The 57,296-nt window shown below is 69.2% G+C and carries 48 protein-coding genes and 2 pseudogenes; 28 read left to right on the top strand and 22 right to left on the bottom strand.

Features of this window, described 5'->3' with window-relative positions; all coding sequences use genetic code 11:
* Positions 1-158: 158 nt before the first annotated feature.
* Entirely contained in the window at positions 159-581 is a 423-nt protein-coding gene (locus GA0115254_RS18225; RefSeq protein ID WP_256102647.1) for a (2Fe-2S)-binding protein, read from the bottom strand.
* A gap of 340 nt (positions 582-921) precedes the next feature.
* On the opposite strand from GA0115254_RS18225, the gene GA0115254_RS18220 reads away from it, so the two are divergent.
* Positions 922-1,851, top strand: a complete 930-nt coding sequence (locus tag GA0115254_RS18220; RefSeq protein ID WP_093896364.1) for an LLM class F420-dependent oxidoreductase — start codon at positions 922-924, stop codon at positions 1,849-1,851.
* A gap of 380 nt (positions 1,852-2,231) precedes the next feature.
* On the opposite strand, the gene GA0115254_RS18215 is transcribed toward GA0115254_RS18220, so the two are convergent.
* The gene (locus GA0115254_RS18215) at positions 2,232-2,837 is read right to left on the bottom strand and encodes a TetR/AcrR family transcriptional regulator (protein ID WP_093896363.1); all 606 of its coding nucleotides are present in this window, start codon (positions 2,835-2,837) and stop codon (positions 2,232-2,234) included.
* A gap of 167 nt (positions 2,838-3,004) precedes the next feature.
* On the opposite strand from GA0115254_RS18215, the gene GA0115254_RS18210 reads away from it, so the two are divergent.
* Complete coding sequence (locus GA0115254_RS18210) at positions 3,005-4,420, top strand: purine-cytosine permease family protein (RefSeq protein WP_093896362.1); 1,416 nt, start codon at positions 3,005-3,007, stop codon at positions 4,418-4,420.
* A gap of 80 nt (positions 4,421-4,500) precedes the next feature.
* Positions 4,501-6,153 (top strand): amidohydrolase, encoded by a 1,653-nt coding sequence (locus tag GA0115254_RS18205; RefSeq protein WP_093896361.1) that lies wholly within the window; start codon positions 4,501-4,503, stop codon positions 6,151-6,153.
* Positions 6,154-6,515: 362 nt separating this feature from the next.
* On the opposite strand, the gene GA0115254_RS18200 is transcribed toward GA0115254_RS18205, so the two are convergent.
* Positions 6,516-7,397, bottom strand: coding sequence for a serine hydrolase (locus tag GA0115254_RS18200; protein WP_093896360.1), 882 nt, complete (start codon positions 7,395-7,397; stop codon positions 6,516-6,518).
* A 697-nt stretch (positions 7,398-8,094) separates the two neighbouring features.
* Between GA0115254_RS18200 and GA0115254_RS18195 the strand changes: the two genes are divergently transcribed.
* On the top strand, positions 8,095-9,549 hold the full coding sequence (locus GA0115254_RS18195; protein WP_093896359.1) for a glyceraldehyde-3-phosphate dehydrogenase: 1,455 nt from the start codon (positions 8,095-8,097) through the stop codon (positions 9,547-9,549).
* A 216-nt stretch (positions 9,550-9,765) separates the two neighbouring features.
* Here the strand turns inward: GA0115254_RS18195 and GA0115254_RS18190 are convergent, their stop codons facing one another.
* Positions 9,766-10,152, bottom strand: coding sequence for a peptidoglycan-binding domain-containing protein (locus tag GA0115254_RS18190; protein WP_176740175.1), 387 nt, complete (start codon positions 10,150-10,152; stop codon positions 9,766-9,768).
* A gap of 427 nt (positions 10,153-10,579) precedes the next feature.
* Between GA0115254_RS18190 and GA0115254_RS46165 the strand changes: the two are divergent.
* A pseudogene (locus GA0115254_RS46165) lies at positions 10,580-10,773 on the top strand (MFS transporter); the annotation flags it as partial.
* Between the two features lie 173 nt (positions 10,774-10,946).
* Here the strand turns inward: GA0115254_RS46165 and GA0115254_RS44530 are convergent.
* On the bottom strand, positions 10,947-11,102 hold the full coding sequence (locus tag GA0115254_RS44530) for a hypothetical protein (RefSeq protein WP_176740174.1): 156 nt from the start codon (positions 11,100-11,102) through the stop codon (positions 10,947-10,949).
* Positions 11,103-11,658: 556 nt separating this feature from the next.
* Between GA0115254_RS44530 and GA0115254_RS18180 the strand changes: the two genes are divergently transcribed.
* Genes GA0115254_RS18180 through GA0115254_RS18165 form a run of 4 tightly spaced genes read left to right on the top strand, consistent with a single transcriptional unit; the run spans position 11,659 to position 15,093 of the window.
* Entirely contained in the window at positions 11,659-11,997 is a 339-nt protein-coding gene (locus GA0115254_RS18180; RefSeq protein ID WP_093896357.1) for an antibiotic biosynthesis monooxygenase family protein, read from the top strand.
* A complete protein-coding gene (locus GA0115254_RS18175) occupies positions 11,994-12,881 on the top strand; it encodes an NAD(P)-dependent oxidoreductase (protein WP_093896356.1) in 888 nt (295 codons plus the stop codon). The genes GA0115254_RS18180 and GA0115254_RS18175 overlap by 4 nt, the downstream gene beginning before the upstream one ends.
* The gene (locus GA0115254_RS18170) at positions 12,878-13,852 is read left to right on the top strand and encodes an amidohydrolase family protein (RefSeq protein ID WP_093896355.1); all 975 of its coding nucleotides are present in this window, start codon (positions 12,878-12,880) and stop codon (positions 13,850-13,852) included. The genes GA0115254_RS18175 and GA0115254_RS18170 overlap by 4 nt, the downstream gene beginning before the upstream one ends.
* On the top strand, positions 13,849-15,093 hold the full coding sequence (locus GA0115254_RS18165) for a cytochrome P450 family protein (RefSeq protein ID WP_093896354.1): 1,245 nt from the start codon (positions 13,849-13,851) through the stop codon (positions 15,091-15,093). The genes GA0115254_RS18170 and GA0115254_RS18165 overlap by 4 nt, the downstream gene beginning before the upstream one ends.
* A 130-nt stretch (positions 15,094-15,223) precedes the next feature.
* Here the strand turns inward: GA0115254_RS18165 and GA0115254_RS18160 are convergent, their stop codons facing one another.
* Both GA0115254_RS18160 and GA0115254_RS46160 read right to left on the bottom strand, forming a co-directional pair.
* On the bottom strand, positions 15,224-16,432 hold the full coding sequence (locus tag GA0115254_RS18160) for an MFS transporter (protein ID WP_256102646.1): 1,209 nt from the start codon (positions 16,430-16,432) through the stop codon (positions 15,224-15,226).
* A gap of 82 nt (positions 16,433-16,514) precedes the next feature.
* A complete protein-coding gene (locus GA0115254_RS46160) occupies positions 16,515-16,703 on the bottom strand; it encodes a hypothetical protein (RefSeq protein ID WP_256102645.1) in 189 nt (62 codons plus the stop codon).
* 631 nt (positions 16,704-17,334) lie between these two features.
* On the opposite strand from GA0115254_RS46160, the gene GA0115254_RS18150 reads away from it, so the two are divergent.
* Positions 17,335-18,843, top strand: a complete 1,509-nt coding sequence (locus GA0115254_RS18150; protein ID WP_093896352.1) for a glutamate synthase subunit beta — start codon at positions 17,335-17,337, stop codon at positions 18,841-18,843.
* A gap of 82 nt (positions 18,844-18,925) precedes the next feature.
* Here the strand turns inward: GA0115254_RS18150 and GA0115254_RS18145 are convergent, their stop codons facing one another.
* On the bottom strand, positions 18,926-19,447 hold the full coding sequence (locus GA0115254_RS18145; RefSeq protein ID WP_093896351.1) for a nucleoside/nucleotide kinase family protein: 522 nt from the start codon (positions 19,445-19,447) through the stop codon (positions 18,926-18,928).
* Positions 19,448-20,808: 1,361 nt separating this feature from the next.
* Here GA0115254_RS18145 and GA0115254_RS18130 point away from each other — a divergent pair.
* Positions 20,809-22,050, top strand: coding sequence for a lanthionine synthetase LanC family protein (locus tag GA0115254_RS18130; protein ID WP_256102644.1), 1,242 nt, complete (start codon positions 20,809-20,811; stop codon positions 22,048-22,050).
* Positions 22,051-22,297: 247 nt separating this feature from the next.
* Positions 22,298-22,699, top strand: a complete 402-nt coding sequence (locus tag GA0115254_RS18125) for a hypothetical protein (protein WP_093896350.1) — start codon at positions 22,298-22,300, stop codon at positions 22,697-22,699.
* Positions 22,700-22,850: 151 nt separating this feature from the next.
* Here the strand turns inward: GA0115254_RS18125 and GA0115254_RS18120 are convergent, their stop codons facing one another.
* Entirely contained in the window at positions 22,851-23,078 is a 228-nt protein-coding gene (locus tag GA0115254_RS18120) for a hypothetical protein (protein WP_093896349.1), read from the bottom strand.
* A gap of 49 nt (positions 23,079-23,127) precedes the next feature.
* On the opposite strand from GA0115254_RS18120, the gene GA0115254_RS18115 reads away from it, so the two are divergent.
* Positions 23,128-24,054 (top strand): carbohydrate kinase family protein, encoded by a 927-nt coding sequence (locus GA0115254_RS18115; protein ID WP_093896348.1) that lies wholly within the window; start codon positions 23,128-23,130, stop codon positions 24,052-24,054.
* Here the strand turns inward: GA0115254_RS18115 and GA0115254_RS18110 are convergent.
* Both GA0115254_RS18110 and GA0115254_RS18105 read right to left on the bottom strand, forming a co-directional pair.
* The gene (locus GA0115254_RS18110; RefSeq protein ID WP_093896347.1) at positions 24,048-24,296 is read right to left on the bottom strand and encodes a methyltransferase domain-containing protein; all 249 of its coding nucleotides are present in this window, start codon (positions 24,294-24,296) and stop codon (positions 24,048-24,050) included. The two genes, GA0115254_RS18115 and GA0115254_RS18110, sit on opposite strands and share 7 nt — an antisense overlap.
* Positions 24,297-24,402: 106 nt before the next feature.
* Positions 24,403-26,634, bottom strand: a complete 2,232-nt coding sequence (locus tag GA0115254_RS18105) for an alpha-N-acetylglucosaminidase (RefSeq protein WP_093896346.1) — start codon at positions 26,632-26,634, stop codon at positions 24,403-24,405.
* A gap of 191 nt (positions 26,635-26,825) precedes the next feature.
* Between GA0115254_RS18105 and GA0115254_RS18100 the strand changes: the two genes are divergently transcribed.
* The 4 genes from GA0115254_RS18100 (at position 26,826) to GA0115254_RS18085 (ending at position 31,497) form a co-directional block, all read left to right on the top strand.
* Entirely contained in the window at positions 26,826-28,079 is a 1,254-nt protein-coding gene (locus GA0115254_RS18100) for an ROK family transcriptional regulator (protein ID WP_218105551.1), read from the top strand.
* Between the two features lie 180 nt (positions 28,080-28,259).
* The gene (locus GA0115254_RS18095) at positions 28,260-29,048 is read left to right on the top strand and encodes an SDR family NAD(P)-dependent oxidoreductase (protein ID WP_093896345.1); all 789 of its coding nucleotides are present in this window, start codon (positions 28,260-28,262) and stop codon (positions 29,046-29,048) included.
* 154 nt (positions 29,049-29,202) lie between these two features.
* Complete coding sequence (gene lysA / locus GA0115254_RS18090) at positions 29,203-30,564, top strand: diaminopimelate decarboxylase (protein ID WP_093896344.1); 1,362 nt, start codon at positions 29,203-29,205, stop codon at positions 30,562-30,564.
* Positions 30,565-30,573: 9 nt separating this feature from the next.
* Positions 30,574-31,497, top strand: coding sequence for a LysR family transcriptional regulator (locus GA0115254_RS18085; RefSeq protein ID WP_093896343.1), 924 nt, complete (start codon positions 30,574-30,576; stop codon positions 31,495-31,497).
* A gap of 19 nt (positions 31,498-31,516) precedes the next feature.
* Here the strand turns inward: GA0115254_RS18085 and GA0115254_RS18080 are convergent, their stop codons facing one another.
* The 8 genes from GA0115254_RS18080 to GA0115254_RS18045 all read right to left on the bottom strand — a co-directional run bounded on the left by GA0115254_RS18080 (position 31,517) and on the right by GA0115254_RS18045 (position 40,714).
* The gene (locus tag GA0115254_RS18080) at positions 31,517-32,362 is read right to left on the bottom strand and encodes a serine hydrolase (protein WP_093896342.1); all 846 of its coding nucleotides are present in this window, start codon (positions 32,360-32,362) and stop codon (positions 31,517-31,519) included.
* Positions 32,359-33,978 carry an N-acyl-D-amino-acid deacylase family protein gene (locus GA0115254_RS18075; protein WP_093896341.1) on the bottom strand — a complete coding sequence of 540 codons (1,620 nt, stop codon included), beginning with the start codon at positions 33,976-33,978 and terminating at the stop codon, positions 32,359-32,361. Before GA0115254_RS18075 ends, GA0115254_RS18080 begins: the two co-directional genes overlap by 4 nt.
* Positions 33,978-34,751 carry an amino acid ABC transporter ATP-binding protein gene (locus tag GA0115254_RS18070; protein ID WP_093896340.1) on the bottom strand — a complete coding sequence of 258 codons (774 nt, stop codon included), beginning with the start codon at positions 34,749-34,751 and terminating at the stop codon, positions 33,978-33,980. The genes GA0115254_RS18075 and GA0115254_RS18070 overlap by 1 nt, the downstream gene beginning before the upstream one ends.
* A complete protein-coding gene (locus GA0115254_RS18065; protein ID WP_218105550.1) occupies positions 34,748-35,719 on the bottom strand; it encodes an amino acid ABC transporter permease in 972 nt (323 codons plus the stop codon). The genes GA0115254_RS18070 and GA0115254_RS18065 overlap by 4 nt, the downstream gene beginning before the upstream one ends.
* A gap of 8 nt (positions 35,720-35,727) precedes the next feature.
* The gene (locus tag GA0115254_RS18060) at positions 35,728-36,612 is read right to left on the bottom strand and encodes an ABC transporter substrate-binding protein (protein ID WP_093896339.1); all 885 of its coding nucleotides are present in this window, start codon (positions 36,610-36,612) and stop codon (positions 35,728-35,730) included.
* A 523-nt stretch (positions 36,613-37,135) separates the two neighbouring features.
* A complete protein-coding gene (locus GA0115254_RS18055; protein WP_093896338.1) occupies positions 37,136-37,669 on the bottom strand; it encodes an Lrp/AsnC family transcriptional regulator in 534 nt (177 codons plus the stop codon).
* 80 nt (positions 37,670-37,749) lie between these two features.
* On the bottom strand, positions 37,750-39,165 hold the full coding sequence (locus GA0115254_RS18050) for an NAD(P)/FAD-dependent oxidoreductase (RefSeq protein ID WP_093896337.1): 1,416 nt from the start codon (positions 39,163-39,165) through the stop codon (positions 37,750-37,752).
* Positions 39,166-39,265: 100 nt separating this feature from the next.
* Positions 39,266-40,714, bottom strand: a complete 1,449-nt coding sequence (locus GA0115254_RS18045) for an aldehyde dehydrogenase family protein (RefSeq protein WP_093896336.1) — start codon at positions 40,712-40,714, stop codon at positions 39,266-39,268.
* 246 nt (positions 40,715-40,960) lie between these two features.
* Between GA0115254_RS18045 and GA0115254_RS18040 the strand changes: the two genes are divergently transcribed.
* The 3 genes from GA0115254_RS18040 (at position 40,961) to GA0115254_RS18030 (ending at position 44,040) form a co-directional block, all read left to right on the top strand.
* Entirely contained in the window at positions 40,961-42,421 is a 1,461-nt protein-coding gene (locus tag GA0115254_RS18040; protein ID WP_093896335.1) for an APC family permease, read from the top strand.
* Positions 42,422-42,503: 82 nt separating this feature from the next.
* Positions 42,504-42,737 carry a hypothetical protein gene (locus GA0115254_RS44525; protein WP_093896334.1) on the top strand — a complete coding sequence of 78 codons (234 nt, stop codon included), beginning with the start codon at positions 42,504-42,506 and terminating at the stop codon, positions 42,735-42,737.
* A gap of 97 nt (positions 42,738-42,834) precedes the next feature.
* A complete protein-coding gene (locus tag GA0115254_RS18030) occupies positions 42,835-44,040 on the top strand; it encodes an FUSC family protein (RefSeq protein WP_093896333.1) in 1,206 nt (401 codons plus the stop codon).
* 20 nt (positions 44,041-44,060) lie between these two features.
* On the opposite strand, the gene GA0115254_RS18025 is transcribed toward GA0115254_RS18030, so the two are convergent.
* Positions 44,061-45,188, bottom strand: coding sequence for a PP2C family protein-serine/threonine phosphatase (locus GA0115254_RS18025; RefSeq protein ID WP_093896332.1), 1,128 nt, complete (start codon positions 45,186-45,188; stop codon positions 44,061-44,063).
* A gap of 191 nt (positions 45,189-45,379) precedes the next feature.
* Here GA0115254_RS18025 and GA0115254_RS46155 point away from each other — a divergent pair, with 191 nt between their 5' ends.
* Positions 45,380-45,508 (top strand): hypothetical protein, encoded by a 129-nt coding sequence (locus GA0115254_RS46155; protein WP_370740891.1) that lies wholly within the window; start codon positions 45,380-45,382, stop codon positions 45,506-45,508.
* A 124-nt stretch (positions 45,509-45,632) separates the two neighbouring features.
* On the opposite strand, the gene GA0115254_RS18020 is transcribed toward GA0115254_RS46155, so the two are convergent.
* A complete protein-coding gene (locus tag GA0115254_RS18020) occupies positions 45,633-47,444 on the bottom strand; it encodes a hypothetical protein (protein ID WP_093896331.1) in 1,812 nt (603 codons plus the stop codon).
* Positions 47,445-47,673: 229 nt separating this feature from the next.
* Here GA0115254_RS18020 and GA0115254_RS18015 point away from each other — a divergent pair, with 229 nt between their 5' ends.
* From GA0115254_RS18015 to GA0115254_RS17985, 7 genes are all read left to right on the top strand, one after another.
* Entirely contained in the window at positions 47,674-49,056 is a 1,383-nt protein-coding gene (locus GA0115254_RS18015; protein WP_176740173.1) for an extracellular solute-binding protein, read from the top strand.
* Between the two features lie 57 nt (positions 49,057-49,113).
* Positions 49,114-50,145: a carbohydrate ABC transporter permease gene (locus tag GA0115254_RS18010; protein ID WP_093896329.1), complete on the top strand. Its 1,032-nt coding sequence runs from the start codon at positions 49,114-49,116 to the stop codon at positions 50,143-50,145.
* Positions 50,145-51,071 (top strand): carbohydrate ABC transporter permease, encoded by a 927-nt coding sequence (locus tag GA0115254_RS18005; protein WP_093896328.1) that lies wholly within the window; start codon positions 50,145-50,147, stop codon positions 51,069-51,071. Before GA0115254_RS18010 ends, GA0115254_RS18005 begins: the two co-directional genes overlap by 1 nt.
* Positions 51,072-51,293: 222 nt before the next feature.
* On the top strand, positions 51,294-54,038 hold the full coding sequence (locus GA0115254_RS18000; protein WP_093896327.1) for a DOMON domain-containing protein: 2,745 nt from the start codon (positions 51,294-51,296) through the stop codon (positions 54,036-54,038).
* A gap of 85 nt (positions 54,039-54,123) precedes the next feature.
* Positions 54,124-55,098 carry an acetylxylan esterase gene (locus GA0115254_RS17995; RefSeq protein ID WP_093896326.1) on the top strand — a complete coding sequence of 325 codons (975 nt, stop codon included), beginning with the start codon at positions 54,124-54,126 and terminating at the stop codon, positions 55,096-55,098.
* Positions 55,099-55,213: 115 nt separating this feature from the next.
* Positions 55,214-55,924 (top strand): hypothetical protein, encoded by a 711-nt coding sequence (locus tag GA0115254_RS17990; RefSeq protein WP_093896325.1) that lies wholly within the window; start codon positions 55,214-55,216, stop codon positions 55,922-55,924.
* Positions 55,921-56,550: a hypothetical protein gene (locus GA0115254_RS17985; RefSeq protein WP_093896324.1), complete on the top strand. Its 630-nt coding sequence runs from the start codon at positions 55,921-55,923 to the stop codon at positions 56,548-56,550. Before GA0115254_RS17990 ends, GA0115254_RS17985 begins: the two co-directional genes overlap by 4 nt.
* Positions 56,551-56,562: 12 nt before the next feature.
* Here GA0115254_RS17985 and GA0115254_RS44520 read toward each other — a convergent pair.
* Positions 56,563-57,296: pseudogene (locus GA0115254_RS44520) on the bottom strand (serine/threonine protein kinase); the annotation flags it as partial.

The raw sequence follows: 57,296 nt of genomic DNA, 5'->3' as shown, positions 1-57,296 counted from the left end.
CACAGTACCGTCGGCGCGCGGCGACCCGACCTGGCGTGTCGCTTGGCGTTGCCGCCTGTGGCGGGATCGCCGTCGTTCCGCCGGCACAGCAGCTCTGCCGCCGGGTCGGGCAGGGGTTGTCTCCTCAGCGGGGGGGTGTACAGCGGCTGACGTCCCGGTCACATGTTCTTCGCGCCCGCCTTGATGGCCTCCCGGATACGCGTGTACGTGCCGCAACGGCAGATGTTGCGGATCTCGTCGAGGTCGCGGTCCTCGATCTCGCGGCCATCGGCAGCGGCCTGCCGGACCTTGGCGACGGCGGCCGTGATCTGGCCCGGCTGGCAGTAGCCGCACTGTGCGACGTCCAGATCCAGCCAGGCCTCCTGCATCGGATGCAGGTCCTTGCCGACGGTGGCGGGCAGTCCCTCGATCGTGGTGATCTCATCGTCCGGCGCGATCTTCGACACGGGAACCGAACACGGGTTGAAGGCCTTGCCGTTGATGTGCGACGTGCAGGCCTGGCACACGCCGAGACCACAGCCGTACTTGGGTCCCGTGACGCCGAGCAGGTCGCGCAGCACCCACAGCAGTCGTACTTCCACTGCCGTGTGTAGAAGTAGTTGTCCCAACTGCCCTCCAGCGGGATGCCGTCCTTGATGTGCAGGCGTGCGTCGATACGGTTCTGGGGTCTGCCCAGAACCGTGAACTCGTCGGGTGACTTGAGCGGTGCGGCAGCCGGCAGGGCTTTCGTGCCAGTTCACAATGCCCGCGCACCACGCAATGGTTCATGCGGGTCGGGCTGGGCTGCTGCCGTGCCCGATCAAAGAGACTTGGCAGCGGGGCGCCCCTCGCTCTTTCGCCTGACGTTTCGACGGACACTGGATAAGGAACAAAGGGTGTCCTGCGTCAGTTGTCCAGCAGTCATCATGAAGGAGTGCGTACATGACGATCTCACTCGGTCTCGGTCTCCCGCAGATGAAGCAGTACGACATCAGCCGCGATGTGGCCGCCGTGGCACGGGCTGCTGAGGAGACCGGATACGCGAGTCTGTGGGTCTTCGAGCGTGTCCTGTTTCCCGAGCCCGCCACTCAGGGGCTGTACGGCGTACCGGGGCTGCCGTGGCCCGACCAGTACCGCAGTGTCGCCGACCCCCTCGTCACGCTCACGCTGGCCGCCGCGGCCACCGGCCGGGCCCGGCTCGGCACCAGCGTTCTGGTCGCGCCCTTGCATGTGCCGTTCCAACTGGCCCGTTCGCTCGCCTCGCTGGACGTCGTGAGCGGTGGGCGAGTGATCGCGGGTCTCGGCACGGGATGGTCTCTGGACGAGTATGCAGCCGCCTCTGTCGCGCCTTTCGAGAGGCGTGGTGCGGTGCTGGACGAGCTGCTGGACGTGTGCGCGGCCGTCTGGGGCCCGGACCCCGTCTCCTACCGGGGCGAGTTGACCACCATCGCCCCGTCCGAGGTCGGCCCCAAGCCGGTGCGCCCCATTCCGGTCTACCTGCCCGCGAACAGCCCGCGCGCCACCCGTCGTCTGGTCGACCGGGCGGACGGCTGGATGCCCGTGGCCATGGGCGCCGCTCGGTTGGCCGAGGAGTGGCAGCGGGTACAGGACGTGGCCGCCGAGCGCGGTCGGGAGCGTCCGGTCGGCGTCTGCGCCCGTGCCAATGCGCGGTACAGCGCCAAGCCGTTCGAGGGTGCGGGCCGACAGCCTTTCCACGGGAGCGTGGCGCAGATCGTCGAAGACCTGGTGGCACACGCCGAAACCGGCGTACCGGATTTCCTGCTGGATCTCCAGGGCGCGACGCGCGACGCCGCGGAGCTGATCGACGTGGCGGCCGAGGTGTACGAGGCGGCGCGAGCCGCGGGCGTCTGACGATCGCGCGATGGATTCCGGGCCCACTGCCCGGCGCGGACGGACCGCGGTGACCGTCTCGCTGCCGGCCTGTTGAGGTGTCCCAGTCATGCGCCGGCCGTTGGTCGCAACCGTCGCTCGGCGGGGTGCTGGGACGGATATGTTCGTCCCAGCACCCCTACGGCCCGCACAGGCCGCCTGCATACCCGCTCAGCCGGGCATCCTTCAACGCTGTTCGGACGGCTGTCCCGCGGCGTGGATCTCGAGGCAGGGGCAGTGCACCCGCGGCCGGGACGAGTGAGCGGGCCGCGCGAGCAGTGACCGACGCATTGCGTCACGGCCCCGCCCGGTGGGCGGTGTTTCCGGCCGGGGTCCTCCGGAACGATTCTTGAGCAGTCGGCTCACCCCCGCTCCACCAGCCGCTCGGTCACCGACAGCGCCATGCGCAGCGCACTGTCCCGGTCCGCCCCATGCTGGCCGAGGACGACGCGCGTACTCAACCCGTCGAGCAGGGCCAGGAGTTCGGAAGCACGCGCCGCCGCATCCAGGTCCGCAGCGAAGCGGCCCTGCCGTACGCCCTTGGCGAGGAGCGATTCGAGGTCCTCCTGCCAGCCGCGATCGATCTCGGCCTGGGCCTGGCGCAGCGGCTCATTGGACGCCGTGCGCGCCCACAGTTCGATCCACAGGGTCCAGCGCGGGTCGCGTGGCCCGTGGGGGAGGTACAGCTCCAGGAAGAGGCGGAGTTTGCGCTCGGTGCCGACCCGGCCGGCCAGCAGTGCCCGGCGCTCATCGGCGAGCGCGCTCTCGCTCCACCGCAACGCCTCCAGGAGCAGCCGGTCCTTGCTGCCGAAGTAGTAGAGGATGTGGCCGCCGCTGGTGCCGAGGCGCTTGGCGAGTGCCGACATGGTGAGCGTGGCCAGGCCATCCTCGGCGATGGCCGCCATCGCCTCCTCCAGCATCCGTTCCTGGGCCAGGTGCCCGTCACGCCGTCGCCCCGTCGCTGCCACGCCGCGCCTCCTCCTCCGTGTGCCCAGTGATGACCTTAGCGGCCGATTTCCGCGGAGGTCTTGACGGGGCACCACGGACACATCTTGAATGCCGTTCTAACTCTTAGAACGGCATTCAAAGTAACGTGCCGGGGCTCCCGGGACACGCACGGACGAGGGTGGGTCGCATGACGCAGCAGGACACGACCGCGAGGGCGCCCGGCGGGACGACGGCCGCCGACCAGGTCTTCCAGGTCGAGACACACGGCATCGACCCGATTCCCGACAAGGATCGCCATGGCAGCGCGAAGGACCTGTTCTGGCTCTGGTTCGGCTCCAACCTCACCTTCACCTATGTCATCAACGGTGCCCTGGCCGTCGCGTTCGGCCTGTCCTTCTGGCAGGCGACCGGTGTCGTGGTCGTCGGCGGCCTGTCGTTCTTCGCCATCAGCGCCGCCGGACTGAGCGGCGTCCGTACCGGCACCGCCACTCTGGTGATCTCCCGCGCCGCCTTCGGCGTACGCGGCAACTGGCCTGCCGGAATGCTCAACTGGGTGGTCAGCATCGGCTACACGATCCTCAATACGGTCGTCGGCACGCTCGCCCTGGAGGCGTTCTTCGCTGATCTGGGATGGGCGCCCGGCCACACAGGACGGGCTCTCGCACTCCTGATCACACTCGCGTTGACCTTCGTCGTCGCCCTGTGGGGCCATGCCACCGTCCAGTTCGCCGAGCGCTGGATCGCGTACGTTCTCGCCATCGGCTTCGCCGCGCTCCTGGTGTTCCTGCTGCCGGGCGCCGACACGGGCAAAGCAGCCGCCCTGCCCGGGGCGTCCGGGTGGAGCCTGGCATGTGTCGTCATGCTGGCCGGTCCGTTCAGTTACGTTCCGATGCCCGCCGACTACACGCGTTACCTTCCGAGGGCGACCTCGATGCGGTCGCTCACCTGGTACGGCGCCCTCGGCGGCTTCGTGTCGTCGGTCGCTCTGGGCGTGGCGGGGGTGGCCGCAGCCACGCAGACGGACATGACCGACGCCGTGGGGGGCACGGAGCAGCTGCTGCCCGGATGGTTCCAGCCGCTCTTTCTCGCCCTCGTTCTCGGTGGCTCGGTCACCAACTCCATCGTCACGCTCTACTCGTCGAGCCTGAACCTTCAGGTGCTCGGTGTCCCCTGGAGCCGTTCCAAGGCCATCATCATCAGCGCGGCCGTCACCGCCGCGGGATCACTCTGCGCGCTCTTCCTCACCGATTTCACCAGCTCGCTGCTGTCCTTCCTCTCCCTGCTGATCATCGTGTTCGCGCCCTGGGGCGGCGTGTTTCTCACCGACATGCTGATGCGCCGCTGCCACTACGACCCACCGGCCCTGCACGCAGGTCCGGACGGCGCCTACTGGTACCGGTCCGGCTACCACCCCGCCGGCGTGGCCGCGCTCCTCGTCGGCATGACCTTCGCCGCGCTCACCTGCGACTCCGAGCTGTGGACCGGCCCGCTGGTGGCGCCGCTGGGCGGCGCCGACCTGACCCTGCTCGGCTCACTCGTGTCGGGGCTCGTCTACTGGACGCTCGCCCGACGCTCCGTCACTCCGCACACCGACCTTTTCTGAACGGCGTCCACGCGGCGCCCACATCAGGTCCGCGCGGCAATGCCCTGCCGAAATACCCGCACCATCAGGAGTTACCTCACATGGCGATCGCCGCTCACCCCGCCCATCTCGTCCTGCGCAACGCCCGTATCCATACCGTCGACCCGGCGCTTCCCGAGGCGCAGGCCATGGCCGTTGTCGACGGCCGTATCGCCTGGATCGGTTCCGACAAGGACGCACAGGGGTGGACGGGGCCGGACACGCGGGTGATCGATGCCGGCGGGAAACTGGTTCTTCCCGGGTTCATCGATGCCCACAACCATGTCCGGCTCGGCTCGGACGACGCCTGCGTCCAGCTGTCCGGCGCCCGAACACTCGACGAAGTCCACGCCCGCATCCGTGCCTGGCGCACGTCCCACCCCGACGCCGAGTGGATCGAGGCCGAGGCCTTCGACTACTCGGCCATCCCGGGGGGCCGGATGCCGACCGCCGGCGACCTCGACCCCGTCACGGGCGACGTGCCCACCTTCGTGTTGAGCTACGACGTGCACACCGCCTGGGTGAACACCGCAGCCATGCGCCGACTCGGCATCGACCGCGACCACACCGGCCTGCCCTTCGGCGAAGCAGCCACCGACTCGACCACGGGCGAACCCACCGGCTTCATCACGGACTTCGCCGTCAAGGGCCTCTCCCGTGACGGCCACCGGGCTCTCCAGACGCTGGGTCTGCCGTGGGCCTCGCCCGACCGGCAGTACGGACGCCTCACCAAGTCCCTGGACGACGCCATCGGCTTCGGCATCACCACAGTGGTCGAACCCCAGAACTCGCTGGACGACCTGGCCCTCTTCGCACGCGCACGCGCCGAAGGCCGGCTCAGGTCCAGGATCGTCGCGGCCCTCTTCCACCCGCGCGGCACCACGGACTCCGACCTCGACGACTTCGCCGCCGCCGCCCGCCGCTACGCCGACGACCGGATACGGGTCGGACCGCTCAAGCTCTACATCGACGACGTCGTCGAGCCGCGTACCGCGGCCCTTCTCGAACCCTACGCGGGCTGCCGCCACCACCGCGGCGACACCTTCTACCCGCCTGAGGAGTTCGCGAGCCTGCTGACGAAGCTGGACGCCCGCGGCTTCCAGTGCTTCGTCCACGCGACCGGCGACAGGGGGATCCGTACCGTCCTCGACGCCGTCGAGCACGCCCGCGCGGTCAACGGGCCGCGGGACGCCCGCCACCAGGTCGTCCACGTCGAGTGCCTCGACCCCGACGACACACCGCGCTTCGCCGCACTGGGTGTGGTTGCGTGCATGCAGCCCCGGCACAGCGCCCCGGAGGTGGCGGGACCCGGCAAGGACTGGGCCGAGAACATCGGCGTCGGCCGCTGGCACAAGGCATGGCCCCTGCGGAGCCTGCACACGGCCGGGGCACTGCTCGCGCTTTCCAGCGACTGGAACGTGGCCGAGATGGATCCGATGATCGGCATCTACACCGCCGTCACCCGGCGCCCCCTGGGCGGCGGTGAGCCCTGGATGCGGCAGGAGACGATCAGCGTGGAGGCCGCGGTCCACGGATACACGATGGGCTCGGCATACGCCAACTTCCTTGAACACGAACGTGGTTCGCTGACAGTCGGCAAGGCCGCCGACTTCGTGGTCCTCTCCCGTGACATCCTGCGTGCGGCACCGGAGGACATTCCCGGCACCGTGGTGGAGACCGTCGTGGTCGCAGGTCTCGTCGAGCACGGCGGCTGAACACCGATGACGCCGGAGCGGCGCTCGGCGTGGTTCCGCGGTCGGTGAGCTGTGCGCCCCCGTCGGGATCGAGACCTTGTTTCAAGCCGGGTCGGAGTCTGCCGCCGGGGGGCGTCCGCACGGAACCGGGCGGGGATCACGTCACCGACTCGGCTGACGGGGCGCCCCTGCCGGCGGGGGTTCCGGAACGTCGTCGGCTCCGAAACATTCGATACCGCGAAGCCCTGCCCGTGCGGGTTCAGCTTTTGGGTGCCCACCTCGCTCGGCTCGCGCGGGATCCGGCCTCGCACCGGCCCACACCATGAGAGCCGATGCCCGGAGGATCAGCCGGTGGCAGGCGCCTTCCGTTCAACGGTTCGCCGTCAAGCCGCACCCGTCAGGTCACGATGGATGACGCGGGCCGCTCCTTCGACTGTGCCGACGCCATAGTCCATCGTGCGATTGCCGGTCGAGAGCACAGCCATGCCGTAGTCGTGACCACCACCGGTGAAGGCGCCCACGCTGTTCACCCGCCATCCGCCGGTGGTGCGCGGCAGCCAGCCGTTCTTGACGTGCACGGATGCCGTAGCGGGTGATCCTGCGGGCACCCCCCACTTCTGGCCGGAAGCGACGTGATTCATCAGGCCGAGAGCGTAGCTGCGCGAGGAGGGGGACAGCACCCCGTTCTCCGTTGTCAGCAGTTGCATGAGCCGGAGCTGGTCGCCGGCGGTGATCTGGGTGAGGCCCCAGCTCTTGCCCGCAGCGGGAACGGTGTCCCGCATCTGTGCCAGAGCCAGGAACTTCTTGAAGCCGGCGGAACCGATCTGGTGCCAGAGTGCGGAGGTCGAGTCGTTGTCCGACTTGGTGATCATGGCGGTGGCCAGCTGCACCTCCTGCGGAGTCAGCTTCCGGTGCGCCTCCTCGACCTGCCGCAGCAGCGCTCCGAGCACCGAAACCTTCACCACGCTGGCGGAGTCGAAATGCGTGTCGGCCTTGAGCTCGCAGGTGGTTTCGGTGATCCGGTCGTAGAGGGCCAGCGACCATGTGCCCTGCCGCCCGTTGAGAGCCCCGGCTATGTCGTGGGACAACTCGGAGGCCAGCCCTGGCTTCTTCGAGACACAGACGACCTTCGAACCACCCGCCGCGGCACTGGCGGTGGCGGCCGACGCCGGGGTTGCCAGGGCGAATACGGTGAGCAATGAGCTTGCGGCCAGGGCAGTGGCCAGACCGCGCCGCGAGCAGGTCAATGTGTGTGATCCATGCATGAAGGCTGTGTCCTGTCTCGCTGTGTGCCGTAGGTCATCTCGCCGGACCTCACGCGGCCGACCGGGAGTCGGGCTCCTGCTGCGTCTGCTTACAACGGCTCAGCGAAGTGGGCCGCAGCAGCTCGCCGCCCTGGCATCTGTTCGGGCCGCGGAGAATCGATGAACGGGAATCGGGGCTCAGCGATACCGGATCGAATCCCCATTCATAGGCCACGGCGACCATACGTGGCGCCGAATCAACGATCTTGAAAATCTGGGGTGAAATGCCCGATATGTGGACTTTGTCGATATGTGATGTTCGCTAAATCAGCAGCTGCCGAAGCGGCGCCCCCGAACGCCGTGGCGGCGGGACGGCCCGCGTTCTGTCCGGGATGCGCGGGTGCGCCGACAGAGCGCATCGTGATGCTCGGCCCGCTCCGGGAGCGTTCGATCCCGCGGCCGGCCGGCTTGTCGCCGGCCCTGCCGGGTGGCTCCTGTCGGAGATCCCCGAATCGCTGTTCCGCGGGCCCGGGGTCCGTTCCGGCCCGACGCGTCCCGCGCCTGGGGGCCGTTCCGGCGGAGTGCGTGGTGGTGGCTGCCCGCGCCGCGCGGTGGGTCGGGGGCTCGCTCGTGACATCCCGCTCAGGTGCCACCGATTGAATGATCAAAGTGGCGGGGGGTTAGCATATGAGCGCCGCCTAGCTCGAAAGATAAACCTGTGACTGTCAATGACGACTCGTTCACCAACTGGAAGAACCGCGAGGAGATCGCGGAGTCGATGATCCCCATCATCGGGAAGCTGCACCGGGAGCGGGACGTCACAGTCCTGCTGCACAGCCGCTCCTTGGTGAACAAGTCGGTGGTCAGCATTCTCAAGACCCACCGATTCGCCCGGCAGATCGCCGGTGAGGAACTCTCGGTCACCGAGACGCTGCCGTTCCTGCAGGCTCTTGCCGCGCTCGATCTCGGCCCTTCCCAGATCGACATCGGCATGCTTGCCGCGACGTACAAGACCGACGGCCGAGGTCTCTCGGTGGCCGAGTTCACCGCCGAAGCCGTCGTCGGCGCCACGGGTGCCGGCAGGATCGAGCGCCGCGAACCGCGCGACGTCGTGCTCTACGGGTTCGGCCGCATCGGCCGCCTCGTTGCCCGCCTGCTCATCGAGAAGGCCGGCTCCGGCAACGGCCTGCGCCTGCGCGCCATCGTCGTCCGCAAGGGTGGCGGCCGGGCCGTCGAGGATCTCGTCAAGCGCGCCTCGCTGCTGCGCCGCGACTCCATCCACGGCCAGTTCCAGGGCACGATCACCGTCGACGAGGCGAACAGCACGATCATCGCCAACGGCAATGAGATCAAGATGATCTACGCCAGCGACCCGTCGGAGGTCGACTACACGGCGTACGGCATCAAGAACGCCATCCTCATCGACAACACCGGCAAGTGGCGCGACCGTGAGGGCCTGTCCAAGCACCTGCGCCCCGGCATCGACAAGGTCGTCCTGACCGCGCCGGGCAAGGGTGATGTCCCCAACATCGTGCACGGGGTCAACCACGACACGATCAAGCCGGATGAGCAGATCCTGTCCTGCGCGTCCTGCACCACCAACGCGATCGTCCCGCCGCTGAAGGCGATGGCGGACGAGTACGGCGTCCTGCGCGGCCACGTGGAGACCGTCCACTCGTTCACCAACGACCAGAACCTGCTGGACAATTACCACAGCTCCGACCGCCGCGGCCGTTCGGCGCCGCTCAATATGGTCATCACCGAGACCGGTGCCGCCTCCGCCGTCGCCAAGGCGCTGCCCAACCTCGACGCGCCGATCACCGGCAGCTCGATCCGCGTCCCGGTGCCGGACGTCTCGATCGCGATCCTCAGCCTGCGGCTCGGGCGCGAGACCACCCGCGAGGAGGTTCTCGACTACCTCCGCAACGTGTCGCTGACCTCGCCGCTCAAGCGCCAGATCGACTTCACCACCGCCCCCGACGCGGTGTCGAGCGACTTCATCGGCTCGCGCCACGCCTCGATCGTCGATGCCGGCGCCACCAAGGTCGACGGCGACAACGCGATCCTCTACCTCTGGTACGACAACGAGTTCGGTTACTCCTGCCAGGTCATCCGCGTCGTCCAGCACGTCTCCGGGGTGGAGTACCCGACCTACCCGGCCCCGGCGGTCTGATCTCGACGGCTGTCCGGTCCGACGTCCCGGCAGGTGGGGCGGCAACCGATGCCGATCGGCATCGGTTGCCGCCCCACCGTCCCCGTCGGCAGCGGAATCGGCCGTACGTCCGGAACCCGTAGACGTCGTTCGACAGCAGCCATGCCGGTCCTGCGCGGCCGACGTCGGCCGGTGGTGCAGTTCCGGCGACAGCCGTCCCGGCCGGACCTGGGTGACTCACCCCGGATACGGGTCGTAGCAGTCCAGTGCGGGGTGGTAAAGCACCTGCCAGGTGTTCTCCTCGACAACCCCGGTTCTGTCCAGACCGTGGCACCCCTGAATCCAGATGATCTTCTTCGACGTGGCCGAGTCGAAGACTCCGTCGACTGCGAGTTTCGGAACGCCGCCCCACACATTGCTCAGACACTGCGCCTGCTTCACGGACGGACCAGTGTTCATGTATGTGAGCGCGGGGCGATCGGTGGAGGACGTGTAGGAGCATGTCTCCTCAGCGGCGGCCGCATCGTGCGTCGTCGTCGCCAAAGCCCCGGCAGTCAGCAGTGCTGTGCCGAGGGTCGCACACTTGCGACGGATCATGTCGGGCACTCCAATCCGTATGGGCATCTGCGCCTCCATCAAGCATGGGGGCATAAACGTCGTCCCGCGCATTCGAACCGCCGCGCCGCGCAAGGTGCACCGGGCCGGCGCCGACGCCGGCCGCCTGGCTGGGCACTGGCCACGTCGCCCCGAAGGCCCCTGGCTCACCAGGCGGTCGTCCGCGCACCGCCTGGCCGCTGCCGCCGCGCTGCTCGCTTACCACGGCATTCAGCGTGTGGCGGTGCCCCGACCTGGGGGGGCGTGCGAGGGGCCGTGTCGTACCCCGGAACGCCGCTCCCCGGCACAGCGCGGTCTACCGGTAGGCGGATCGGGACAGCAGGCTGGATGGGCGTTGAAGATCTTCTTCATTTCGCGGAAGCCCCACGCCTGTCCCTGTCACCCCGCCCGGCAACGTGTCGGCGACGTTCCGGGGCAGCGCCCCGCCGGCGGGGCGCTGCCCCGGAACGTGGTCGGCTTCTTCGTGATCACGCTCGACGCCCTCGTGGTCAGCGTCGCGTTGTCTTCGATCAGGGACGACCTCGGCGGTGGCATCCCGGGCTGTAGTGGGTGGTGGATGGCTACACGCTCATGTTCGCCGTGCTGCTGCTGTCCTCCTCCGGGGCGCTTTCCGACCGGATCGGCGCGCGGCATCGCTGTGAGCTTCAGCCCGTGGCGGCCGCCTGTCCGGGAGATACACGGTGTTCGGTCCCGAACTCGCCCCGGAGTGAGCCGCCCAGCGGGCCTCGCGGCGGAGGCGCACACATGGGGCCCCCTCCGGCGTGAACCGGCAAGGGGCCGCCACCGTACAGCTGCCGCCTCCGTCAGGTCTCCGTGTCCTCCGCGCTGCGCTCGCCCTCGGCCTGGGACGGCTGGGTTCGCGTCGTGGCGGGGTGCCGCTCCTCGGCCGGATTCATGTCCTCTTCCAGCCTCTCGCCCTCTGCTTGCGACGGCGTCGGGTACTCGTAGTTCTCGCTCACGGCCGCCTCCACAGTCGGAACATATGCATACAAAATGAGCGTAACGCTCCGTCCAGTCGGGCAGCACATCCATGACGCGTCAGCGGGAGCTCCGCGCTCAGCCCCCAGCACGTGGAGGCGAGCTCGCCGGGCCGGACCGCACCCGGCCGACTCGCGCGCGACAGCTCGCACGTGCTCGAGACAGCCGCGATCCCGCCGTACCGAATGGTTGCGCGTCCACCGGGACAGGTGGGGCTTCGTCGGTCCGGTCCTGCGCCGGACATCCGACCGACCCCGGACGAGCCCCGGCGCGACGGCCCCGCCCCGACAGATCGTGCAGGTGCGTCCGGGCCCTGGGGCGTTCGACGAGTCGGCCGAGTCCGAGGCGGGCTCCGGCCCGGAGGAGCGGTTCCGGGTGGGCGCCGAGCAGGCCCTTCCGATCTCACCCGACCGCGCCAGCAAACGTGGTGGCTGCCTTCTCTCCATTGGGCTGTGGCCACGCCGGAGTTGCGTGGCCACGGGGGCCATGAGTCTGTGGGAGTCGTGCTCTTACAGATCTCAGCCTTCAGGAGGAGACATGCGCGCTGAGCAGAACGGCCGCTCGGCCGACAGGCTTTCCGTGGTGTACACGGTTCACGTCATCGAGGGCGGTGAGCAGGGGTTTCTGGAGGCGTACGAGCGAATAAGGAAGTCCGTCGCCAGCGTCCCGGGACACATCATCGACCGGCTCGGAGAACCCATCGACGACTCCCGCCAGTGGGTGATCACCAGCGAGTGGGAGACGCCCGACCACTTCTTCGCCTGGCAACAGGGCGAGGACCATCGCGCACTGCTGGCTCCGCTGCGCGTCTGGGTCGATCAGACCCAATCGCTGAGATACCGGGTCATTCAGGAGACCGTGGGGGTGAAGGCATGACGCACCCCACCACTGGCCCCGTCGCCGTCCTGGGGCTCGGCACGATGGGCACCGGCGTGGCCACTCGCCTTCTGGAACAGGGCGTTCAGGTGCGGGTCTGGAACCGCACCGCGGGGCGGACCGAACCGCTCGCCCGGGCCGGCGCCGTCGCCGCAGCCCATCCGGCCGATGCCGTCGAGGGCACGAGCGCTGCCATCTGCACCGTGACCGACGGCGATGCCCTCGCCGCCGTGCTGCACGGACCGGACGGGATTCTGGCCGAGGGCCCGTACCCCGGAGCCCTGGTCTGTGCCAGCACGGTCGCCCCCGAAGAGGTCGTCCGCCTCACCGGCGACATGCACTCCGTTCTGGACGTCGGCATGCTCGGCAACCGGGAGCACGCCCACAGCGGCGAGCTGCGGCTCTTCGTCGGCGGCGAGGAACGGGTCTTCACCGCGAGGCGGCCGCTGCTCGAACTGCTGAGCAAGGAGGTCGTCCACCTCGGCGAACTCGGTTCCGGCATGCGGATGAAGCTGCTCCTCAACCTGCTGATGGGGATCGAGGTGCAGGCTCTGGCCGAGGCCGTCGAGCTGGCGGCCGCCACCGGACTCGACCGAAAGCTCGTCCTCAGCACGATCGCCGGCAGCGGCTTCGCCTCGCCCGTCATGGCGTTCAAGTCCAAGCGGCTGGCAGCCGGGCGTTTCGACAAGCCCGACTTCCGGCTGAGCCTGATGGCCAAGGACCTCCTGCTCGCTGCCGAGCAGGCCGCGGCGGCCGGACTGCGTCTCCCCCTCGTCGACGCAGCCGCGCAGACCCACGTCCGCGCCACCGATCAGGGACACGGCGACGAGGACTGTGTCGCCGTCACCCACGCACTCACACCGAAACCGGGAACCCACACGTGATCATCGACATCCACGGACATCTGTCCCCACCGGAGGCCGCCCGAAGCTTCCCCATGCCTCCCAGCCTGACCGACGTCGACGGAATGCTGGCCGCCCGCGCCCAGGCCGGCATCGACCTCACCATCATCGGCAGCCCGGTCGGCGCCGGCGCCATGGCGCGGGTTCCGGGCGTCGACAACTACGCACAACCACGAGACCGGCTCCGAAGCTTCCACGCCTGGATGTCGGGCCTGATCGCCACCTTCCCGGACCAGTTGCGCGGGTACGTGTACGCCAACCCGTTCGGCGACGACGACCACCTGGAAGGAGTCCGGGAGACGCTGGCGGATCCCGCTTTCGTCGGCCTGATCACCACCTCCAGCGTCCACGGCGAACTGCTCGGCTCTCCGCGAGCCGACTCCTTCTTCGCGCTGGCCGCCGAGGCGGGAGTGCCGGTCCTGGTGCACGCCCCGGCCGAACCGATCGGCACGGACCGCGTCGACGACTTCGGCTTCGTCGAGCAGATCGGCCGGTTCGGCGACCTCACCATGGGCATGGCGATGATCGCGTTCGCGGGGTGGCTGGACAAATATCCGGGCCTGCGGCTGATCGGTGCCACCGGCGGCGGTGCGCTGGCGCTGCTGCCGGAACGCCTGCAGACAGCGGCGCGTCCCCGGCACTGGGGCAGGGGCAAGCCGCCGGCGTCGTCCTCGGTCCCGGCTGCGTCCTCCGCTCCGCCGTCCGCCGACCCGAGCGGTGCACTCCAGCGTATGTATGTCGACACCAGCACTTTCAGCCCGGCGCATCTGGGCCTCAACGCGGAGGTGCTGGGGCCCGAGCGGATGCTGTTCGGCACCGACTCGCCGCCGATGTCCGTGCCCCTGGAGGAGTTCATGCACATGATCGAGAAGCTGCCGATCGACAAGGCGTCCCAGCAGCTCATCCTCGGCGGCAACGCAGAGGCCCTCTTCGACCTCAGGAGCCGTCCGTGACCACCGTGGACGATCCGGTCGCCGCAGCCGAGCGGTGCACCCCCGAGTTCCGACGGAACCCGCACCCGGTCTACGCGAGCCTCAGGGACAAGGCACCCGTCTGCCCCATGCGGCCGCCGCACGGCGTCGACACGTACCTGATCACGCGGTACAAGGACGCGAGAGCGGCCCTGGCGGATCCGCGGCTCAGCAAGGACATGTACGGGGCCATGGACGCCTACCGGAGGATCTTCGGTGACTCGTCCGTGGCTCTGGACGACCACATGCTCAACTCCGACCCGCCCAAGCACACCCGGCTGCGCAGACTCGTCAGCTCCACGTTCACCCCGCGTCGCGTGGACTCTCTGCGGCCGCGGATCCAGGACATCGTCGACACGCTGCTGGACAACTGTGCGACCCGCGAACCGGTCGACCTGCTGACCGCGTTCGCGTTCCCGCTGCCGATCATCGTGATCTGTGAACTGCTCGGCGTGCCGCCGGACGAACGGTCGGAGCTGCAACGCCTGTCCATCACGGTGGCGCAGACAGGATTCAGCAAGGAATCCAAGCAGGCCCAGCAGAAGGCGGAAGAGGACCTGCACGCGTACTTCGCGGATCTCCTCTCGCGCAAGCGCAGCCACCCGGGTGAGGACCTGCTCAGCGCGCTCACCGCGGCCCAGGACGAAAAGGGCGGGCTCACCGAGCAGGAGCTGATCTCGACCGCGTTTCTGCTGATGTTCGCGGGGCACAAGACGACCGCCTACCTCATCGGCAACTCCATCCACCATCTCCTCACCCATCCTGCGCAGCTGCGCGCCGTGCAGGAGAACCCGGAGCTGGTCGGACAGACGGTGGAAGAACTGGTGCGCTTCGAGGGCTCGGTGGAGAGCGCGACGTTCCGCTTCGCGGCCGAGGACGTGGAGATCGCCGGAACGCGGATTCCGAAGGGCTCCCTGGTTCAGATCGCGCTCAGTTCGGCCAACCGCGACCCGCTGAAATTCGACTCCCCGGACGAGTTCGATGTGAAGCGGCCGGCGAATGCGCAAAGTGCCCATCTGGGGTTCGGGTACGGCATCCACTACTGCCTCGGAGCGCCTCTGGCCAGACTGGAGGTGCAACTCGCTCTCACGGGTCTGTTCAGCCGTTTCCCGAGGGCGGCTCTGGCGGACCCCGCGCGTGAGGCGCCCTGGATGGAGGTTCCGTTCCCGGCTTTCCGCGGCCTCGCGGAACTGCCTGTCGTGCTCAAGCCTGCCGTACCGTGACCCACAGCGGGGGAAGACAGCGGCATCCTGTCCGGGCCGCCTCGGAGACCCGGGGCGGCCCGGCCGCCTCGGGGCATCGATTCCGGATGCGGTGGCTGTTGTCCGACATCCCGACCGGCGTCGTGATCATTTACGCTGCCGTCGGCGGCCTGCGCGCAGCGTACGTTCCCGCGCCTGCCGCCAGCAGCATCACACAGCCCGCGAAGATCAGCCCGGCTTGGCGGAGCCCGAGCCATGTGGCCATGGCACCGACCCCCACCACCGGTACCGAGATCCCGGCGTAGGCGACGACGAAGAACGCCGAAATCGTGCCGCCACGGTGCCGTGCCGGGGCCGCGCCGCTGACCAGGGTGAGTGCCGCGCGAAAGGCCAGTCCCTGGCCGGCGCCGCCGCACAGGGCACCCAGGACGAGCAGGAACATGGATTCGGCGATCAGCGATGACGCCACAAGCAGCAGGCCCACGACGAGGATGGCGCACCCCACAGGGAGCGCGAGGCGTGCCCTGATCCGTTGTGTCAAGGACTGCCCGACGGTCGAAGCGAGGAACACGGAGAACACGACGGCGCCCGAAACGGCCAGGTTGCGCACCCCCAGCGTCTGCGAGGCGAAACTCGGCGCGACCGCCGTGAACAGCCCGAGAAGTGCAAAGCCGGCGAACGCCGCCAGCGAGGCGGGTGTGAACACGCCCTTCACCTCGGGAGGCACCGTGATCCCCTGCGGCGTCAGAGGAGGCCATCTCTTCGGCTCCGCCACGGTCTCCGGCAGGAACCAGGTGATCCCACAGGCCACAGCCACCAGCCCCAGGTGGACCCAGAACGGCAGCATCAGCGGCCAGGGCGTGTACTGCGCGAGGAGGCCGGAGAGCAGCGGCCCGCAGCCCAGACCACCCATGTTCGCCGCGGTGGCGGCGAACCCGGCCCGCGCCTTCTGCCCCGGACCGGCCAGCTCGATGACGGCCGCTGTCGCCGCACCGCTCAGCAAGCCGGCCGCGCAACCGGACAACAGCCGCCCCGCGAAGAGCAGAGGCAGACCGCTCTGCAGGAGGAAGCAACCCGCACTCGCGGCCGACAGAGCCATGGCGCACAGGAGCACCGGTCTGCGGCCAACCTCGTCGGAATAGTTTCCCGCCACCAGAAGCACGGTGATGACCGCGACGGCATACACGGCGAACACAACGGTCACCATCAGCTCGGAGAACCCGATCTGTTCCTGGTAGAGCCCGTACAACGGTGTGGGCAGGGTGGTCCCGGCCATCCCGATGGCGAATACCGCTGCCGCAGCCGGGTAGCCCGGCCGCAGGCTGTCGCCTGCGTTCACTGCGCCCTCGCGAACGATCACACACGCCACCCTATGAGTGGCCGCCCGCCGGAGAAGCACCTGGCACGAGGGTGGCGAGGCGGACCGAGGGGCGTCAGGATCATCAGTCCCAGAGCTCGTATGTCACGTCCCGTGGCGTCTGCGACGGTCTGCCGTCGGTGTAGGTGAGTTGCAGCCGTGTGAAGCGATTCAGCTCAGGGTGCTTCTTCCAGGAGTCCGGGCGGTCGAGCCTGACGACGACGGGGTAGGAGTGGAACCTGCCCGCGGCGCAGAAGGGCTGACAGTCATTCACTGCGTCGAGTCCTCTGCCCACGGCGGACGTGTGTCCCCACGTGGACCACCGAAGTTCGATGAGGTGGTTGTTGCCATCGCCACAGGCGAGCAAGAAGTCGCCGGGGCGTACTTGCGACTTCGAGAAACAGTCGACGGCCACTGTATGGGTGGCTGCCGGTGACCCCGCGGATGCGGACGCTGGTACTGCCGCTGCGGCGAGCACCGTGGCAGCGCACAGCATGACCGCTGCTCTGAACTTGTCTCTTTGCATATCAGCTCCCCAGCTGCCTCTCTTTTGAGCCCGGGCGACCCGGCGGGTACGCCTCACTCGCCCCGCGAGCTGCGGTCTGCGCGCCAGAAGCACTGGTCCGTGGCGGTGGCGCCGTTCTTTCCGCAGTTGTTCCTGAATCGACGCTACGACCGTGGCCAGGGATGCACCACCCGTACAGGCGACAGCCGGGCAAGGCAGAAGCGGAAGGAGTGCGCTCCGCCGGCAGAACGGCTCGGCTCGCCTTCGACGAGTGATCGACAACGTGTCCGCGACACCCCCAGCATGCGCTGAAACCGCTGCACCGAGCAGGTGGTCGTAGTGATATGCAGGCGTACGCTTGCAATGCCTGTGTACCGCGAGTGAGCGACGGAGGCGGCGCATGACCGACCCCTACGGCTTCCTCAAGACACCCCGCCGGCCCGTCCCGGCGCGTCCTGTCCAGGAGCGGCTGAGCGACTGGAACGAGGTCTACGCGGGGCAGGCGCGACTTCCGCTCGTGTCCGAGCAGGCGGGGCGTTGTATGGACTGCGGCATACCGTTCTGCCACAGCGGCTGCCCGCTCGGTAACCTCATCCCCGAGTGGAACGCGTACGCGAGGAAGGGCGACTGGTGGGCAGCGGCCGAGCGGCTGCACGCGACGAACAACTTCCCGGAGTTCACCGGGCGACTGTGCCCGGCGCCGTGCGAAGACGCTTGCGTGCTCACCATCAACGCCGATCCGGTGACGATCAAGAATGTCGAACAGGCGATCGCCGACCAGATCTGGGCGCGCGGATACGCGACGCCGCAACCGCCCGGGCGGCTCAGCGGCAAGACCGTCGCCGTCATCGGCTCCGGTCCGGCGGGACTGGCGGCAGCACAACAACTCACCCGGGTCGGTCACACCGTCGCGGTCTACGAGCGCGCCGACCGCATCGGCGGGCTGCTGCGCTACGGCATTCCCGCGTTCAAGTTGGAGAAGCGCCACCTGGACCGCCGCATCGAGCAGATGCGGGCTGAAGGCACCAGGTTCCGCACGGGCGTGGACGTCGGCAGCGATCTCGACGCCACCGAGCTCACAGAGCGGCACGACGCGGTTGTGATCGCCGTCGGAGCCACGGGGCAACGGGAACTGCCCGTCCCAGGCCGTGAGCTCTACGGCATCCACCAGGCCATGGACTACCTGACCCTGGCCAACAGGGTCGCTGAGGGGGACCACGACGTGCCTGTCGTCACTGCCGAGGGCAAAAACGTGGTGATCATCGGTGGCGGGGACACCGGCTCGGACTGTCTGGGCACCGTCCTGCGACAGGGCGCCGCCTCCGTTGTGCAGTTGGACATCAATCCGGAGCCCGGTGACACCCGGCGGGACACCGAACCCTGGCCCGTGTATCCGAAGGTCTATCGGATATCCCATGCTCATGAAGAGGCCCGGGGACGAGAGGGCACGGATCCGAGAGTTTTCGCCTCCGCCACCCTCAGCTTCGAAGGGGACCGGTCCGACCAAGTACGCGCGCTTCGCCTGGCGGAAGTGGAGCCCAAGGGCAGAAGGCCGCGGCTGGAGACGGAACATGTGATTCCGGCGGATCTGGTCCTGCTCGCCCTCGGGTTCTTCGGTCCCGAACGGGACACCGGCCTGATGCGGCAGCTCGGGCTCACGCTGGACGACCGGGGAAACTTCGCCCGGAATGCTGCCTACGCTGCTGAAACGGCAAAGTCGGCCGAGCGGACGGCCCGCACCGGGACCGTCGGGGTCTTCATCGCCGGTGACGCGGGACGTGGCCAGTCCCTCGTGGTGTGGGCCATCGCGGAGGGACGGTCCGCCGCGGCCGCAACGGACCGCTATCTGAGCGGCTCCACGGTGCTCCCGGCGCCCATCGCCCCACAGGACCGGCCTCTGGTCGCCTGATGCGGCGTCACTGTCGGCATCCGGGCCGACTGCCGGTGGACGACCGGACCGCCTGCGGCTGTTCTCGTGTGGCGGGCGCATCTCAACCCTTGACGGCCTCTGCGATCTGCAGGGCGGCCTGGGCGGGCGTGAGGTGCGTGGTGTCGACGACCTCGGCCTCGCTGTGCAGCCACGTGCGGGCCGCCTCGGCGTAGGGCTCGAGGTATTTGAGACGGAACGGGGAGGGACCAAGAACAGTGTCCCCCTCGATGCGGCCGCGGAGGGTGTCCTGGTCGGCGTGGAGGACGAAGTGCCTTACTGGAATGTCATGTTGGGCGAGGCCCGTGCTGATCTCGCGCCAGTACTGCTCGACCAGGACAGTCATGGGGATCACCAGAGTGCCGCCGGTGTAGTCGAGTACGTGGCGGGCGGTCTCGACGACGAGCGGCCGCCACGGCGGCCAGTGCTGGAAGTTGTCCGTCACGGGCAGCCCCGGCGTGATGTCCATGAGTGTCTCACCGACCTTCTCGGCGTCGAACACCCGTGAATCCGGGATCAGTTGCTGTACGAGTGCACTGGTCGTCGTCTTGCCTGCGCCATGGGTGCCGTTGAGCCATACGATCACGGGACCCGACGCTACCGCTGTGCGGGCCGCGGGAACGGGCACAGCGGAAATCCGGCACGGTTTCGGCGTTTCTCAGGGCGGTGCCAATCACCAGGATCAGGTGTCACCTATCTCGGAATGTCCTGTCGCAGTGCATCTACCAGACAGCGGTCTGCTGACCTGCCGGGTTGCCACATCGCTTGAGAGCGATGGCCCTAGGTATTCCCAAACGACGTGGCTTTGAAGGAATTTGCGTTGATCGTACCGCCGTACCGGCTGCTGGAGTAACTTGGCAGAGGGTTGCTACGTTTCAGCGGTATGAGAAGCGCTGTGTTTGTGGTGACAGTCGGCGTTGCCGCCGGCGTCTGCCTGATTTTGGTGGATCGCGCTTTGCTGTGGGCAGAGTGCCGTGGGTGGATCTACTACCGCAAGACGAAGGGGCGTACTTCCGCGCTGGTAGAGGGGTTCTCTCCAGCCGCGCAGGCAGTGAAGCGGGCGATGGAGCAGGAGAGGTTCCGTAAGAATGTCCGGGTCGGGGAGGGGACGCCACTTGGTGTTGACTTGGACAAGGGCGTTGTACGGGTCCGTCGCTCGGAACCCGGTCGGCAAGAATCTGCCAACTCGAATGAGATCGAGTGAGAATCCGCCTGCTTGAATGCGACAGGACACGAAAAGTCGCACCCACCGAGGGAATCAATCATCCCCGTGTGACAACCAGCCTGCTCATGTGACAACTGTCGTGCCTTGGCTCAGGCGGCAGGCGGCGGCTTGGTTGTCGGCGTCGGGCCGGATGCGGAACAGGTGGTCCTTCTCCGGGTGACCGGAGGAGTTCCCGCAGCCGCGGCAGTCCCAGCGGCTGTCGACGGAGGACTGCACCGGATCGGCGTCGTCTCCGCGGTAACCGGAGAGTGGGAGGCCGACTATCGAGCCCGGATACGCGGGCTACCGGTACGCACCGCAGTGGACGATCTGCACGCCGCAATACACGCAGTCGCCGCTGCACACGGACGCATGCACGCTGTGCGGACCCTGCGCCGGAGCCTGCCGGTACTGTCGCCTGCGGAGGCCATCGAGTACGTGAGCGCTTTGCTGGAAGGTGATGCCCCAGGGCGCCTCGTGGCCGTGGCCACCAAGGAACTCGTAGAGCCTCTCGACCCGGTACTCGCTGTGAAGACCATTCGGCCCGGTGCGCCCCGCCAGACCGGCTGACGTCCGGCGACGGGCTCGTTTCGGCACCGTGGGGCCGGGGTCGTTGTCGAAACGGCGAGCGCGGCCGTGGCCGCGCCGGGGTGGACCCGGATGCCCGTGGGTCGGCGGGCGCGTGGGGAAATGCCGCTTGCCGGGGGTCGTCGGGCACCCCAACTCTGTGGAACGCTAGGGCGGTGATCACCAGTGCACCGGACAACGCGGAGTCGCTTGCCATTGGGGCCCTTGAGTGGCTGCTGAAGGCTGCCCGGGACGTGGACGACGGCTTGGCCTGGCCGGACACCCTCGCCGACGACGAGGTCACGCCGATTCTGTACAGCGGGACTTCGGGGGTGCTGCCAACCCTCCTCGACGCATGGCGGTACTTCGCAGACGACCGGTACGCGGACGCGGCCCTGCGCGGTGCCCGCAGCGTCGCTGACGCGGTCGAAGACTGGGAGCCCAGCGGCCTCTACACGGGGGTGGCCGGAATGGCTGTCGCCCTGCGGGGTGTGCACCGTGTGCTCGGCGACACCGCGGCGGGGGCGTCCGCCGACCGTGCTCTGGACGTCCTGCGGTCCCGCTACGACGGCGCAGGGTGGAACGACTGCTTCGAACTGATCGTCGGCAACGCCGGCGTAGCGCTCGCCGCGCTGGAGTGCGGCGATCTCGACCTCGCCCAACTGGCCGTCGACCGCTACCCGCACACCGCCGAACGCACCGCTGCCGGCGTCCAGTGGGAGATCCGGGCCGGCGCGGTCCCCCGCATGCACCACATGTCGCACGGCACCCTCGGCATCGTCTACGCGCTCGCTGCCGTCGGCCGGGCCGCCGACCGCTCCGACCTTATCGACCTCGCACTGGCCGGCGCCGCCGACGTGGTCTCGCGCAACGAAGCCGGTCCGGACGGCTTCCTTGTCGCGCACTCCGACCCGCAACAGCAACACGAGAAGATCGAACGGCATAGCTACGGCTGGTGCCACGGCACGGCCGGCGACGCCCAGGCGTTTCGCTTCCTGAGCCACATCCTGCCCGACGACCCCGCCTGGCCCGCCCTCGCCGACCGCTGCTGGCACACCGTGGTCAACTCCGGCATCCCACGACGGATCCGCCCCGGCTTCTGGGACAACAACGGCCGCTGCTGCGGCACCGCCGGCGTCCTCGCCCTCGCCTGCGACCGCCAGGTCGAATGCGGCGACGGCCAGGACTTCGCCGACGTCCTCGTCGCCGACCTCGCGGCCCGCGCGACGACCGATGCCAACGGCATCCGCTGGTCCAACTTCGAACACCGCGAAACGCCCAGTGACCTCGCCCCCGCCACCGGCTGGGCGATGGGCAACGCGGGCATCATCCGTGAGCTCCTGCGCCACGCCCGCATCACCGCGAACCGGGACCCGCGCTATGCGGTCCCCTTCCCGGACCACCCGCCCGCTGCCTGAGTGCCTGTTGCGGCTCCGTTCGCCGAACGGTCACCGTGACCGTTCGGCGAACGCTCGCCCCCAAAATCCCGTTATCGGGCAACCGTGGGTTGACCTGCTGCCTCGGTGTCCTGTCCCATGACACCTTGCCTCCGTCCCACCCGGCCTTGTTCGTTCGCACGTCAGGGACAACATCACGTGAGACGGACCCAGGGATGGGCCTGGTGGGCGCCCGAGCTGCGACAACACGCTGCTAGATTCGCTCGCCATGCGATCACGTGAGTACGACCTCGACTTCCGCGACAGGGCCCGGCGAATACGCGCCTGGGGTATCGGTCTGTTGGCTGTGGCGGCGCTCCAGTGGACATGGTGTGCCCTGTTGCTGCTCACGCCGTACGAGGTCGATGAGGAGCCCGGCGACCGCTACCCCGAGAAGTGCGAGTCAAGGCTGTTGACCGAGCGCGGTACGGCCAACGACGGCCTGCAAAGGGGGGATTGGTGTCAGAACGAACGCGACTGGCCTGAGGCCCTGGCTGTGCTCGGGTTGTCCGTGCCGGTGTCGGTCGCTGGTGTGGCACTCTTCACGAGCGGCAGTGTGAGCAGCCGGATGAGTGCCCACGCGGAGGCGATGCGCGAACTGGACAGGCTCGCCGACGCACGGAACGCGTAGCCTGCACGGGTTGGCCGGCCAACACACCATCCATATGGACAGGATTGGACCACCGTTCCAGGCTTGACCAGAGCGTGTCAGTAAGAAGTCATCTCATTCGGCCAGTTGAATGCGCTGTGGGCCGTGGGGGACCGCTGAGCGGTCGGCGCCATCATGCCCGCCACGGCAGCCACCCGCCGTTCCCGCATGCCAGTTGGAGGGCCTGCTCCCGATCGCCGCCGCCGAACGGGGCGATCTGCCAGGCGGCCATGGCGACCAGGCTCACCGCGTCGGCCGTTGCGGCACCGGCGAGTATCCGGTAACAGAGGAGTCGGGACTGCCGACGGGCAGGGAGTGGCTCGGCGGGGCCAGGGTCGGTGTGCGACGAGCCGAACCGCATCTCGTAGCCGCGCCATACTGGGTCGCGGCGGGAACAGAGAGGCGGAACGGTGATCCAACAGCACACGGAATACGACGTCCTGGTGGTCGGAGGCAGTGGGGTGGACACCATTGTCCGCGTCGACTCACTGCCGGTCCCGCTCGCCGACTCGGTCCATGTCGGGCCGATCGAGGAGTGGCCCGGCCATACCGGAGGGAATGTGGCCCTCGGGACCCGGGCGCTCGGCCTGAAGGTCGCGCTGCTCGACTGCATCGGCGACGACTGGACGGGCGCGCAGGTGCGTGAGCGGCTGGCCGAGGGGGACGTGGAGTTCGCCCCGCTGATCTCGCCGGCCGGCACCCGCCGTGCGGTCAACCTGGTGGACGCGACCGGACGCCGGATGTCCTTCTACGATGCCCGCGACCCGGACGGTCTGCGGATGCCCCGGGACTTCTACCTTCCCCGGCTGCGGCGCACCCGCCACGTCCACCTCTCCATCATGAATTTCGCGCGCTTCCTCTACGACGACATCGAGGATCTCGGTGTCCCCGTCTCCACGGATCTGCACGACTGGGACGGACTGGCCGACCACCACCGGGAATTCGCGCTCCGCTCCGACCTCGTCTTCCTCAGCGCGGCGGGCGCGGGCCAGGACGCCACCGTCCTGATGCGGGAGATCCTCCGCGAGGGCCGCGCGGACACCGTCGTCGTCACGGCGGGCGCAGACGGCTCCTACGTCCTCACCCGGGAAGGCGGCTCGGTCCCGCACCACATTCCGGCGACCGTTCCGCCCGCACCGGTGGTGGATTCCAACGGCGCGGGTGACGCCTTCGTCTGCGGCTTCCTCTACGGGAGGCTCGCGGGCCGGGATGCCCTGGAATGCGCCCGCCTGGGCGCGGTGGCGGGCGCCCATGCCTGCACGGCTCCGGGTTCCACCGCCCTCATTGCCGAGGAGGCCCTTCTGGCGTCGGAACAGGTCCGGAGCAGGAGTCAGTAGCCCTCCGGGCGGGGCCGGGACGCCGTGGGCAGCGACCCGCCGGACGTTGCCCACGGCGGCCAAACGGCGTGCTGGCCGAGGGTGCGTTGCTCGGCGGTGTCGACCGCGGCCCGGTCGTGGTCGACGCCGATCCCCTCGCCTGCCGCGGTGACGGCCTCGGCGAGCGCGCCCGGATCGGTGCCGGGTCCGCAGCCGAGGTCGAGCACCGGGTGGCCGGGCCGGAGTTCGAGCTCGTCGAGCATGCGGCTCTTGTGGGCGCGACCCGGGTCGGTCGCGGCAAGCCGGTCGAGGTGGACGAGGAGTCGGGGCGATGGTCTCGAATGCCGATGGCGTCGTGGGGCCGGTCAATCAGTCACCGGCAGTCGGAACGACAGGTGCCGCAAGGGCCGCGCGTACAGCTTCGGCCGATGCCACCGGGTCACCCGTGGGCTTCACCGGGTAGCTCTTGATCTCCCGGTTCCAGGCGTTGTCCCGCTCGAACCAGTCGATCGCGGCGGGCGGCTGCCCGGTGACCAGGGCCGTGTCGAGGGAGTCGAGGTAGAGCATCCAGCGCTTGGCATAGAAGTCGGAGACCAGGCCCGACCATTCGCGGTTCGCGTAGTCGCGCAGGCCGCCGGACTCGCTGCTGGACCGATGGCCCCAGGTGGTGAGGACCGAACGGGCGTCGAATTCCGCGGCGGCCCGCTCGGCATCGGTGCTGCCCCAGGACTTGGCGTCCTTGAGCCAGGGCCCCAGCATGAACCGCCGGTCGGTGGCCAGCAGCCGGTCGAGCAGGGCAAGGTCCTGCTTCCACTCCGTGGCCCGCTGCCGGTACAGGGCGAGGTCCTTCCCCTCGTACGCGGACTTGATCTGCGGCAGCAGCGTACGGCTGCGGTTGGCCAGGGCCTGTCGGGCCACATCCACCAGATCGAAGCGGTACGCATCCGACTTCCGTAGATCGGGGGCGACTTGGAGCAGCTCCGTGAGCGCCTGCCGCACCGTCGTCGCGTCGTACCGCATGGACGACGGGCTCCAGCTGGCCGCCGTGCCGACGGTCAGCCCGGGGCGTGCGGTGAAGAGGCTGTCCTGGGACTCGCTCCAGGTGCCGGAGGGGGTGCTGTAGGGGCCGGTCCGCAGCAGTTCCCACGCCTTGGCGGCATGCGGGTCGGCGCCGCCGTAACGGCGTTCGGCGTAGTCGGCGAACCAGGCCGAATGATCCAACGGGGCGGTGCGCCAGGCGAGTTCGGTGAAGAGTTCGTACGCGACGGGGTTGCCGCCGGTGCCTTCCGGCAGGTACGCGATTCCCTGGAGCGCACTGTTCGGCTTCGTACGCCACTCGTTGAACCTGGCTGTCCAGACAGCGGTGTTGGCCCCGATCGTGGTGTGGCCGCCGAAGTTGGGGATGGTCCCGAAGGCGTAGGGTGCGCCGTGCCAGGCGGCCTCGCGGTCCAGGCCGTTGTAGCGGTCTGCGAGTCCGTCGACGATGAAGAGCTTGCTCTTGTCGACCGCGTCGATGAGCTGCGTGGAGGGGTTGTTCTGCCAGCCGAGCAGGACCCAGGTGGCACCCGGGTGCGCGGTCTGCAGGGCTTTCATGACGGCCTTGGCCGCGTCACCGATGGGCACGTTGCCCGGTCTGCCGCCTTCGTGCAGCAGATCCATCTTGTACATGGCGGAGTCGCCGAACAGCTTGCGCTGGTGACGGTAGAAGGCCTCTGCGACCTTCGGGAACATCTCGCTGCGCGGGTCCAGCCAGTCAGGCCGTTCGAAACCGACCCAGCCGCCCTGCGGGACCACGGGACCGGTGGGGTTGCGGTCCGTGAATCCGGGCGGGACGGTGCCGTAATAGCCGGGCAGGACCGGCGTCATGCCGAGGCGGCGCAGCCGGTCGGTGATCCTGCGGCCGAGCGCGGCCCGCTGATCCAGCAGCTTCTCGGTGACCGGGCCACCGAACCCGGACATGTTCTGCATCAGCCACCACGGCTGGTGCGCCGGGCCCGGAATCCAGGACGTGAGCTCCTTCTTCGTGTACCCGAACTCCTGGAAGGTGTCGTAGTACACGGCATCCGCGCCCATCTGCACGAACACCTCGTTGACACCGTGCAGCGCGAGGACATCGATCTGCTTCTCGTACGAGGCCCAGTTCCGGTACGCACCGGAGTAGCCGTCGTCCGTGTCGTTGAGGGCGAACCGGTGCGGCACCGAGGCGTCCTGGCGGACCGTGCCGGCAGGTGCCGGGAGTCTCTTCGGGAGCTTCGACGTGCTGTCACCGGGCCAGCCGATGTCCACCTCGGCCGTGTACTTGAGGTACCAGTTGACGCCACTGAGGAGCACGGCGGGGCTGGTGCCCTGGACGCGCACATGACCCGTGGTCCCGGAGACGGTGAAGTAGTCACCGGATGCGGGGCGGCTCACCGGTACGAGGTCGAACTGCCCGGCGTGCCGGGGGAGGAGGCGCCGCAGCGCTGCCTCTGCCGGCCCGGGGGCGAAGGCGGGCCTGTCGTCGGGGGCGGCTGCTGCGGGAGCGGCAGGAGTGCCCAGCACCGCGGCCAGCACAGCGAGGGCGGCCGTGCAGGCGACGATCCAGGATCTGAGGCTTCTCAAGGTTTGACCTCGTCCGGAGTAGGGGTGCGGAGGCTTGCCGAGGACATCGTGCGGACGCGCATCAGACTTACTAACGGAGCATTCGTTAATATGGGCGGGTGTGCCGCGGTCGTCAAGAGTGCCGGCAGCCCGGGTTCTCGAAGCGCTGGGTACAGTGCCGACAGCACGGTCGGGCAAGGGAGTTGACGCACATGCCAGTCCGGAAAGCAGCGGCCACCGGTCCGCACGTCCTGCGCCGGATGAACGTGGCCGCGGTGCTGGCCGCACTGCGGGAGGGGGACACTCCCACCGCCCGGGTCACCGACCTCGCATCGCTCACCGGACTGTCACGGCCCGCGGTGACCAGGGCCCTGACCGAGCTGAGGGACTGCGGGCTGGTGGAGTTCACCGCGGCTGCGGGACCGCAGCAGCTCGGCCGCCCCGCCCAGTACGCCAGGTTCCGTGCCGAGTCGGGACATGTCGCCGGGGTCGACATCGGTCCGCACAAGGTGCTGGTGGTGATCGCGGACCTGGCAGGTCGGGTGCTGGCCACCCATCGTGCGGCCGTGGACAGGGGAGCGGCCGGGCCGCAGCTCTTCGCCACCGTCCGCGCCGCACTCACGGCGGCAGCGGCCGAGGCGGGCGTGGCGTTGTCGAGCCTGTGGGCGGTGAGCACGGGCACCCCGGGCATCGTCGACCGCGAGCGGGGCGAGGTGCTGCTCGCTCCCAGCATTCCCGACTGGGCCGGGCTGCCCGCTGTTTCGCTGCTGCGCGACTGGCTGCACTGCCCGGTGTCCATCGACAACGACGTCAATCTCGCGGTGCTCGCCGAGCGTTGGCGCGGAGCCGCGGCCCCCACCGAAGCGCGCAGCGGCGCCGACGCCGGTGTGCGCACCGACTGCCTGGTCTTCGTTCAGTGGGGGCGGCGTATCGGCACCGGCATCGTCATCAACGGCAGGCCCTACCGGGGGAATTCGGCAGCCGCCGGTGAACTGGGCTTCGTCGACCTCGTCGGTGACCCCGACGCCCGTCCCGGACCGCGCCCGGCCGACGGCATGGGGCCGTTCGAGCGGCTCGTCGGCGCCGAGGCCATTCACCGGCTGGCCCTGGACGCCGGCGCTCCCGTGGGCGACGCCCATGACATCGCACCGCTCTTCGCAGCGGCGGAAGCGGGCGACCGGGCCGCCGTCGAGGTGGTGGAGCGTGTGGCCGCCCGGTTCGCCCGAGGACTTGCCGTACTTCTGCTCGTCCTCGATCCGGGCAGGGTCGTCATCGGCGGCGGGGTGTCGCGGGCGGGGGACACACTGCTCGGCCCTGTGCGCAGGCATCTGAGATCGCACACCCTGGTGCCGGTCGAGCTGAACGCGTCGGTGCTCGGCGAACGGGCCGTAGCGATGGGTGCGGTGCGCCATGCCCTGGACGTTGCTGAAGAGCGCGTGACGGCAACACACCAAGGTGTCACGTAGCGGCGAAGAGGGGCGGACCCGTCCCGACAGCCGGTTTCACCCGGACAGTCGGTCTGCGTCACTCCGCTGCTGTCCGGGCCGCGCCATCACCGCAGCCACCGGAAACGCTGAGTCCGTCGCGTCTCTCATGGCGCGCCTGGACTCGCCGCCGTCGGTGCCGTTCGTTGCTAGGAGACCGTGATGGATCTGTGCCTGACAGACAAAGTAGCCGTGGTCACCGGCGCCGGCAGGGGCATCGGCCTTGCCGTGACACAGGCGCTCGCCAACGAGGGCGCGCGCGTGGTCGCGGCCTCCCGCACCCCCACCGAACCGCTGTCCGAGCTGGCGGCGCGCAAGGACGTCCACTTCGTGCAGGCGGACCTCACCGAGCCCGACGGCTCCGCAGAACCGGTGGCGGAAGCGGTTGCCCGGTTCGGCGGGCTGGACATCCTGGTCAACAACGTCGGGGCCGTACGTCCGCGAGCGGGCGGCTTCCTGTCCGTCGGCGACGACGACTGGATGTGGGCGATGACGGTCAACTTCCTCACCGCGGTCCGCACCACGCGTGCCGCTCTCCCGCACCTGATCAAGGGCGGCTCGGGCTCCATCGTGACGGTCAGCTCGGTCACCGCCTTTCTGCCCGACCCCTCGGTCATCGACTACTGCGCGAGCAAGGCTGCCCTGACCAACTTCTGCAAGGCCCTGTCCAAGGAGGCCGGCCCGCACGGGGTACGGGTGAACACCGTCAGCCCCGGACCCGTTGCCACGGACCTCTGGCTGGGGGAGGGAGGCATCGCGGCCACCGTCGCAGCGACCGACGGCATCGCACCGGACACCGTCGCCCAGGAGTTCGCGGCCCAAGCGGTGACCGGGAGGTTCACCCGGCCGGAAGAAGTCGCCGATCTGGTGGTGCTGCTGGCGAGCGGCCGCTCGGGCAACGTCACCGGATCGGACTTCGTCATCGACGGGGGACTGATCACGACCTTGTGACGGAAGTTCCCCGGCCCGGTACGAGGCTCCTCCTACGACCCTCGACGCGGGATGAGCATCGAAAGAAGCGAGGCTCAGCCACAGAAGAATGCGCTTTTGTGACCCCTCGTGCAGACCGCAGGATGGCGAAGAACCGGCCTACGGGGGAGGAACCATGTCGTCAGCCATCGAAACGGGTCTGCTGCCCTTCACTTCCGAGATCCGCCCGGAAGGGCTCGCCGTCGGAGGAGTCCTGCTCACCGAACTGGCACAGCGTTGGGGAACACCGCTCTTCGTGTACGACGAGGAGCACCTGCGCCGACGCTGCCGGGAGGCGGTCGCGGCCTTCGGCCGGGACAACGTCGCCTACGCCTCCAAGGCATTCCTGTGCACGGCCATGGCCCGACTGGCCCATGAGGAGGGACTGCTGCTCGATGTCGCCTCCGGAGGCGAGCTGCGCGTGGCGCTGCACGCGGGTGTTCCGGCCGGACGGATCGTGCTGCACGGCAACAACAAGGACAAGGCGGAACTGCGCACGGCCATGTCGGCCGGGGTGCGGCACGTGGTGGTCGACAGCTTCGACGAGATGGACCGCATCGAGCTCCTGCACGCCGAGGAACAACTGCCGCCCGCCCGGGTCCAGTTGCGGGTGGCGCCCGGTGTCGCCGCAGGCGCACACGAGGCGATCCGGACCGGTGGCAATGACTCGAAGTTCGGCTTCGGCCTCGTCGGTGGAACCGCCGCGGCCGCCGTGCGCCGGGCCGTCGGCTCCCCGGCGATGATCCTGGAGGGTGTCCACGCGCATGTGGGCTCCCAGGTGCTGGACACGGCGGAGCTGGCGGCAGGAGCCGCGGCCGTCGCACGGTTCGCCGCGGGGACAGGGGTGCACCGGCTCACCGTCGGCGGCGGCCTCGGAGTCGCGTACGAAGCCGGGCAGACCGTACCCTCGTTCGCCGACTGGGCGGCCCGGGTGCGCATCGCGGTGCGCGATGCGGGCTGGGGCGGCGACGTGACAGTGGAGCCCGGCCGGTCCATCGCCGCCCGCGCCGGGCTGACCCTGTACCGGGTGGGCACGATCAAGCGGATCGAGGGCGTGCGGACATACGTCAGCGTCGACGGCGGGATGAGCGACAATCTGCGCCCCGCCCTGTACGGCAGCCGCTACGAGGTGTTCCTGCCGCGCCGCCCCCGCGCCCCGCGACCGCTGCGAGCACGGCTGGTCGGCAAACACTGTGAGAGCGGCGATGTGATCGTCGACGACGCCGCCCTGCCGGCCGAGGTCGCGGTGGGTGACCTCCTGGCCACGCCGGTCACGGGCGCATACGGATATGCCATGGCGTCCAACTACAACAAGCTGCCGCGCCCGGCAGTCGTCTTCGTGGCCGATGGCCGTGCCCGCACCGTGGTGCGGCGGGAGACCGAGGAGGACCTGCTGCGCCTGGACGTGGACGAGCCCGGCGTGCCGACGCACTGCGCCGCCCGGGACCTGTCCGTACGGTCGGGGGCCGGGGCGGCGCAGTGCGTCGGCACGGCCTAACCTGACCCGATGCTGAACAGTGCCCGACTGCTCGTCCTGCTGGAAATAGCCCGCACGGGCACCATCGTGGCCGCGGCCCAGGCGCTGCATCTGAGCCCGTCCGCCGTCTCGCATCAACTTGCCCGGCTGGAGCAGGAACTCGCGGTGGCGTTGGTGGAACGTCAGCCGCAGAGCCTGCGGCTGACGGCAGCAGGTGTGCGGCTGGCCGAGCACGCACAGGCCGTCGCCGACCTGATGGCTGTCGCACAGGACGATCTGCGGGCCCACTCCGAAGGGGACGCCGGGGTACTGCGGCTGGGCTTCTTCGCCTCCTCGGGCCTGGAGCTGCTTCCTCGGGCGCTGTCGGTCTTCGCGGCCGAGCGGCCCAAGGTCGAGGTGGAGCTGATCCTGGGGCAGCCGCACGAGCTGGTGCCCGATCTGGAGGCGGGCCGGCTGGATGCGGCGGTCGTCTTCGAGCATCCGCTGGACCCCTGGTGCAGGCAGGCGGCCGTGGACGTGGAGATGTTCTTCGACGAGCCGCAGCTGGTGGTCCTTCCGTTGCGGCACCGCCTCGGTCGGCGCACCGCGGTCCGGCTCGCCGCTCTGGAGGGGGAGAGCTGGATCGGTACGCGCGGTGGCCACACCGGCGAACCGGTCCTGGAACGCGCATGCGCGGCCGAGGGGTTCCGGCCGCGGGTCCGCTGCCGCAGCGATCACTACCAGGTCACGATCAACCTGGCCCGCGCGGGCATGGGCATCGCGCTCGTCCCGGCCCTCGGGCTCGGCGACACCACGGGTGTGCACGTCTGCCGACTGGACCATCCCCGACTGCACCGGCGGATCGGGGTCGCCACCCGGCCCACCAACCGCAACCCGCTGCTGCGGATCTTCCTCGCGGAGCTGCGGTCGGCCGGCGAGGAGATCCGGTCGCTGCTGGAGGTGCAGTGGTCCTGACCGGCGGGGCGTGCCGCTCTCATCCGGCGGCGCGACGCCGGGCACAGGCCGCGAGGGTGCGGCCGACGTCCCGGATGGCATGCACCGCGGCCCGCTGCGTGCTGGGGCCCAGCGCCGGGTCCCAGTGCGCCACCACCGCGTACGCCAGCCGGCGCGCACCGACGATGACACCGGCATCGGCGCGGACCCCGGTGTCGGTACCGGTCTTGTTGGCGACCAGAAGCCCGTCGGTCAAGGGGTTCGGGAAGCCGGCGGCGTACGGGTCGTGATCCACCAGGGCGGGGACCAGGCCGTGGTCGGTGTTGGCGCGCATCCACTCCAGCAACCGTGCGGAGGCTGCCGGAGAGCTCATCGTGCCGCGCACCGCATGTGTCACCAGCCGTGCCAGGTCCCGGGCGGTGCCGGTGGCGAAGACGGGCGGTACATCAGGGCCCCGGATGTCACGGACCTTGTCGTGCAGTGTGAGGCGATCGAGCCCGAGTTCCTTCGCCACCCGGGCCGTGGACTCGCGCCCCACCAGGCGCAGGAGCGCGTTGGTGGCGGTGTTGTCGCTGACCGAAGCCGTCAGCCAGGCCAGATCCTCGACGGTCCAGCCGCGCCTGCTCATCCGGCGCAGCAGCCCGGTCCCGTCGGCCACGTCCTCGTCGAGGACTTCGACGGGCCGGTCGGCGAGCAGTTCCCCGGTGTCCAGTCGGCGTGACACCTCGGCGAGCAGCAGCAGCTTCGAGGCGGACGCGACCGGCAGCACGGTCCGGTCGTCGACCCCCACCGTCTCGCCGCCGTCGATGTCGACGGCGGCGACGGCCAGGGTGAGCGGCAGCGTTGCCGAGCGTCGCGCCGCCGCGGCCACTTGGGCCAGACTCATCGGATCCTCACCACTTCTCCCGCCCGCGCCGCGGTCGGGCAGCCGCCCCTTACCGCGACCCGCCCCGCCACCACGACGGTATCGATGCCTTCGGGGGCCAGCAACGGCCGGTCGAAGGTGGCGGTGTCACGTACCGACGCCGGGTCGAGGACGACCAGATCGGCGAGGGCGCCGTCGCGGACCACGCCGCGGCCGGTGAGCCCGAACCGCCGGGCCGGCAGACCGGTCATCTTGTGCACCGCGTTCTCCAGCCGTATCAGTTGCTGGTCGCGGCCGTAATGGCCGAGTACGCGGGCGAAACTCCCCGCCCAACGAGGGTGCGGGCGGCCGGGTTTGGGGACACCGTCCGAACCGATCATCGACAGCGGGCTGGCGAGCACCCGCCGGACGTCGTCCTCGCGCATGGAGTGGCTGATGATGGTCACCTCGCCCTGCTCGGCCAGCAGCAGGTCGCACGCGTAGTCGACCGGGTGGACGCCGAGCCCGGCGGCGAGGTCGGCGATGCTGCGTCCCTCGGCCTCCGGGTGCGCCTGCGCGGCGGCCACGGTGATGAGGTCCCAGCCACCGTTGCCGACGGTGTTCTCCCACCCCTCGACGCCCTGAGCGATGTCCGTCCGGATCCGGTCGCGCGTATCGGCCCGGCGCAGCCGTTCCAGCAGGGCGCCGACGCCGCCCTCGCTCGTCCAAGGGGGCAGCATGGCGTGCAGAACGGTGCTGCCCGCGGTGTACGGGTAGACGTCGCACAGCACGTCCACGCCTTCGGCACGGGCCTGTTCCAGCCGGGGCAGGGTGCGCAGCGTGGCGCCCCAGGCGTGTCGGCCCGCGGTCTTGTGGTGGGAGATCTGCAGCGGGGCGCCGGAGCGCACCGCTATCTCCAGGGCTTCCTCCAGGGCGGTCTCCACCTGTGACATCTCGTCGCGCAGATGGGTGACGTAGGGCTTGCCATGACGCGCGGCCACCGCGGCCAGCGCGACGATCTCCTCGGTGTCGGCGTAGGTGCCCGGCGGGTAGATCAGCCCCGTGGACAGGCCGGCCGCACCCTGGCCGAGTGCCCGGTCGAGCAGCGCGCACATGGTGTCCAGCTCGTCGGGCCGGGGCGGGCGGGCCTCGAAGCCCATCACCCCGGCGCGCAGCGTGCCGTGTCCGACCAGCGAGGCGATGTGGTTGCGACGCAGGGCGGGGTCCTGTCCGGCGGCGAATGCGTCGAAGTCCACCGCGGGCCGTACGGGTCCGAGGCCGAACGTCACTCTGAGATGCTCGGCGAGTGAAGGCAGCCGTTGGGGCAGCGAAGGGAACAGGCTCGTCCCGCAGTTGCCGCAGATCTCCGTGGTGACGCCCTGCAGCAGTGGTGCGAGGCGAAGGTCGTCGACCGGCTCCGGGGTGCCGTCGGCGTCGTGGGGTGCTGCGAGGGCGTCGGAGTGCGTGTGGACATCGATGAAGCCGGGCGTGATGACCTGACCGGTCACATTCAGGGTCTCTGCCGCCGCGGCCGGGGTGCCGGCGGGAAGCACGGCGATTCGTCGGTCCACCACCGCGATGTCCGCGTCCCTGGCGGGTGCGCCGGTTCCGTCGACGAGCGTGCCGCCGCGCAGCAGCAGATCCATGGGGCGGCCCATCACAGCACCGTCGACAGGAAGGCCCGCGTGCGCTCGTGCCGCGGGTCGGTGAACAGAAGCTCCGGGCTCCCGGCTTCGACGACGGCACCCTGATCCATGAACAGGACACGGTCGGCGACCTCGCGGGCGAAGCCCATCTCGTGAGTGACCACGACCATGGTCATACCGCTGCCGGCGAGGTCCCGCATGACGCCCAGGACCTCGCCGACGAGCTCGGGATCGAGAGCGGAGGTGGGTTCGTCGAAGAGCATGAGCGCCGGCTCCATGGCCAGTGCCCGGGCGATCGCCACGCGCTGCTGCTGCCCGCCGGACAACTGCCCCGGGTAGTGGTCCGCCCGGTCCGCAAGACCGACGTGGTCCAGCAGCTTCCGGGCCTGCTTCTCGGCCTGCGCACGGGAGAGGCCCTTGACGGCGACCGGCCCCTCCATCACGTTCTGCACCGCTGTGCGGTGCGGGAACAGGTGGAACCGCTGGAACACCATGCCGATCCGCTCCCGCTGTCGTCGGATGTCACGGGGGCGCCGCTCACGCAGGACACGCCCGGACGGGCCGTGCTGCTCGTAACCGATCAGCTCACCGTCCATCCACACCCGCCCCGCGTCGATCTGCTCGAGGTGGTTGAAGCAGCGCAGCAGCGTCGACTTCCCGGACCCGGAAGGGCCTATGACACACAGCACCTCACCGCTGCGGACATCGAGATCGATGCCCTTCAGCACTTCGGTGTCACCGAATCGCTTTCGGACCCCACGGGCCCTGAGGATCACCTCGTTCATGCCGCTGCCTCCTTCCTGCCACGCCGGGGTACGAGATTCGCCAGGACCCTGCGCCGCAGCGGCGGGGCGGCGCCCGGGCTGTAGCGGCGTTCGACGGCATGCTGGCCGATGCTCGCGATCGTGGTGAGGACCAGGTACCAGAGGGAAGCCACCAGCAGCAGCGCCACCACCTCGAAATTGGCGAGGTAGAGGTGCTGGGAGACGGTCATCAGATCGGCGCCCGCGATGACCGAGACCAGCGAGGTCGTCTTGAGCATGGAGATGAACTGGTTGCCGAACGGCGGAATGATGACTCTCATCGCCTGCGGAAGGATGATCCGGGAGAGGATCTGACGGTTCGACATGCCGATGGACGCACCCGCCTCGCGCTGGCCGGGGTCCACGCTCTGCATGCCGGCCCGCACGATCTCGGCCATGTAGGCGCCCTCGTTGATGGAGAGGCCGAGCAGGGCCGCCACGAAGCCGGTGATGACCTGGTTGGACTGCCAGCTGATGATTTTCGGGCCGTCGAACGGGACACCGATGCTGATCACCGGGAACAACAGGGCCAGATTGAACCAGAAGATGAGCTGGACCAGCAGTGGGGTGCCTCGGAAGAACCAGGTGTAGGCGCCGGCGGTGAGACGCAGCACCGGACTGTCGGAGAGCTGCATCACCGCGACGAGTACCCCGATGACGATGCCGAGAGCCATGGAGACGAGTGTGAGCTGAATGGTCACCCCGAGGCCCCTGAGGATCACGCCGTCGAACTGGTACTTGGCGACGATGTCCCAGTGCAGGTTGGGATTGACGATGACGGTGTAGGCGAGCCACACCGCGAACAGTGCGGCGGCGAGGACCGCCAGCCAGCGCCCGGGACGGGGGCGCCGGGTCACCTGGAGGGAGAGATCGTCCTCCGGCGGCGTAGCGGCGGTGGTGGTTGCCGGTGCCGCACCGAGGGCGGCGCCGGGCATCTTCCGGTAGGTCATGTCCTCACTCACTGACCGTCGTTGACGGTGGCCTCGGGCACGGCGCTGTCGCCGACTCCCCAGGTGTCGAGGATCTTCCGGTAACCGCCGTTGTCGATCAGTTCCTGCAGGGCCTTGTGGACGGCGTCGCGCAGTCCGCCCTGGCTCTTCGAGGCCGCGATGCCCCAGGGAGCGGTGCCGTACTGCGTCGGCAGAACCTCGTACGCGCCGCTCTTCTTTGTGAACATCCTGGCGACGGGATAGTCGACGATGGTGGCGACCGCGCGTCCGCTGTCCAGTTGCAGCAGCCCGGTCGGCGCGTCCTCGCTCTGCGAGATCCGCATCTTCTCCCGGCACTTGGCGTTCTGCTCCTCGCCGATGTGGAGGTTGGAGCTGCCCTTGGCGAGGACGACGGTCTTTCCGCACAGGTCCGTGAGGGACTTGATGCCCTGCGGGTTGCCCTTCTTCGTCATGATGACGCCGCCGGTGCGGAAGTAGTCGACGAAGTCGACCGCCCGGCGCCGCTGGGCACTGTCCGTCATGGATGACATGACCAGGTCGAAGCGTCCGGACTCCAGGCCGGGGATCAGCCCGTCGAAGGCGGCATTGGTGAGTTCGAGTTTCAGCTTCAGCCGCTCGGCGATGGCCTTGGCCAGGTCGGGGTCGACACCTGTGAGCCGGGTGGTCCCGGGCTCGTACATCTCCATCGGCGGGTATCCCACCGCGGTGGCCACTCGGAGCACACCCTTCTGACGGTACTGCGCGGGGAGCAGCTCGGCTGCGGTCCGGCCGGCGGCGGCCTGCGAGGAACTGCCGGACGGGGCATTGCCCTGGCCGGAGCGTCCACACGCGGTGGCCGCGAGAGCCACCATGGCCAGGGCTGCCAGACAGTGCAGAGAACGGGGACGATTCATCGGATTTCTCCCTCACGGGGTGGCGGTGCGCCGATGCTGGCAGTCGCGCCCGGGTGAATGGAAGATGATGAAGCTATTCATGCCTGAGCATCGAAATCCGTACGGGTCGCAATCTCCGTGGACGAGGACCCCGAACAGGAACGGGGCCACGCATGCGACACCCACTCGTCCGGCGTGCACTACTGCTCGGCATCCGTGGACTGCTCACGGGATCCACGGGCTGCTCGGCAACCTCCCGGACTGCGGCCGGCCCGTCCGAGTCGGAATCCCCGGCGTCCGCGACTCCGTCTCCGCTCGCGTCCTTGCCCGCGACCACGGCCTGGCGCCCCGACCGCGCCGACGTGGACCCCACCGTGAAGCTGGGTGCCGTGCAGGTGGTGGAGGCGATCGGTGCGTGGCCCGCCGGGCAGGGCGGTGCCGCGGCGGCGAAGAGACGGGTGGTCGCGCTGGGGGCGGCGCCGTCGCCGGTGGACCGGGCGGGCCCGCTGCGGCCCGACGCGGACGAGGCCCCCCGCGATGCGGCTCAGACGCGCTGGTCGAGACCGGCGCTGAGCGGTGGCTGCGGGGCGTCGAGCAGCGAGGTGTCCACCTCGCCCACGCCCCAGCCGTACGCCAGCTTGTGCACTTCCAGCACGAAGAACGAGTCGGTCGAGACGACTCCGTCGATGTGATGCAGCCTGCGGTTCATCAGATCGGTGAAGTGATCGGTGTCCCGGCAGATCACTTCCGCCATCACGTCGTAGGTACCCGCGGTCATGATGACGTAGGAGGTCTCGGGCAAATCCCTCAGCCGTCGGCAGACCTCCTGGGCGCTGCCCGGTCTGACCCGGATGCCGACCATGGCGAACCGGTCGAAGCCGATGGTCAGCGGGTTGGCGATACCGACGATCTGGAGAGTGCCGTTCTCCTCCAGGCGCTGGACGCGGTATCGCACGGAGGAGGCAGGGATGTCCAGTTCCTCGGCGATCTGGCTGTACGGGCGGCGGCCGTCCGCTTGGAGTGCGGCGATGATCTGACGGTCGGTGTCGTCCAGGGGGCTGCCACCCAGCGTGCTCATGCTGTGCTCCGGCTCTCATGTACGGCCCACCACGGTGTGCGGGCCTGGGTCTTCGGTCGTACGGACCTATCCTGCCCGGCTCAGGAGTCGAAGCCGAGGCCGAGTCGGTCCAGGGTGCGCAGCCACAGGTTGCGGCGGCCGTGCGTGTCCTCACGGGCCATGGACCACCGGGTGGCCTCGACGCCCAGATAGCGGACCGGCTCCGGGGGGAAGGGCACCGGAGGGCGGCGGATCATGGCGGGCCGGAGCCGTTCCGTGCGCCGCCCCGAGAGCAGGTCGAGCATCACCTGGGCGCCGTAGCGGGTGGCGCCGACGCCGAGCCCGGTGAAGCCGAGGGCGTAGGAGATCCGGCCGTGCGCTGCGGTACCGGCGAACATGCAGAAGCGGGTCGTGGAGTCGATGACGCCGCCCCATGAGTGCGAGAAGCGGACGCCGGTGAGGGTGGGAAAGGCTTCGGCGAACTGGGCGGCGAGCGTGTCGAAGGTGGCGGGGCGCTGGGTGAGACGCTCCTCGACCCGGTTGCCGTAGTGGTAGATGGCGTCGTAACCGCCGAACAGGATGCGGTTGTCGTCGGTCTTGCGGAGGTAGTGGAACTGGTTGCCCGCGTCGGTGATTCCGTGCTCGCCGATCCAGCCGATGGCGGCGAGCTGCTCATGGCTCAGGGGTTCGGTGGTCAGCGCGTAGTCGTAGACCGGAATCATGGTGAGCGAGAGGCGCTTGAGCAGGGGCCGGTAGATGTTGGTGGCGAGGGCGACCTGCCGGGCGCCGACCGCGGCGTAGGGAGTGGTGAGGCGGACCCGGCCGGCATGACGGGTGGTCAGGGCGGTGACCTCGGTGTGCTCGGCGATGCGGACCCCGAGGTCGAGGCAGGCGGCGCGCAGGCCCCAGACGAGGCGGGCGGGGTCGAGGAGCGCGTAGTCGGGGGACCACAGCCCGGCTGTCCAGAGGGGGGAGTCGACGTAGCTCCGCAGTTCGTCACGGTCCAGCAGCCTGGTTTGTTCGCCGTGCCGGTGGGCGAGCGCATGCGCGCCCTTGAGGCCTTCGGCCTGCCAGGGGGTGGCGGCGGTGGTGACCTTGCCGCTGCGTGTGAACCCGCAGTCGATGCCGTGGGTGTCCAGGTCACGCCGGAAGGCGTCGAAGTTCTCCATGCCCAGGCGGTGCAGCAGCCGGGCCTCGGTGGGCCAGCGGTCGGCGCCGTTGGCGAGGCCGTGGGTGATGCTGGGGGAGCAGAAACCGCCGTTCCGGCCGCTGGCCGCATGGCCGCAGGTGTTCTGTTCGAGGACGAGGACGTCTCGTTCGGGGCGGGCGCGTTTGGCGAGCAGGGCGGTCCACAGCCCGGTGTAACCGCCGCCGACGACGGCGAGATCGCAGGTGGTGTCGGCGGTCAGCCGGGGCAGCGGTGTGGGGTGCTCGGGCCGGTCCAGCCAGTAGGGGGCGGCCTTCGTGTCGCGCAGTCGGTTGCGGTGGTCGGTGGGGCGCGGGGCTGCGGTGGTCATGGGCGGGTACCTCGATGCCGGCGTGGTGGGGCAGCGCGGGCCGGGGCCCCGACGCTGGTCGGGGCCCCGGTCGGCGGACGGTGGAGTGGGCGCGGGGCGGTCAGAGACTGATGACGCCGGTGCGGGTGTCGGTCATGTCCATGAGCGTCCACTTGCCGCCGATGCGGCCCCAGCCGGTGGAACGGCTGCCGGCGCCGCCGAAGGGCATGTTGATGTCCCACCAGTTGTTGCTCTCGTTCACGACGACCTGACCGACGGCCATTTCCTCGATGAAGCGGAAGGCGGAGGTCATGCTGCGGGTGAAGACGGCGCCCTGGAGGCCCAGTTTGTCGTCGTTGGCGATGCGCAACAGGTCGTCCTCGTCCTGCCCGGTGATGATCGGGACGACCGGGCCGAAGGACTCCTCGCGGGACAGCAGGCTGTCCTCGGGCACCCCGTCCACCACGGTGAACTCGTAGTAGAGGTCCGTGGGGTGTCCTGAAGCGCGCTTGCCGCCGAGCAGGATGCGCGCGCCGCGCTCGCGCGCGTCGGCCATGTGACGGTCCATCTTGGCCGCGACGCCCTCGTTGTTGAGGGGGCCGAGGACCGTCTTGGGGTCGAACGGGTCGCCGAGGGTGATGCGTTGGGCCTCGCGCAACACGGCCTCGACGAACTCGTCATGGATGTCGGCGTGCACGATGACGCGTTCGGTGGCGCAGCAGACCTGTCCGGCGCACGGGTAGGCGCCGTCGACGGCGGCCTTGGCCGCGGCCTCGACATCGGCGTCCGCGAGAACGACGAGCGGGCCGTTGCCCGAGCACTCCATGATGGAGCGCTTGAGGCCGGCGGCGGACTGGATCTTCGCCCCGGTCGCGGTGGAGCCGATGAAGCCGATCGCGTGGATGCCTTCGTGGCGTACCAGCGCATCGCCGGTGTCACCCTCGCCGGGCACGATGTTGACGAGGCCCTCGGGCAGTCCTGCGGCGACGAACGCCTCCATCGCCTTGAGAACGGTGAGCGGGGTGTTGGCCGGCGGCTTGACGACATGGGCGTTGCCGGTGGCGAGTCCGGGGGCGACGAACTCCGCGAGCATCAGCAGCGGGAAGTTCCACGGCGTGATGATGCCCCAAGTGCCCACCGGGCGCTGGAAGGTGAACATCCGCTTGGTGTTGTCGGTGGAGGGCAGCGTCTCGCCGTGCAGCCGTACGGCGTCCTCGGCGTGCAGGTGGAAGAGCTTGGCCGCCTCCTCGATGTCGGCGACGGACTCGGCGAGCGGCTTGCCCTGCTCCAGGGACTGGAGGCGGGCGAGTTCGTCCACGCGCTTGCCGAGTTCCGTACCGATGCGGTGACAGAGCTCGGCACGGGTCCACACATTGGTCGCGGCCCAGGCCGGCTGGGCCGCGTTCGCGGCACGCACAGCCGTGTCGACGTCGGCGGCCGCGGGCATCGGGAAGGTGCCCACGAGTTCGCCCGTCGCGGGGCTGATGACCTCGTGGGTGGTCCCGGAGGTGCCGTCGGTGTAGGCGCCGTTGATGAAGAGCTGGTGCCGGTCGGCGGTCGGGGTGGTCATGCGTCTGCCTCTCTGTCCTGTTCCTGACCGGGAACGGGCGCGGCGGCTCTGGGCCGCGCCGGCCCGGGTCGGGTGCGAAGCGATGACTGGAGACTCGCTGAGCCATCAGGAACTGTCAAGACTGCTGAATCAGCAAAACTCAAAGTCGATCATTGCTTGTTCGTGAGTATTGACAGGCGTTTTTCGCTTCACCTATAACCAGGCCCCAACGACACTCCTGTCTGTGCCCACCCTGAGGGGAACGCCATGTCATCCCAGCCAAAGACCCCAGCCCCACCCTCACCGGACCCTTCGGACTCCTCGGGAGCGGCGGGTGCGTCCGCCCCGGCACTGCCGAAGAAGATGAGCTGGTTCGACGGATTCGCCATGTCGCTGACCATGCCGGCGGCGCTCATCGCCTCGCTCGGCGCCTCCATCGGCGGCCTCGGCGCCTGGGGTGCGATCGCCCTGTGGGCGGCCTCGATGGTGCTGGCCACCGCGACCAACTGGATCTACACCGAGCTGGCCGCGATGTTCCCCGACTCCTCCGGCGGGATCGCGCACTACGCGACCGAGGGCTGGAAGAAGCGGGCGCCCGTGGTGGGCCCGATCGCGAGCATCGGCTACTGGTTCCCCTGGACGACGGCCCTCGCCGTCTACTCCGGGCTCATCGGCTCCTTCGTCCAGGCCCAGTGGTTCCCCGGCCAGGACTGGAGCGTGGAGTTCGGGCCGGTGAAGGTGGACTTCCCCATAGCGGTGGGCCTGCTCGTGATGCTGCTGCTGTTCGGCGCCGCAATGATCGGCCTCCATGTCGCCATGTGGGTCGTCTACGTCACCGGCGGTGCGCTGCTGGTGCCGCTCGCCGTCTTCATCGTCCTGCCGCTGTTCTCCGGTGACTGGAGCGCGCAGGGCCTGCACTGGAATCTGCACGGCGCCGCAGGGCTGCGCGAGGCGCTGGTGTGGCTGTACGTCATGGCGTGGACGTCATTCGGTGTGGAGGTGTGCGCGACCTTCGCCCCCGAGTACAAGGACACGGTGCGCGACACCACCCGGGCCCTGCGCGCGGGTGTGCTGTTCTCCCTCGGCGTCTTCATCCTGCTGCCGCTGACCCTGTCCGGGTACGTCGGCGAGAAGGCCATCGGCGAGGAACCCACCACCTTCTTCGTCGGCGCCTTCCAGGACCTGGTGGGCGGCGCCTCCGACCTCATGGTGGTCTTCCTCATCGCCTCACTGCTGCTCATCATGATCACCGGTCTCGCCGACGGCTCCCGGGTGCTGTACGAGATGGGCAAGGCGGGGCTCACGATCAAGCAGGTGGGGGTACTGAACAAGCGCGGAGTGCCGGCCCGGGCACTGCTGGTGGCCCTGGCGCTGAACGTCTTCGTGCTGACGGTGCTTCAGACCCCGCTGGCCATCATCGTCACCGGCAACCTGGGATACATCCTCACCCATGTGCTGGCGGTCTCCGGCTTCGCGCTGCTGCGCAAGGACCGTCCCGACGCCGCGCGGCCCATCCGGCTGCCCCGTTTCTTCGTGCCCCTGGCCTGGACGCTGGTCGGGTTCCTCACAGTGGTGCTGGTTGTGGGTGCGACCGGGTTCTCCATCACCGGATACGGCGGCTACACCGAACTGGGCGTGGCACTTGCCGTCCTGGTCGTGGCCGTACTGCTGTGGCTGTACCGGATCAAGGTGCAGGACCGGCGCGTCACCGACGACCGCCCGGCCTGACCCGGTCGGTGCACAAACTTCCGGCAAGCCGGCGGAAGCAGGCGGAAAGTGGGCCTGTGTCCCCCTCTTCGCCGACCAGCCCGTGAACGCCCGGCTGGTGGCAGAGGCGGGCGCGGGGACGGCCGTCACCCCGACCGTGGGCCCGGCGGACGAGTCGACGGTGCTCGGCCCCGACGATGTCTCCCGTATCCGGTCGGCTGTCGAACTGGTCCTCGAGGAGCCCTCGTACCGGGCGCGGGCCGAGTGCCTGTCCGACGAGATGCGAGCCACCGCCACGGGCAGGGAACTGATCGGCGCCCTCGAACCGCGCGCCTGAGCCACGGCATCCGCAGCTTCGCCCATCGGCACGTCCGTACGGTGGGGTTCGGTGCGTCGAGGCGCTGTGGCGGCGTACCGGTGGGCATGGGAAAGAGATGGCACGAGTATCCGAACCCGTGATCAAGCTCGTCCGGCGTACGACCGAGCCCGTCGGAGCGCAGACCCTGCGTTCCACCGCAGCCGCCGTCATCGCCTACGTCGTGGCGGTGTGGACCCTTCCGCATCCCGCACCGCTCACGGCACCGCTCACCGCGCTCCTCGTCGTACAGGTCACCCTCTACGCGACCCTCACCACGGGGATCCGCCGGGTGAACTCCGTCATCGTCGGGGTGCTCATCGCCAGTGCGTTCAGCTCCCTGGTGGGGCTCAACTGGTGGAGCCTCGGACTCACGATCTTCGCCTCGCTGATCATCGGACGGCTGGTGCGGGTCGATGAGTTCGTACCCGAGGTGGCGATCAGCGCGATGCTTGTACTGGGCGTCTCGCAGGTCGCCTCCACAGCCTGGGACCGCGTGCTGGAGACACTGATCGGTGCGGGCGTGGGACTGCTGTTCAACCTGCTCTTCGCGCCACCCGTGTGGGTGCAGTCCGCGGGTGCCTCCATCGACAGTCTGGCCCGCGCGATGGGACAGATGTTCCGCACGATGGGAGAGGACGTGAGCGGTCACATCCCGGTCCGGCGAGCGGCCGAACGCCTCCACCAGGCCCGCCGGCTGGACCATGACATCGTGGAGGTCGACGCCTCGCTGCGCCAGGCGGAGGAGGGCCTCACCCTCAACCCGCGCGTCCGGCAAGGGCTGCTCTACCGGGTCGTGCTGCGTACAGGTCTCGACACCCTGGAGATCTGCGCCGTGGTGCTGCGGGTGCTGTCACGCACCCTGACCGACCTGGCCAAGGCCCGCACCGAGGAGACGCTGTTCCCCGCCGACGTGGCCGAATCCCTGACGGAGCTGTTCGGACAGATGGCCGGTGCCATCGAAAGCTTCTCGGAGTTGATCACCACTCCGGTCGCGGAGAACGCCGAGGAGGCCGAGGACCGGCTCGCCCGCGCGCTCGCCGTCAGCCGTGCGACCAGGGACCGGGTGGCGAACCTGCTCCTCGAAGACGTGCAGGAACATCCCAGAGACTGGCAGTTGCATGGAGCCCTGCTCGCCGAGGTCGACCGGATTCTGGACGAACTCGACATCGACAAGCGCACGGAACGCCTGGGCAAGGAGCTCGACCGGCGCGCGACGCAACTCCACGAACACCACCCCTGGCTGCGCGCCGTATCGCGCCGACTGCGAGGCAGCCGGGCCTGAAACGATGCGGGCGGACGGCGTCACCCGGGGGCCGGAAGCCGTTCGATGGCGACGAGCGCCGCATCGTCGCCCAGGCAGCCGCCGACGTGGCGGACAAGGTCGGCGCACAGGGATTCCAGCAGGTAGTCCGGGCCCGGGCCGCACCACGATGCGGCCCGTTCCGGGAGCGGATAGAAGACCCCTGACCGGTCCCGGGACTCGATGACACCATCCGTGTACAGAAGCAGGGTGTCGCCGACGCCGAAGGTGAACGTCTCCGCCGTGTGTTCGGTGACCAGCAGGTGCGTCAGACCGAGCGGCGGGGCGGGCGCCCGTACGTTGAGCGGGATCGCCTCTCCCGCGCGCAGCAGGAGCGGCGGTGGATGACCACAGCTGACCAGGCGGAGCTCGGTGGAGGCATCGGGGATGTCGAGAACGGCCGCGGTGACGAAGGACTCCGCAAGGTCCCGGTCGTCGTCGACGCCTTCGTGAACGGTGTGGTTCTCGTCCGGTGAGATGCTCGCCTCCAGACGCGCCACCAGATCGGGCAGCTGCGACTCCTGGCGGGAAAGAGCGTGGAACGCACCCAGGACGCTGGCTGCTTCGCCGATCGCGGACAGTCCCTTACCGCGAACATCACCGATGATCAGGCGGGTTCCGTCGGTGGTGCGGGCGGCCGCGTACAGGTCGCCCCCGATCTGCGCCTCCGCCTCCGCGGCCAGATAGACCGAGGCGATGCGCAGGGGGCCACTGCGCCTGGGCAGCGGCCGCAGTACTACTCGCTGTGCCGCCTCGGCCACCGAACGGAGCTGGGACATCGCATGCTCGTTCCTTTCTCTCAGACGGGCGAAGAAGGTGACGAAGACAGAGATGAGAATGAGCGCGATGATCTGGTAGGTGTGATTGAGGTCGTTGATGCTGGTGCGCGCGATGGCCACCAGGGATTGGGTCAGCACGGCGACCGCACCGACGAAGGCGGTCATGCGCGGCCCGGTGAAAGAGGCAGCCACCGCAGGAGCCGCCACCAGGAACGGGCTGAGGTGCACATCCGGCGGCGCGATGACGTCAACGACCGTGACGACGGCGATCAGCGCGAACGGCATCGCCACGAGAGCGTTCCTGCGCCTTCGGGTCTTTCGGAACGACTGCAGGAACCGCTGGGAAGCCATGTTTCCGGGATACCTCACCCGGTCCGCCTCCGCTCCCCGTACGGCCGACCGGCACGGACCTGTCACTCCGTGTTGCGTATCGCTCACCCGGACGGTCGTTCGTTTTCACTCTCCTGCTTCGCGCGGCGCCGCCCCGGCCGGGCCTGGCAATGCCGAGCCCACCGACCGCTCGTCGACGAAGAGAGAAAAGCATGACCGTCCCAGCCTTCCCCGCCCCCCGCACGGCGGCTGCGGCGGCCGGGAAGACCATTCCGTCCTGGACGCTGGTGGCCATCCGGGACAAGGCCGTCGCCCCGGATCTCGAACGATTCGAGGCATGACGGCAGGTGTGGCCGGCCTGGAAGAGGAGTCGGCGCGCGGAGCGGCGTGGAGCGCGGTGATCTCGCCGGCTCCTGCCGAGGGAGCTCCGCACCGGCTCCGGGCCGAGGCGGAGCTCCCGGGTGTCTACGGCACCAGCCGGGTCTCCGACAGCCGGGGCGACGGCGGTGCCGCGCCGTCCACCGTTGCGGAGTGCAGCGCGGCGTGCTCCTCGCGGGACATGACCGACCGGCCGCCGCGCACTGTGATCCGGTGCCCCTGCGGGGTCGTCCAGCACACCTCGGCACAGTCGCCGACCACATCCACCTCGGGTTCGGGTGCGGGCTCCTCACCCTGCTCCGTTCCGGACCGTACGAGGGAGAGGGTCCCCGCCGCGAATGTGTCGCCCGACGCCGCCCAGTCCAGCTCGACCGGGGTCGCGCTCTCGAAGAGGACGACTTCGATACGTACCCCGTCAGCGAGCGGGACCAGCCGGGCCGTCGGCTTGCAGCCGCCGAAACTCCCCCCGGCCAGGCTGAAGCCCAGCCTCGCGGTCCCCAGGTCGAGGTCGACACCGCCGTCGATCACGGACGTCTCCGTCACGGGCGGCGCACCGATCACGTCCACCACCAGACGCAGTGACCGCGCCCGGAACCGGTCACCGGGCTCGATCATGTCGAGGTGGTGGTGCCGGTCGCCCGCCGGGCAGGCGAAACCCGTCAGCCAGGCCACATGCGGGCCGCTCTGCACCGTGGAGAGCACACCGGACGCGAAGTCGAAGTCCTCCGCCCCGTCGTCCTTCATCAGATGGACGTGCAGATGCCCGGGGGAGCCGTCGGGGCGCACCCAGTGGCCGAACAATGGGCGCCGCTGCAGCCAGGTGTCCTGGTGGTTCACGCTGCCCAGTGTGGTGACCGCGTCCAGCCAAGTGGTTCCCGTTTCCGGGGAAGGGCTCTCGGTGAAGAGCTCCCGTTGCTCACGTTCAGCTTCCAGTGCCAGCAGCCGAGGCAGGGCCCAGTCGGGCATGCGGTAGTCCACGCAGGCGTGTACACCGATCGACATCTCTCCCCGGACAGGGCCGATCTCCGGGGTGCCCAGCACACCCCGTACCGCCTTCACCAGGAACGGCGGCACGCCCAGATCGTTGCTGTAACAGCGGGCCATGGGGCCGGAGAGCTGACGGGTCGGCGGATGCCAGCGGGCCAGGAAGTGCAGCCAGAGCCGGTCGTGCAGCCGGTCGTTGAGGTCCAGTACCTCCTCGTCCCGGATGTGTTCCCTGATCAGGGTCAGTGTCTGGAGCACGACACCCCAGTAGGCCGGGCTGTTGAACTCGGTGAAACTGCCGGTGCTGTCGATCGCCTCGCAGAGCCGCACCATGCGGTCCTTGCCGTAAGCGAACAGCGCCTCGTCGTCGAGGAGTTTCCCGGCGGCGAGCGTGACGAACGTTCCCATCACGGCGACGTTGGTGTACGTCATGTGGACATTGCGGCGGACGATCGACGCCGCCGCGTGCCGTACCGACTCCCGGAGTTCGCGCAGCACCGCACGTGGCAGACGGTCGCCGTGCCGGGCGTGCACCAGCAGCAGGTGGATACCGAGAAAGTCCGCCCAGTTCCAGTCGGCCGGATCCATCCTCGCCGCCGGCTCCTCGGCGTAATAGCCCCAGATGCCGTAGGTGGCGCTCTCCGTGGAGCGGTCCTGGAGCTCCGCGATCCGCAGGATCACGGAGTGGGCGCGCTCGCGGTCGCCTTCACCGTCTCGTTCCAGCAGGAGCAGCGCGTACTGCAGGGAGTTGCGGGTGGGGTGCGCAGGGCCGCCCTTGATATGGGTGTGGATGGGGTTGTACGGGGCTTCGACCTGCAACAGGTTCGCCTCGGAGTCCCAGCAGCGGTCGCCCTCGGACAGGGCCGCTCGCAACAGGGCGCGGTCGTACTCGGCGGCCGACCAGGCAGGGTGCACGGGATGTCCTCCAGCTCGCGACCGTCGGACCGACGATCTCCGGCAACGCTTGGGAAACGTTTTCCAGAGGCTAGGCCGATGCCGGCGCTCCGGCAAGGGGCATGCGGTGAGACCCCGGTCAGGAGTCCAACCCGAACCCATTGACGCGGTGATATCGGGCAGTGCAAGGTGACCCCGGCTGGAAAACGCTTTCCAGCTGGTTCCGGTCTGCCCCTGAATGGAGTCCCCGATGAGACCCTCCCTGCGTATCGTCCTGACGGGCGTCACCGCAGGTGCGCTCGTCTGCGTGCTTGCCTCGTGTTCCGGTTCCGGCAGTGACACCGCCGGCGACGGTCCGGTGACCATCACCGTTTCCGGGCGCCCGCCGGCCACCGACGCGGCCTCGCTCAAGACCTTCGACGCGCGGGTGGCGGAGTTCGAGAAGGCCAACCCCGAGATCAAGATCAAGGCGAACGAGTACCAGTACGACCAGCAGAGCTTCCAGACCAAGGTCGGCGGCGGCAGCCTGGAGACGGTCGTCCGGGTGCCGCTCACCGAGATGTCGGGCCTGATCAAGCGCAAGCAGATCGCCGACCTCACCGCCGATTTCAAGGGCCTCAAGCACAGCGAGGACTTCAACGAGGTCGCGCTCGGCGCCGCGAAGGGCCTGGACGGCAAGATCTACGGCATACCCACGGAGGAGTACGCACTCGGCCTGGTCTACAACCGGGACCTGTTCGAGAAGGCCGGACTCGACCCCGACCGGCCGCCGGCCACCTGGCCCGAGGTCCGTGCGGCGGCCAAGGCGATCTCCGAGAAGACCGACGCCACCGGCTACGCCCAGATGACCAAGGAGAACACCGGCGGCTGGATGCTCACCGCCATGACGTACTCCTTCGGCGACACCATGCAGGAGCAGTCCGGCGGCAAGTGGGCCAACACCTTCGACCGTTCCGGCAGCGGCGCCGAGAAGTCCCTGAAGGCGCTGAAGGAGATGCGCTGGACGGACGAGTCGATGGGCAGGAACCAACTGCGCAACATCACCGACGTCGAGAAGGACTTCTCCGCCGGGAAGATCGGCATGACGATCGCCGGACCGAGCATGGTCAACCACTACATCCAGCAGTACAAGGGAGACCCGGACACCATCGGGCTCGGCGCCATGCCTACCGACGGCAGCAGCAAGCGGACCCTGGCCGGCGGCACCATCGCGGTGATCAGCCCCGGGGCCACCCCGCAACAGCGTGAGGCAGCAGCGAAGTTCATCGACTTCTACTACCTCTCCACCAAGTACGACGTCGCGCTCGGCGCGAAGGACGCGACGGCCAAGAAGAAGGACGGCGCCGTCATCGGCGTGCCCAGCGTCCCGTTCTACAAGCCGGCCATCGCCGACCCGGTCCAGGCCGCGGTCGACGAGCAGGCCAATGTGCCGGTCGAGCACTTCGCCCCGTACAGCAAGGCACTCGGCGAATACGAGCTGGTCATCGAGCCGCCCGTCGAGGCACAGAACGTCTACAAGGCTCTCGACAGCGCCGTCCAGGCCGTACTGACACGCGAGGACGCCGACCCGGCCGAGCAACTGAAGAAGGCCGCCTCACAGGTCAAGTCCCAGGTGGAACGGGCCCAGAACTAGGGCGTGTCCGGCAGATCAGGCACTGAGCACAGCACAAGGAGAGGCGAGGAGACGTCCATGAGCAGGTCACACGCGCCTGTGGCGCCCGCCGGGAACCGCACCGAGAAGAACCGGACACAAGAACACCGTTCCGCCGACCCCTCCGCGCCCCGGATGCGGACATCGGACGGGCCGCCGCACACCGCCTCCCCGCGTCGCGGCGGCCCGGCGCAACGCGTCGTCCGCTGGGTCGGGCAAGGAGGTGTCACCACCATCCTGTTCGGCCTGCCCATGGTGCTGTGCTTCTCCTACTTCTCCTGGTGGCCGATCGTCCAGAGTGTGCGGCTCAGCTTCGAGCAGACCAATCTGATCAGCCCCGGCACCTGGGTGGGACTGGAGAATTTCCGGCATGTGCTGGAGGACCCGCTGCTGTGGACGGCCGTCAAGAACACCGCACTGTTCGCGGCGCTCTCCCTGGCGATCGGCTTCCCGGTGCCGCTCTTCCTCGCGGTACTCATCGCCGAACTGCGGCGCGGCAGCACGCTGTTCCGTATCCTCGCCTACCTTCCGGTGGCCATTCCCCCGGTGGTCTCCGTCCTGCTCTGGAAATGGTTCTACGACCCCGACGCCGGCCTGTTCAACCAGCTGCTGGCCCATGCGGGCCTCGGCCCGTACCCCTGGCTCCAGTCCACCGACACCGCGATGCTGTCGATCGTCCTGGAAGCCACCTGGGCCGGCTTCGGCTCCACCGTGATCATCTATCTGGCGGCGCTCGGCTCCGTACCGACCGAACTGTACGAGGCAGCCGAGATCGACGCCGCGGGCATCTGGCGCCGGGTCTGGCACATCACCCTGCCATCGCTGCGCGGGGTCATCCTGATCATGCTGCTGCTCCAGATCATCGGCACCCTTCAGGCCTTCACCGAACCCTTCGTGATGACGGACGGCGGCCCGGAGGACTCCACCGTCACTGTCCTGATGCTGATCTACAACTACGCCTTCCAGAACGGCGACTACGGAGCCGCGACCGCGCTCAGCGTGCTGCTGGCCCTCGTGCTCGGCGTGCTCTCGGCGACCTATCTGCGGGCGACGAAGAGCTGGAGCAACTGATGGCTGTACAGATGCCCCTTCGCACCCGTCGCAGGAACCGCCCCGAGGAGAGCGGACGCGGACTCATCTCCACCGCCGACCGCCGGCGGACCTCCGTGCGCGTCTCGCTCCGTTCCGTCCAAGGACTCTCGCTCCTGCTGCTGCTCGCCTTCGGCGCCGCACCCCTCTACTGGACCTTCAAGGGCGCCGTCTCACCGACCCAGGAGCTGCTGCGCGACCCGCTGGCACTCTGGCCCGACCACGCGCAGTGGGACAACCTCTCCCGCGCCTGGAACGAACTCCAGGTCGGACAGTACCTCTGGAACACCGTGGTCCTGGTCACGGGCTCGGTCGTCGCCCATCTCGTCGTCACCACCACCGGCGGCTACGTCCTGTCCGTACTGCGCCCCAAGTGGGCGGCGCCCGTACGGTGGATGGTGCTCGCCACCCTCTTCATCCCCGGCTCCATCTCCCTGGTGGCGCTCTACCTCACCGTGCTCGATCTGCCTGGCCTGGGCATCTCGCTCGCCAACAGCCCCTGGGGCGTATGGCTGCCGCACGCCGCGAGCGCCTTCACCGTACTGATCGTGATGAAGTTCTTCGACGGCATCCCGCGCGAACTCTTCGAGGCCGCAAAGGTCGACGGCGCCGGCCCGTTCATCATCTTCCGCCGGATCGTGCTGCCCATGTCGCGGCCGATCCTCGCGGTGGTGACCCTGCTGACGGTCATGAACTCCTGGAAGGACTTCCTCTGGCCGCTGATCGTCATCCCGGACACCGAGAAGCAGCCCATCTCCGCCGCACTGCCGCGCCTCGCGGAAACGGCGGAACAGTCGCTGCTCATCGCCGGGATGCTGCTCGCCATCCTGCCCCCGGTCGTGCTGTTCCTGATCTTCCAGCGGCAGATCGTACGAGGCGGGGGAGGCTTCACCGGCCTCAAGGGATGAGAACCACCCGGGCACACGCGCGGACCCGGTCCGCGTCGGCCGACGGCGGCAGCGGTGCGCGCCGACGGCACACGGACCGGTGTGCTCCGCCGGGGTACAGCCGACGGAGCACACCACCACCCGGGACCACCCAAGGACGCACCGCGCCGATCCGATCGAGAGGACGCCTCGATGGAACAGAACGGCACGATCCGGCCAGGTCCCCTGGCACCGGCCAGAGTAATGGGCCGCTCCGGACGGCCCGCCGCGTGGGGCAGCGCTGCCGCACTGCTCGGCTGCCTGCTGGTGGCAGCACCCCTGCCCGGCACGGCCCCGGCCGCCCACGCGGCCGGCACCCTCACCGTCACCTCGCCCGACCTGGTCTTCGTCAAGGGGCAGGCGAAGATCACCCTGACCTCCGACGAGGCCTCGGTGGCCTGGAAGGCCATCGACGACCAGGGCCTGACTGTCGCGTCGGGCACCGCACCGGTCTCGTGCGGAACGGCCACCGTCGACGTCACCGAGCTCGGCAGCGGCTACTACACGCTCACGGCGACCGCGGGCGCCACCACCCGTACCGCCAACTTCGGCGTACTGACCGCGCCGGCCGGTCACGAGCAGAAGGACACTCGCTTCGGTACCGGAATCCACTACGGGTGGAACGACGGCGACGACCAGAAGCTGCTGCGCTCGGTCAAGCTCATGGGCATGCACGGGATACGCTCCGACATCAACTGGAGCGCCATCGAGAAGACTCCCGGCGAGTACACCTGGAGCAACTACTCCACCGACCAGCACATCCCGTACGCCAAGACGCAGGGGCTGACCGCCCTGCCCATCTCCGGCTACCGGAACGCCCATTACGACAGCAACCGGACACCGGCATCCGACGCGGCGCTGGAGGCCTACGGCAAGTACACCGCCGCCGTCGTGGAGAAGTACCAGCAGTCCACGAAGGAGGTCGAGATCTACAACGAGTACAACTCGACCGGCTTCAACAACGGCGCCTGCGGCATCACCGCCGACTGTTACCTCAAGCTGCTCAAGGCGAGCTTCGGCAAGGTGCATGCCAAGGTCCCGGACGCCACCGTCGTCGGCGGCGGCCTGGCCGGCCTCCAGACCGACTGGCTGAAGCGGCTGTACACGATCGGCGGCCTGGACTACATGGACGCGCTCAGCGTCCACGAGTACGGCTATCCGAGGCCGCCCGAGGAAGCCCTCGCGAAGCTGCCGCAGGTGCGCGCCGATCTGGACGCGGCAGGAGGCAAGGACTTCCCGCTGTGGATGACGGAGAACGGCTACCCCACCCACAACGATGGCGTCACCCCCGCGCTGCAGGCCGCCTATGTGCCGCGCGCCCAGATCTTCTCGTTCGCCTCGGGCGTCAACCGCTACTACTGGTACGACCTCACCGACGACGGCACCGACATCAACAACAAGGAACACAACTTCGGTGCGTTCAAGCGGCCCACCGCGGACGTCAAGGCCTGGCAGCCCAAGCCGTCCGTGGTCACCGAAGGCGTCCTGATCCGCCAGATCGCCGGCCGCGCCTACGCCGGCCGTGACGACGCCGGCTCCGACGCCGTCCGGTCCTACCGCTTCGGCACCGGCACCGACACCGTTCGGGCGCTGTACACGACGGCCACGACACCGGGCACCGTGGAGCTCTCGGCCACCGGCCCGGTCACCGTCACCGACCAGCTGGGCCACGCGAAGACGTACACCCCGGTCGGCGGCAGGGTGCAGCTCGGCATCGACGGGAAGGTGCTGTATGTCAAGGGCGCGGTGAACGGCGTCAAGTCCGTCACCGCCCCGGCCTTCTCCCTCGAACTCCCCAAGCGCACCAACACGGAGGAACCCGTCACCGCGGTGCTCGAGGTCGACCGCACCAAGGGGCACCCTCCGGTACCGCGGCACGTCCAGTTCCGCATCGCCGGGGAGACGTACCGCGTGACGTCGAAGCCCGGCCAGGTCACCCGCAGGACCATCGAACTGCCCACGTCCGCACTGACCGGGACGCGCTCGGTCAGCGGCACGGTCGGATTCGGACCGGTCGGCCTCGGCCGTATCACCACCGACACCGAGGTGGTGCCACCGACCGAGGTCACCTTCGACCCGGTGGTGAAGAAGGCGGCCCCCTTCGCCGCCGCGCTGAAGGTCACCGTCACCAACAACCGCACCCGCTCCGAGCTCGACCTCACCGAGCTGGAATGGCAGGTGAACTCGGGCACCACCTATCTGGACCGGGGCACCATCGACGGGCCGATCAAGGTCGGCACCGAGGCCCGCACCTCGTTCACCGTGGACGCGCGCAACATCAAGCCGTGGAACCGCTACTGGACGGCCGCCTACATCAGTACCCCGGACGGCACCAGGACCCCCGTGGGCACCTGGAACGGCTGGGGCGCCGTCCAGCCCGCCGGTACGAGCACCACCACACCCATCGACGTGGCCGCCCAGGGCTCCCTGCACTACACCGGCGGCTACAACGGCGCGTCCGACCTCTCCGGTACCTTGCGGCCCCAGTACACCGAGGCCGGGCTCGTGCTCAAGGGCGAGATCACCGACAACGTCCTGGCCCAGCCCGCCACGACCGCCGAGAACATGTGGCAGGGTGACAGCGTCCAGTTCGCCGTCACACCCCAACTGCCCGGCCGCAGTCGACAGTACGTCGAGGTCGGCGCCTCGCTCGTCGGCGGCAGGCCGCAGGTCTACACGTGGCGGCCGCCGTCCGGCCAGTCCGCCGGCCCGACCCCGGGTGCCGCCGCGCAGATCACCCGTGACGGCACCACCACCCACTACACGGTGACGGTGCCGTGGGCCTCGCTCGGCCTCGTCGGCAAGCCGACCGAATCCATCGGACTCGGCGTCGTGGTCAACGACATCGACAACGACGGCCGGGCGCGCGGCTGGTCCGAATGGGGCGCGGCCATCGCCAACAACTCCAAGAGCGCCACCGGCCTGCGGGCCGTCCAACTGACCGACTGACCCATCCGATGAACGGGCGGGGCCGGGTGAACCTGACAGCACCCGGCCCCGCCGCTCCGTGCAACACCGTGAGGAGACCCGAACCATGGCCCTGTTCGACCTGCCGCTCCACGAACTGCGCGACTACCGGCCGCGGATCGACGAGCCGGACGACTTCGACGCCTTCTGGTCGAAGACCCTGGCCGAGACCCGCGCCCATGACCCCGCGGTCTCCTTCGAACCCGTCGAGAGCGGGCTGACCGGACTGCGCACCTGGGACACCACGTTCGCCGGCTTCGGCGGCCACCCGGTCAAGGGCTGGTTCAGCGCCCCCGTGCACGCCGAGGGCCCGCTCCCGCTCATCGTCCAGTTCCACGGCTACAACGGCGGCCGCAGCCTCCCGCACTGCTGGGGCATGTGGCCGCTGGCCGGCTTCGCCCACTTCGTCATGGACGTACGAGGCCAGGGCAGCGGCGGGAACGTCGGAGACACCCCCGACCCGGTCGGCTCCGGCCCCTCCCACGCCGGCTTCATGACCCGCGGCATCGAGGACCCGGAGAGCTACTACTACCGCCGGGTCTACGCCGATGCCGTACGCGCCGTGGAAGCGGCCCGCTCCCATCCGCTCGCCGACCCCGCACGCACGGTCGCACTCGGCGGCAGCCAGGGCGGCGGCATCACCCTCGCGGTCGGCGGACTCGTCCCGGACCTGGCGGCCGTCGCCGCCGATGTGCCGTTCCTCTGCCACTTCGGACGGGCCGTCACCCTCACCGACGCCGATCCGTACTCGGAGATAGCCCGCTATCTCAAGATGCACCGCGGCAAGGAGGAGACCGTCCTGCGCACCCTGTCGTACTTCGACGGGGTGTCGTTCGCCGCCCGGGGCAGCGCCCCCGCGCTCTTCTCCGTCGCCCTGATGGACCAGACCTGCCCGCCGTCCACGGTTTTCGCCGCCCACAACGCATACCGCGGCCAGAAGGAGATCGAGGTCTACCCGTTCAACGGGCACGAGGGCGGAGCCATGTTCCAGGAGGCCGCCCAACTCCGCTGGGTACCGAAGACGCTGGAAAGGGCCGACTGAGCCGAGCTGCGGTCCGGCCGAGTGCTGCGGATCACGGACAGCGTGTGGACAGCACGTATATGGTCCGTCGGGGCACGTCATAGCCCCCGGGACGTGGCAAGGACGAGGGCGGACAGTGCGGCAGAAAGCCTATGCGCAGGCGATGCGTGTCATCGCCTGCGCGCTGATGGTGTGGCAGGTCTGGATGATGTGGCACATCGCCAGTTACGAGGCATCGACGGTGCAGTGGAGCTGCGACGGGACCGGCGGCTGCGCCAGCGACCAGTTCGCGGCCGTGGCCCCGTTCGCCGGAGTGCTGTGCGCCGCCGCCCTCGGTCTGCTCTCCGCCCGGTTCCTGCACCGCGCGACGCCCGGCGCGGTGATCGCACTGTCCGCGGTTGCCTGCGCCGCCGGCTGGTACGACGCGGTGGCGGACGGCCGGGTCCTGTACGGCACTGTCACCGACTTCCACATCTTCTTCCCGGTCGGACGGTTCTCCGTCTCCGACTGGCTCACCTTCCTGTGGTCCGCCGCAGGCATGGGCTGCCTCGCCGCCTGGTGGGGCGCGGCGATGAGCCTGCGGCGCACCGCGGGACTGCGCAGGCTGTCCCGCCGCTACACCACGGCCGATGCTGTGCTGGAGGGCTGGCGGTCGGCGGGCCGCAAGTACGGTGAGGTCACCGTGGTGTTCGAGGACAAGGCCGGGGTGCGTCACGAGGTCCCGGCTGTCGTGGAACGCAGCGCGCTGCGACGAGACGTCCTTGCCGTGTACGACGCCGACCACCCCGGCGACCCCGCTCTGACCCGGGTCGCGGTTCCCCACCGAAAGCTGCTGCGCCTCTCATGAACCGATCGACATCGTCCCTGCGCAGGCTCTTCTCCTCGCTCAGGCCGGTGGCCGCCCTCTGGACCGGACTCTCCTTCGCCGCGCTGGCCCAGGGCGCCATGGACGGCCCCCGCTGGCTGCTGCTGACCGGCATCCCCGCGACGGCCCTGGTCCTGACGATTTTCGGTGATGTGGCCGAGCCGATGCGGACGAACATCGCGACGTCGAGGCTGCGCTCCGGCGGGCCGCGGGCCTTCGCGCCCGCCGTGGTCAACGGGGCGAAGACCGTCGACAAGAAGACCGGCCGACCGGTCCTCGACGGGCGGTCGGTGGAGTCCGTGTTCGCCTTCGACCTGACCGTGATGCCCGGCGAGCTCCCCGCGTACCGGGTCCAGGTCGTTCACCCCCTCGACCTGCAGGGCCTGCTGCACCGGTCCAGGGCCGTCGTCGAGTACGACCCCGAGCAGCCCTGGCGGGTCGTCATCCCCGACAACCCGCCGCGCGAATGGCTGGCCCGCGCGAACAGCGTTTCCCCGCCGGCCGAGGTCAAGGAGCGTGTCGGCGGGTTCCCGGCCGGTTTCCGGACGCTGGTGACGGGCGTGGCCCTCGCGGCCGTGCTGCTCGTGCTGGTGCGGCTGCTCGGCTGACCCGCGCCCGGTTCAGCCGTTGCGCGGATACTGCTTGAGTACCTTGCCGTCGATGTCGGCCCGCAGATAGGCGCCGCCGTACTCGTCCGAGACATAGACGCTGAGCGTCGGCCGGTAGTCGTCGAACGGCGACGCCGGATCGATGTCCACGTAGTGGCTGGTGGGTTCGGTGACGCCGAGCTCCTTGTCCGCCCGGCGTATCAGCCCCGGGAGTGCGTCCCAGTCGAACTTCTCCAGGTCCACGGACTTGGCACCCGGCATGAGCGTGCCACCCGCCCGTTCGCGGGTGGCCTCGCCGTCCCGGTACGCGTAGACGTCGTACAGGCCCTTCCTGTTCCTGACCGGGGCCTCGACGCGTGCGTGTTCCTCGTACAGCGAGAACGAGGTGACCCGGCTGCCGCCCATCACCGGCTTGAGCGCGGCGATGACGGAGCGTGCCCCGGCCGGTGTCAGCAGATCCCTGGTCTTCGCCTCATTCGCCGTCTTCGCTTCCTTCGCCTTCTTCGTCCCGGTGGCCGACGGGCTGCTGGAGCCGCGGTCCGAAACGGACGGCGTGCTGCCGGAAGCGTTCTGGTCCGGGGCGGGCAGCAGCGACCACACCAGGACACCGGTCAGGGCGGTCCCCGCGAGGGCGGTGGCTGTCGCGACGGCGCGGCCCCGCCGGACCCGGCGGCGGATCTCGTGCGTCCCCAGCGTCGCGGGCCCCGGACGCGCGGGCGTGGCGAGGGCGTGGCCACCGGCCCCGG

The organism is Streptomyces sp. Ncost-T10-10d (genome assembly GCF_900091955.1).
In the GTDB taxonomy this organism is placed as follows: domain Bacteria; phylum Actinomycetota; class Actinomycetes; order Streptomycetales; family Streptomycetaceae; genus Streptomyces.
Note: the sequence above shows the minus strand (reverse complement) of the source record. Positions and strands in the feature narration are given on the sequence as shown.

What these genes read in the sequence shown, in the direction of transcription:
- GA0115254_RS46155 (WP_370740891.1), top strand. Translation starts at nt 45,380, where the DNA reads ATGACCGTCCCAGCCTTCCCCGCCCCCCGCACGGCGGCTGCGGCGGCC.
- GA0115254_RS18110 (WP_093896347.1), bottom strand. Translation starts at nt 24,296, where the DNA reads ATGCTCGACGAGCTCGAACTCCGGCCCGGCCACCCGGTGCTCGACCTC.
- GA0115254_RS18100 (WP_218105551.1), top strand. Translation starts at nt 26,826, where the DNA reads ATGCCAGTCCGGAAAGCAGCGGCCACCGGTCCGCACGTCCTGCGCCGG.
- GA0115254_RS18010 (WP_093896329.1), top strand. Translation starts at nt 49,114, where the DNA reads ATGAGCAGGTCACACGCGCCTGTGGCGCCCGCCGGGAACCGCACCGAG.
- GA0115254_RS18220 (WP_093896364.1), top strand. Translation starts at nt 922, where the DNA reads ATGACGATCTCACTCGGTCTCGGTCTCCCGCAGATGAAGCAGTACGAC.
- GA0115254_RS18060 (WP_093896339.1), bottom strand. Translation starts at nt 36,612, where the DNA reads ATGAATCGTCCCCGTTCTCTGCACTGTCTGGCAGCCCTGGCCATGGTG.
- GA0115254_RS18030 (WP_093896333.1), top strand. Translation starts at nt 42,835, where the DNA reads ATGGCACGAGTATCCGAACCCGTGATCAAGCTCGTCCGGCGTACGACC.
- GA0115254_RS18070 (WP_093896340.1), bottom strand. Translation starts at nt 34,751, where the DNA reads ATGAACGAGGTGATCCTCAGGGCCCGTGGGGTCCGAAAGCGATTCGGT.
- lysA (WP_093896344.1), top strand. Translation starts at nt 29,203, where the DNA reads ATGTCGTCAGCCATCGAAACGGGTCTGCTGCCCTTCACTTCCGAGATC.
- GA0115254_RS17995 (WP_093896326.1), top strand. Translation starts at nt 54,124, where the DNA reads ATGGCCCTGTTCGACCTGCCGCTCCACGAACTGCGCGACTACCGGCCG.
- GA0115254_RS18210 (WP_093896362.1), top strand. Translation starts at nt 3,005, where the DNA reads ATGACGCAGCAGGACACGACCGCGAGGGCGCCCGGCGGGACGACGGCC.
- GA0115254_RS18065 (WP_218105550.1), bottom strand. Translation starts at nt 35,719, where the DNA reads ATGACCTACCGGAAGATGCCCGGCGCCGCCCTCGGTGCGGCACCGGCA.
- GA0115254_RS18095 (WP_093896345.1), top strand. Translation starts at nt 28,260, where the DNA reads ATGGATCTGTGCCTGACAGACAAAGTAGCCGTGGTCACCGGCGCCGGC.
- GA0115254_RS18005 (WP_093896328.1), top strand. Translation starts at nt 50,145, where the DNA reads ATGGCTGTACAGATGCCCCTTCGCACCCGTCGCAGGAACCGCCCCGAG.
- GA0115254_RS18190 (WP_176740175.1), bottom strand. Translation starts at nt 10,152, where the DNA reads ATGCCCATACGGATTGGAGTGCCCGACATGATCCGTCGCAAGTGTGCG.
- GA0115254_RS18200 (WP_093896360.1), bottom strand. Translation starts at nt 7,397, where the DNA reads ATGCATGGATCACACACATTGACCTGCTCGCGGCGCGGTCTGGCCACT.
- GA0115254_RS18040 (WP_093896335.1), top strand. Translation starts at nt 40,961, where the DNA reads ATGTCATCCCAGCCAAAGACCCCAGCCCCACCCTCACCGGACCCTTCG.
- GA0115254_RS17985 (WP_093896324.1), top strand. Translation starts at nt 55,921, where the DNA reads ATGAACCGATCGACATCGTCCCTGCGCAGGCTCTTCTCCTCGCTCAGG.
- GA0115254_RS18125 (WP_093896350.1), top strand. Translation starts at nt 22,298, where the DNA reads ATGCGATCACGTGAGTACGACCTCGACTTCCGCGACAGGGCCCGGCGA.
- GA0115254_RS18205 (WP_093896361.1), top strand. Translation starts at nt 4,501, where the DNA reads ATGGCGATCGCCGCTCACCCCGCCCATCTCGTCCTGCGCAACGCCCGT.
- GA0115254_RS18080 (WP_093896342.1), bottom strand. Translation starts at nt 32,362, where the DNA reads ATGAGTCTGGCCCAAGTGGCCGCGGCGGCGCGACGCTCGGCAACGCTG.
- GA0115254_RS18050 (WP_093896337.1), bottom strand. Translation starts at nt 39,165, where the DNA reads ATGACCACCGCAGCCCCGCGCCCCACCGACCACCGCAACCGACTGCGC.
- GA0115254_RS18180 (WP_093896357.1), top strand. Translation starts at nt 11,659, where the DNA reads ATGCGCGCTGAGCAGAACGGCCGCTCGGCCGACAGGCTTTCCGTGGTG.
- GA0115254_RS18175 (WP_093896356.1), top strand. Translation starts at nt 11,994, where the DNA reads ATGACGCACCCCACCACTGGCCCCGTCGCCGTCCTGGGGCTCGGCACG.
- GA0115254_RS18055 (WP_093896338.1), bottom strand. Translation starts at nt 37,669, where the DNA reads ATGAGCACGCTGGGTGGCAGCCCCCTGGACGACACCGACCGTCAGATC.
- GA0115254_RS18150 (WP_093896352.1), top strand. Translation starts at nt 17,335, where the DNA reads ATGACCGACCCCTACGGCTTCCTCAAGACACCCCGCCGGCCCGTCCCG.
- GA0115254_RS18085 (WP_093896343.1), top strand. Translation starts at nt 30,574, where the DNA reads ATGCTGAACAGTGCCCGACTGCTCGTCCTGCTGGAAATAGCCCGCACG.
- GA0115254_RS18015 (WP_176740173.1), top strand. Translation starts at nt 47,674, where the DNA reads ATGAGACCCTCCCTGCGTATCGTCCTGACGGGCGTCACCGCAGGTGCG.
- GA0115254_RS18075 (WP_093896341.1), bottom strand. Translation starts at nt 33,978, where the DNA reads ATGGGCCGCCCCATGGATCTGCTGCTGCGCGGCGGCACGCTCGTCGAC.
- GA0115254_RS18120 (WP_093896349.1), bottom strand. Translation starts at nt 23,078, where the DNA reads ATGCGGTTCGGCTCGTCGCACACCGACCCTGGCCCCGCCGAGCCACTC.
- GA0115254_RS18000 (WP_093896327.1), top strand. Translation starts at nt 51,294, where the DNA reads ATGGGCCGCTCCGGACGGCCCGCCGCGTGGGGCAGCGCTGCCGCACTG.
- GA0115254_RS18045 (WP_093896336.1), bottom strand. Translation starts at nt 40,714, where the DNA reads ATGACCACCCCGACCGCCGACCGGCACCAGCTCTTCATCAACGGCGCC.
- GA0115254_RS18025 (WP_093896332.1), bottom strand. Translation starts at nt 45,188, where the DNA reads ATGGCTTCCCAGCGGTTCCTGCAGTCGTTCCGAAAGACCCGAAGGCGC.